The sequence below is a fragment of the Sulfitobacter litoralis genome (genome assembly GCF_900103185.1).
Classification (GTDB): Bacteria; Pseudomonadota; Alphaproteobacteria; order Rhodobacterales; family Rhodobacteraceae; genus Sulfitobacter; species Sulfitobacter litoralis.
Map to the genome: position 1 here is coordinate 57,084 of NZ_FNJD01000011.1, position 54,912 is coordinate 111,995.

Annotated in this window: 58 protein-coding genes (1 of these 58 cut by a window edge); 26 read left to right on the plus strand and 32 right to left on the minus strand. The window is 60.3% G+C overall.

Going from position 1 to position 54,912, the window contains the following annotated elements; translation table 11 throughout:
• Positions 1-7: 7 nt before the first annotated feature.
• Genes BLQ98_RS10445 through BLQ98_RS10455 form a run of 3 tightly spaced genes read right to left on the minus strand, consistent with a single transcriptional unit; the run spans position 8 to position 2,333 of the window.
• A complete protein-coding gene (locus tag BLQ98_RS10445) occupies positions 8-757 on the minus strand; it encodes an alpha/beta fold hydrolase (RefSeq protein WP_093733260.1) in 750 nt (249 codons plus the stop codon).
• 2 nt (positions 758-759) lie between these two features.
• Positions 760-993, minus strand: a complete 234-nt coding sequence (locus BLQ98_RS10450) for a hypothetical protein (RefSeq protein ID WP_093733261.1) — start codon at positions 991-993, stop codon at positions 760-762.
• A gap of 59 nt (positions 994-1,052) precedes the next feature.
• Entirely contained in the window at positions 1,053-2,333 is a 1,281-nt protein-coding gene (locus BLQ98_RS10455; RefSeq protein ID WP_093733262.1) for an MFS transporter, read from the minus strand.
• Positions 2,334-2,505: 172 nt separating this feature from the next.
• Between BLQ98_RS10455 and thrS the strand changes: the two genes are divergently transcribed.
• The 5 genes from thrS (at position 2,506) to BLQ98_RS10480 (ending at position 7,195) form a co-directional block, all read left to right on the plus strand.
• Entirely contained in the window at positions 2,506-4,455 is a 1,950-nt protein-coding gene (gene thrS / locus BLQ98_RS10460) for a threonine--tRNA ligase (protein WP_093733263.1), read from the plus strand.
• Between the two features lie 219 nt (positions 4,456-4,674).
• Positions 4,675-4,977 carry a BufA1 family periplasmic bufferin-type metallophore gene (locus tag BLQ98_RS10465; protein WP_093733264.1) on the plus strand — a complete coding sequence of 101 codons (303 nt, stop codon included), beginning with the start codon at positions 4,675-4,677 and terminating at the stop codon, positions 4,975-4,977.
• Between the two features lie 91 nt (positions 4,978-5,068).
• Positions 5,069-5,917: an MNIO family bufferin maturase gene (bufB, locus tag BLQ98_RS10470; protein WP_093733265.1), complete on the plus strand. Its 849-nt coding sequence runs from the start codon at positions 5,069-5,071 to the stop codon at positions 5,915-5,917.
• On the plus strand, positions 5,914-6,663 hold the full coding sequence (locus tag BLQ98_RS10475; RefSeq protein ID WP_093733266.1) for an HvfC/BufC N-terminal domain-containing protein: 750 nt from the start codon (positions 5,914-5,916) through the stop codon (positions 6,661-6,663). Before bufB ends, BLQ98_RS10475 begins: the two co-directional genes overlap by 4 nt.
• Position 6,664: 1 nt before the next feature.
• Positions 6,665-7,195, plus strand: a complete 531-nt coding sequence (locus BLQ98_RS10480) for a DoxX family protein (RefSeq protein WP_093733267.1) — start codon at positions 6,665-6,667, stop codon at positions 7,193-7,195.
• Positions 7,196-7,198: 3 nt separating this feature from the next.
• Here BLQ98_RS10480 and BLQ98_RS10485 read toward each other — a convergent pair whose 3' ends face one another.
• Positions 7,199-7,519 carry an ArsC/Spx/MgsR family protein gene (locus BLQ98_RS10485; RefSeq protein ID WP_093733268.1) on the minus strand — a complete coding sequence of 107 codons (321 nt, stop codon included), beginning with the start codon at positions 7,517-7,519 and terminating at the stop codon, positions 7,199-7,201.
• A 153-nt stretch (positions 7,520-7,672) separates the two neighbouring features.
• Here BLQ98_RS10485 and BLQ98_RS10490 point away from each other — a divergent pair, with 153 nt between their 5' ends.
• The gene (locus BLQ98_RS10490) at positions 7,673-7,879 is read left to right on the plus strand and encodes a cold-shock protein (RefSeq protein WP_093733269.1); all 207 of its coding nucleotides are present in this window, start codon (positions 7,673-7,675) and stop codon (positions 7,877-7,879) included.
• A 60-nt stretch (positions 7,880-7,939) separates the two neighbouring features.
• Here the strand turns inward: BLQ98_RS10490 and BLQ98_RS10495 are convergent, their stop codons facing one another.
• The 3 genes from BLQ98_RS10495 to thyX all read right to left on the minus strand — a co-directional run bounded on the left by BLQ98_RS10495 (position 7,940) and on the right by thyX (position 10,519).
• Complete coding sequence (locus BLQ98_RS10495; RefSeq protein WP_244148419.1) at positions 7,940-8,233, minus strand: hypothetical protein; 294 nt, start codon at positions 8,231-8,233, stop codon at positions 7,940-7,942.
• A 416-nt stretch (positions 8,234-8,649) separates the two neighbouring features.
• On the minus strand, positions 8,650-9,510 hold the full coding sequence (locus tag BLQ98_RS10500; RefSeq protein ID WP_093733270.1) for a DUF4238 domain-containing protein: 861 nt from the start codon (positions 9,508-9,510) through the stop codon (positions 8,650-8,652).
• 79 nt (positions 9,511-9,589) lie between these two features.
• Entirely contained in the window at positions 9,590-10,519 is a 930-nt protein-coding gene (thyX, locus tag BLQ98_RS10505) for an FAD-dependent thymidylate synthase (RefSeq protein WP_093733271.1), read from the minus strand.
• A gap of 201 nt (positions 10,520-10,720) precedes the next feature.
• Between thyX and BLQ98_RS10510 the strand changes: the two genes are divergently transcribed.
• The 5 genes from BLQ98_RS10510 (at position 10,721) to BLQ98_RS10530 (ending at position 14,988) form a co-directional block, all read left to right on the plus strand.
• Positions 10,721-11,680 carry a thymidylate synthase gene (locus BLQ98_RS10510; protein WP_093733272.1) on the plus strand — a complete coding sequence of 320 codons (960 nt, stop codon included), beginning with the start codon at positions 10,721-10,723 and terminating at the stop codon, positions 11,678-11,680.
• Positions 11,681-11,712: 32 nt separating this feature from the next.
• Positions 11,713-13,080 carry a tetratricopeptide repeat protein gene (locus tag BLQ98_RS10515; protein WP_244148420.1) on the plus strand — a complete coding sequence of 456 codons (1,368 nt, stop codon included), beginning with the start codon at positions 11,713-11,715 and terminating at the stop codon, positions 13,078-13,080.
• A 69-nt stretch (positions 13,081-13,149) separates the two neighbouring features.
• Positions 13,150-13,584: a VOC family protein gene (locus BLQ98_RS10520; protein ID WP_093733274.1), complete on the plus strand. Its 435-nt coding sequence runs from the start codon at positions 13,150-13,152 to the stop codon at positions 13,582-13,584.
• A 4-nt stretch (positions 13,585-13,588) separates the two neighbouring features.
• Positions 13,589-14,299 (plus strand): DUF1194 domain-containing protein, encoded by a 711-nt coding sequence (locus tag BLQ98_RS10525; RefSeq protein WP_093733275.1) that lies wholly within the window; start codon positions 13,589-13,591, stop codon positions 14,297-14,299.
• Entirely contained in the window at positions 14,296-14,988 is a 693-nt protein-coding gene (locus tag BLQ98_RS10530; protein WP_093733276.1) for a DUF1194 domain-containing protein, read from the plus strand. Before BLQ98_RS10525 ends, BLQ98_RS10530 begins: the two co-directional genes overlap by 4 nt.
• Before the next feature lie 21 nt (positions 14,989-15,009).
• On the opposite strand, the gene BLQ98_RS10535 is transcribed toward BLQ98_RS10530, so the two are convergent.
• The 3 genes from BLQ98_RS10535 to BLQ98_RS10545 form a co-directional block, all read right to left on the minus strand.
• Positions 15,010-15,510, minus strand: a complete 501-nt coding sequence (locus BLQ98_RS10535; RefSeq protein ID WP_093733277.1) for a MarR family winged helix-turn-helix transcriptional regulator — start codon at positions 15,508-15,510, stop codon at positions 15,010-15,012.
• 112 nt (positions 15,511-15,622) lie between these two features.
• The gene (locus BLQ98_RS10540; protein WP_093733278.1) at positions 15,623-15,889 is read right to left on the minus strand and encodes a succinate dehydrogenase assembly factor 2; all 267 of its coding nucleotides are present in this window, start codon (positions 15,887-15,889) and stop codon (positions 15,623-15,625) included.
• Positions 15,882-16,280 carry a helix-turn-helix domain-containing protein gene (locus BLQ98_RS10545; protein WP_093733279.1) on the minus strand — a complete coding sequence of 133 codons (399 nt, stop codon included), beginning with the start codon at positions 16,278-16,280 and terminating at the stop codon, positions 15,882-15,884. Before BLQ98_RS10545 ends, BLQ98_RS10540 begins: the two co-directional genes overlap by 8 nt.
• An 89-nt stretch (positions 16,281-16,369) precedes the next feature.
• On the opposite strand from BLQ98_RS10545, the gene BLQ98_RS10550 reads away from it, so the two are divergent.
• Together BLQ98_RS10550 and BLQ98_RS10555 are read left to right on the plus strand one after the other, a co-directional pair.
• Positions 16,370-17,572, plus strand: a complete 1,203-nt coding sequence (locus BLQ98_RS10550; RefSeq protein ID WP_093733280.1) for a pyridoxal phosphate-dependent aminotransferase — start codon at positions 16,370-16,372, stop codon at positions 17,570-17,572.
• 22 nt (positions 17,573-17,594) lie between these two features.
• Complete coding sequence (locus tag BLQ98_RS10555; RefSeq protein WP_093733281.1) at positions 17,595-17,990, plus strand: hypothetical protein; 396 nt, start codon at positions 17,595-17,597, stop codon at positions 17,988-17,990.
• A 20-nt stretch (positions 17,991-18,010) separates the two neighbouring features.
• Here BLQ98_RS10555 and BLQ98_RS10560 read toward each other — a convergent pair whose 3' ends face one another.
• The gene (locus BLQ98_RS10560) at positions 18,011-19,384 is read right to left on the minus strand and encodes an MATE family efflux transporter (RefSeq protein ID WP_093733282.1); all 1,374 of its coding nucleotides are present in this window, start codon (positions 19,382-19,384) and stop codon (positions 18,011-18,013) included.
• A 168-nt stretch (positions 19,385-19,552) separates the two neighbouring features.
• Here BLQ98_RS10560 and BLQ98_RS10565 point away from each other — a divergent pair, with 168 nt between their 5' ends.
• A complete protein-coding gene (locus BLQ98_RS10565) occupies positions 19,553-20,425 on the plus strand; it encodes an alpha/beta fold hydrolase (protein ID WP_093733283.1) in 873 nt (290 codons plus the stop codon).
• Between the two features lie 24 nt (positions 20,426-20,449).
• Here BLQ98_RS10565 and BLQ98_RS10570 read toward each other — a convergent pair whose 3' ends face one another.
• The gene (locus BLQ98_RS10570; RefSeq protein ID WP_093733284.1) at positions 20,450-21,121 is read right to left on the minus strand and encodes a dimethylsulfonioproprionate lyase family protein; all 672 of its coding nucleotides are present in this window, start codon (positions 21,119-21,121) and stop codon (positions 20,450-20,452) included.
• Between the two features lie 150 nt (positions 21,122-21,271).
• Between BLQ98_RS10570 and BLQ98_RS10575 the strand changes: the two genes are divergently transcribed.
• The 3 genes from BLQ98_RS10575 to BLQ98_RS10585 all read left to right on the plus strand — a co-directional run bounded on the left by BLQ98_RS10575 (position 21,272) and on the right by BLQ98_RS10585 (position 24,994).
• Positions 21,272-23,233, plus strand: coding sequence for a DNA gyrase/topoisomerase IV subunit B (locus BLQ98_RS10575; protein ID WP_093733285.1), 1,962 nt, complete (start codon positions 21,272-21,274; stop codon positions 23,231-23,233).
• Between the two features lie 70 nt (positions 23,234-23,303).
• Positions 23,304-24,080: a DUF3800 domain-containing protein gene (locus BLQ98_RS10580; RefSeq protein WP_093733286.1), complete on the plus strand. Its 777-nt coding sequence runs from the start codon at positions 23,304-23,306 to the stop codon at positions 24,078-24,080.
• Between the two features lie 233 nt (positions 24,081-24,313).
• Entirely contained in the window at positions 24,314-24,994 is a 681-nt protein-coding gene (locus tag BLQ98_RS10585; RefSeq protein ID WP_093733287.1) for a hypothetical protein, read from the plus strand.
• Here the strand turns inward: BLQ98_RS10585 and BLQ98_RS10590 are convergent.
• Positions 24,991-25,476, minus strand: coding sequence for a c-type cytochrome (locus BLQ98_RS10590; RefSeq protein WP_237273473.1), 486 nt, complete (start codon positions 25,474-25,476; stop codon positions 24,991-24,993). The genes BLQ98_RS10585 and BLQ98_RS10590 overlap by 4 nt on opposite strands.
• 37 nt (positions 25,477-25,513) lie before the next feature.
• Between BLQ98_RS10590 and BLQ98_RS10595 the strand changes: the two genes are divergently transcribed.
• Complete coding sequence (locus BLQ98_RS10595; RefSeq protein ID WP_093733289.1) at positions 25,514-25,948, plus strand: DMT family transporter; 435 nt, start codon at positions 25,514-25,516, stop codon at positions 25,946-25,948.
• Between the two features lie 10 nt (positions 25,949-25,958).
• Here the strand turns inward: BLQ98_RS10595 and BLQ98_RS10600 are convergent, their stop codons facing one another.
• The 4 genes from BLQ98_RS10600 to proS form a co-directional block, all read right to left on the minus strand.
• The gene (locus BLQ98_RS10600) at positions 25,959-26,642 is read right to left on the minus strand and encodes an ABC transporter ATP-binding protein (protein WP_093733290.1); all 684 of its coding nucleotides are present in this window, start codon (positions 26,640-26,642) and stop codon (positions 25,959-25,961) included.
• A complete protein-coding gene (locus BLQ98_RS10605; RefSeq protein ID WP_093733325.1) occupies positions 26,635-27,882 on the minus strand; it encodes a lipoprotein-releasing ABC transporter permease subunit in 1,248 nt (415 codons plus the stop codon). The genes BLQ98_RS10600 and BLQ98_RS10605 overlap by 8 nt, the downstream gene beginning before the upstream one ends.
• Before the next feature lie 158 nt (positions 27,883-28,040).
• Positions 28,041-28,553 carry a DUF2937 family protein gene (locus BLQ98_RS10610; protein WP_093733291.1) on the minus strand — a complete coding sequence of 171 codons (513 nt, stop codon included), beginning with the start codon at positions 28,551-28,553 and terminating at the stop codon, positions 28,041-28,043.
• A gap of 73 nt (positions 28,554-28,626) precedes the next feature.
• Complete coding sequence (gene proS, locus BLQ98_RS10615) at positions 28,627-29,967, minus strand: proline--tRNA ligase (protein WP_093733292.1); 1,341 nt, start codon at positions 29,965-29,967, stop codon at positions 28,627-28,629.
• Positions 29,968-30,153: 186 nt separating this feature from the next.
• Here proS and BLQ98_RS10620 point away from each other — a divergent pair, with 186 nt between their 5' ends.
• The 5 genes from BLQ98_RS10620 to ppx all read left to right on the plus strand — a co-directional run bounded on the left by BLQ98_RS10620 (position 30,154) and on the right by ppx (position 37,414).
• Complete coding sequence (locus BLQ98_RS10620) at positions 30,154-31,515, plus strand: FAD-dependent oxidoreductase (RefSeq protein ID WP_093733293.1); 1,362 nt, start codon at positions 30,154-30,156, stop codon at positions 31,513-31,515.
• A gap of 146 nt (positions 31,516-31,661) precedes the next feature.
• Positions 31,662-32,741, plus strand: coding sequence for an AI-2E family transporter (locus BLQ98_RS10625; RefSeq protein ID WP_093733294.1), 1,080 nt, complete (start codon positions 31,662-31,664; stop codon positions 32,739-32,741).
• Positions 32,742-32,745: 4 nt separating this feature from the next.
• Positions 32,746-33,429, plus strand: a complete 684-nt coding sequence (locus BLQ98_RS10630) for a P-loop NTPase family protein (protein ID WP_093733295.1) — start codon at positions 32,746-32,748, stop codon at positions 33,427-33,429.
• A gap of 52 nt (positions 33,430-33,481) precedes the next feature.
• Positions 33,482-35,656: an RNA degradosome polyphosphate kinase gene (locus tag BLQ98_RS10635; RefSeq protein WP_093733296.1), complete on the plus strand. Its 2,175-nt coding sequence runs from the start codon at positions 33,482-33,484 to the stop codon at positions 35,654-35,656.
• A gap of 183 nt (positions 35,657-35,839) precedes the next feature.
• Positions 35,840-37,414 (plus strand): exopolyphosphatase, encoded by a 1,575-nt coding sequence (gene ppx, locus BLQ98_RS10640; protein ID WP_093733297.1) that lies wholly within the window; start codon positions 35,840-35,842, stop codon positions 37,412-37,414.
• Positions 37,415-37,439: 25 nt separating this feature from the next.
• Here ppx and BLQ98_RS10645 read toward each other — a convergent pair whose 3' ends face one another.
• The 7 genes from BLQ98_RS10645 to BLQ98_RS10675 form a co-directional block, all read right to left on the minus strand.
• Positions 37,440-37,844 carry a hypothetical protein gene (locus BLQ98_RS10645; protein ID WP_093733298.1) on the minus strand — a complete coding sequence of 135 codons (405 nt, stop codon included), beginning with the start codon at positions 37,842-37,844 and terminating at the stop codon, positions 37,440-37,442.
• A 42-nt stretch (positions 37,845-37,886) separates the two neighbouring features.
• A complete protein-coding gene (locus BLQ98_RS10650) occupies positions 37,887-38,912 on the minus strand; it encodes an endonuclease/exonuclease/phosphatase family protein (RefSeq protein ID WP_093733299.1) in 1,026 nt (341 codons plus the stop codon).
• Positions 38,912-39,592: a molecular chaperone DjiA gene (locus BLQ98_RS10655; protein ID WP_167354534.1), complete on the minus strand. Its 681-nt coding sequence runs from the start codon at positions 39,590-39,592 to the stop codon at positions 38,912-38,914. The genes BLQ98_RS10650 and BLQ98_RS10655 overlap by 1 nt, the downstream gene beginning before the upstream one ends.
• A 32-nt stretch (positions 39,593-39,624) precedes the next feature.
• A complete protein-coding gene (locus tag BLQ98_RS10660; protein ID WP_093733301.1) occupies positions 39,625-40,110 on the minus strand; it encodes a GNAT family N-acetyltransferase in 486 nt (161 codons plus the stop codon).
• The gene (locus BLQ98_RS10665; protein ID WP_093733302.1) at positions 40,107-40,721 is read right to left on the minus strand and encodes a VOC family protein; all 615 of its coding nucleotides are present in this window, start codon (positions 40,719-40,721) and stop codon (positions 40,107-40,109) included. The genes BLQ98_RS10660 and BLQ98_RS10665 overlap by 4 nt, the downstream gene beginning before the upstream one ends.
• 70 nt (positions 40,722-40,791) lie before the next feature.
• Positions 40,792-42,921: a methylmalonyl-CoA mutase gene (scpA, locus tag BLQ98_RS10670; protein WP_093733303.1), complete on the minus strand. Its 2,130-nt coding sequence runs from the start codon at positions 42,919-42,921 to the stop codon at positions 40,792-40,794.
• A complete protein-coding gene (locus BLQ98_RS10675; protein ID WP_244148421.1) occupies positions 42,884-43,882 on the minus strand; it encodes a hypothetical protein in 999 nt (332 codons plus the stop codon). Before BLQ98_RS10675 ends, scpA begins: the two co-directional genes overlap by 38 nt.
• A gap of 99 nt (positions 43,883-43,981) precedes the next feature.
• Between BLQ98_RS10675 and BLQ98_RS10680 the strand changes: the two genes are divergently transcribed.
• The gene (locus tag BLQ98_RS10680) at positions 43,982-44,443 is read left to right on the plus strand and encodes a DUF4174 domain-containing protein (protein WP_093733304.1); all 462 of its coding nucleotides are present in this window, start codon (positions 43,982-43,984) and stop codon (positions 44,441-44,443) included.
• A gap of 94 nt (positions 44,444-44,537) precedes the next feature.
• Here the strand turns inward: BLQ98_RS10680 and BLQ98_RS10685 are convergent, their stop codons facing one another.
• The 6 genes from BLQ98_RS10685 to BLQ98_RS10705 all read right to left on the minus strand — a co-directional run bounded on the left by BLQ98_RS10685 (position 44,538) and on the right by BLQ98_RS10705 (position 49,953).
• Entirely contained in the window at positions 44,538-46,583 is a 2,046-nt protein-coding gene (locus BLQ98_RS10685) for an acetyl-CoA carboxylase biotin carboxylase subunit (RefSeq protein WP_093733305.1), read from the minus strand.
• A 116-nt stretch (positions 46,584-46,699) separates the two neighbouring features.
• Complete coding sequence (locus BLQ98_RS10690; RefSeq protein WP_037943771.1) at positions 46,700-46,906, minus strand: hypothetical protein; 207 nt, start codon at positions 46,904-46,906, stop codon at positions 46,700-46,702.
• Between the two features lie 184 nt (positions 46,907-47,090).
• Entirely contained in the window at positions 47,091-47,438 is a 348-nt protein-coding gene (locus tag BLQ98_RS10695; RefSeq protein ID WP_093733306.1) for a hypothetical protein, read from the minus strand.
• Between the two features lie 99 nt (positions 47,439-47,537).
• Entirely contained in the window at positions 47,538-47,681 is a 144-nt protein-coding gene (locus tag BLQ98_RS18275) for a hypothetical protein (RefSeq protein WP_167354535.1), read from the minus strand.
• A gap of 214 nt (positions 47,682-47,895) precedes the next feature.
• Complete coding sequence (locus BLQ98_RS10700; RefSeq protein WP_237271964.1) at positions 47,896-48,354, minus strand: DUF6497 family protein; 459 nt, start codon at positions 48,352-48,354, stop codon at positions 47,896-47,898.
• A 66-nt stretch (positions 48,355-48,420) separates the two neighbouring features.
• Positions 48,421-49,953, minus strand: coding sequence for an acyl-CoA carboxylase subunit beta (locus BLQ98_RS10705; protein ID WP_093733307.1), 1,533 nt, complete (start codon positions 49,951-49,953; stop codon positions 48,421-48,423).
• A 178-nt stretch (positions 49,954-50,131) separates the two neighbouring features.
• Between BLQ98_RS10705 and BLQ98_RS10710 the strand changes: the two genes are divergently transcribed.
• Together BLQ98_RS10710 and BLQ98_RS10715 are read left to right on the plus strand one after the other, a co-directional pair.
• The gene (locus BLQ98_RS10710) at positions 50,132-51,349 is read left to right on the plus strand and encodes a multidrug effflux MFS transporter (RefSeq protein ID WP_093733308.1); all 1,218 of its coding nucleotides are present in this window, start codon (positions 50,132-50,134) and stop codon (positions 51,347-51,349) included.
• A gap of 71 nt (positions 51,350-51,420) precedes the next feature.
• Complete coding sequence (locus BLQ98_RS10715) at positions 51,421-52,821, plus strand: helix-turn-helix domain-containing protein (protein ID WP_093733309.1); 1,401 nt, start codon at positions 51,421-51,423, stop codon at positions 52,819-52,821.
• A gap of 4 nt (positions 52,822-52,825) precedes the next feature.
• Here BLQ98_RS10715 and BLQ98_RS10720 read toward each other — a convergent pair whose 3' ends face one another.
• Positions 52,826-53,512: a thermonuclease family protein gene (locus BLQ98_RS10720; RefSeq protein WP_093733310.1), complete on the minus strand. Its 687-nt coding sequence runs from the start codon at positions 53,510-53,512 to the stop codon at positions 52,826-52,828.
• A gap of 110 nt (positions 53,513-53,622) precedes the next feature.
• Positions 53,623-54,912, minus strand: partial view of a choline dehydrogenase gene (gene betA / locus BLQ98_RS10725; protein WP_093733311.1) — the 3' portion only. The gene runs 369 nt beyond the window's last position; only the last 1,290 of its 1,659 coding nucleotides appear in the window; its start codon lies beyond the right edge, outside the window; it ends in the stop codon at positions 53,623-53,625.

Sequence of the window (54,912 nt, forward strand, 5' to 3'; positions counted from 1 at the left end):
CTTTCCCTCAGGCCGCGGCGGCGACCTCTTCCACCGCTTGGATCAGCAGGCCCAGACAGCGGTCGTCGGAAAAGCGATGGTCCGCATCCTTGACCAGTTGCAACTGCATATCCGGCCCCTGCGCATGTTCCAGCAGCCGCACAGCGGTGGCAACGCTGACGGCGGTGTCTGCGGTGCCTTGAAGGAAACGCGTCGGGAACGGCAGATGCAGCGGATCGCGCAGCACCAGCTGTGCGCGCCCGTCCTCGATCATCCGGCGGGTGATGATGTAAGGCTCCATATAATCAGACGGCAGTTCGACCTGCCCCGTCTCGGCCAAAGTCTGTTTCTGCGCATCGGTGAAGCTGGCCCAATAGCCGTCTTCGGTGAAATCAGGGGCCGCGGCGATGGTCACCAGCCCCGCGATCCGCGACGGCAGCGCGCGCGCCAACAGCAGCGACTGCCAGCCGCCCATGGACGACCCCACCGGCAAGATCGGCCCCTCGGTCAGTGCTGCTACCGCCGCCAAGGTATCTTCGGCCCAATCGCCAATGCAGCCGTCGGTAAACGCGCCAGAGGATTCCCCGTGACCCGAATAATCGAACCGCAAGAACGCCCGCCCCTCGCGTTTGGCCCAGTCTTCAAGGAACACCGCCTTGGTGCCCATCATGTCGGATTTCAGACCGCCCAGAAACACCACGCAAGGGCCTTTTCCGTCGGTCTTGTGATAAGCCAGCCGCCGCCCTTGAGGCGTTTCCAGATACATCGGAGCCGTCATCCTCAGCCCCCCAGATAGGTGCCCTTGGCGGGGCGATAAAAGATTTTCTGATTGTGCAGACGGCCCAGCAGATCGTCGATCCGGCGCAGGCTGTCTTTGGCGGCATCGGCGGGCAGCATCGATGCCGTTTCATTCAGCGCGTCCATCGACAGATCACGTTTGGTCACATGCAAGGCCGCTTCGATCAGGTCGATATCGCTGATCGTCAGCTCAAAGTTGCGGTTGTGTTTGGACATGGGCTTCCCCCCTTTGGGTCAAATGCGCGCCCCAGTCATACGGCGCGCGGCCCCAACGATCAATCCGCCGCTTCGACTTCGCGCAGGCCAAGCGCCGCCAACGCCGCCGCCGCGGACATGGCTGCGAATAAAACCAGCGTTGCCACTGGCCCGATCAGTGCCGCGCCGCCACCCGCCACACCGGCGATCAGCAGCAGCCCGCCAATCACGGTGTTGGACACGGCGGCATAGGCCGACCGCTGGTCCTTGGGCGACATATCCACCAGATAGGTCGACCGCCCCTGCCGCACCCCGTGATAGGCGATCATCAGGACAAACAGCACCAGCGGCATCGCCCAGATCTGCGTCGCCATGCCAAGCAGCGCCAGCGCCACCGCCCCCACCATCGCCACTGCACCGACAATGCCGGTCAACATCAGCACACGGCGGCTCGACCGATCCGACAACCGCCCCCAGACGTACGAGCTCAGCAGCGACGCCAAGGCCGAGGCGAGCACCAGCGCGCCAAGCTGGCCGAGGGCGGATTGATCCTCGCCCCCCGCCAGCACCACAAAATACGGCGGCGCAAGCGATGTGGCGACCAACAGCCCGCGCACCAGTATGAACCGTCGCAGGTTTGCGTCTTCTTTGAGGATGGCAAAGCTGGCCGGCGTGGCCTTGGCGCTGTCGCTCGGGGCCTCGTCCAGCGTTGAAAACAGCAGCGCCGCCCCGCCCCACAGCAGCGCGGCCAGCGCAATCGCCGCAATCACCACGCCGCGATCCTGCACCAGCCCTGACATCAGCAACAGCGCCAGCACCAGCACACCGCCCGCGGCAACGGATCCCGCCGTGCCCGTGATCGATCCGCGCCGCGACTTGCCCACGGTCTTGCCCAAAATATCCTTATACGACACCGAACAGGCGGCACGGCTGACCGCCAGCCCCGCCAGCGCCCCGCAAATTGCCAGCCCCGCCGCTGATCCGTCCAAAGTGAGCGCCGCCAGCACGATCAACGCCGCGAAAATGCCCTGCCCCGCAGACCCCGCGACCCAAGCCCATTTGCGCCGCGCCATCGCTTGCACCCAGCCCGCCATCACGATCTGCGGTAGCAGCGCCCCCGCCTCGCGGATCGGCACCAGCGCCCCCGCATAGACCGCTGGCGCGCCAAGCGCTGTCAGCAGCCACGACAACATCAGCTTGGGGTCAATCAGCCCGTCCGCGACTTTGGTCATCGTCAGGCTGGCGATATGGCGCAGGGCGTTCCGGGCCTCGGCCTCTTGCGCGTGGGGCGACAGGTCCTGCGCGTCGCCCTCTGCCCCCGAAAGGGTATCAAACGCCCGCTGCGCCATATCATCTTGCATATCTTCCGGTCCCGTCGCTTCTTGGTAATTCCCTGCAATCTATCGCATGGGGCCGCCAAGGAAAGGACCCCACCGTGATATTGACAACCCAGACCACCGACGCCAAACAGGCCGAACGCATATAACCCGCAACCGGGCGTCTCGTAGGCGCCAAACCGACGAGGAGGCCCGAATGGCCCAGATCACCCTCACCCTTCCCGATGGCAACGCACGTCAGTACGACGCAGGTATCACTGCGGGCGACGTGGCCAACGACATCTCCAAATCGCTTGGCAAAAAAGCGATCAGCGCCACCGTGGACGGTGCGCATTTTGATCTGGCCTGGCCGATCAACGCAGATGCCGACATCGCGATCCACACCATGGCCGACGAAGCGCAAGCGAACGAGCTGGTGCGCCACGACCTTGCCCACATCATGGCCCGCGCCGTGCAGGACCTGTGGCCCGATACCAAGGTCACCATCGGCCCCGTCATCAAGGACGGCTGGTACTATGACTTTGACCGCAAGGAATCCTTCACCCCCGAAGACCTTGGCCTGATCGAAAAGAAGATGAAGGAAATCATCAACAAGCGTGACCCCGTCCGGACCGAGGTCTGGGACCGCGCCCACGCGATCAAGCATTACGAGGATTTGGGCGAACCTTATAAGGTCGAGCTGATCAACAGCATCCCCGGCAACGAGCCGCTGCGCATGTACTGGCACGGCGACTGGCAAGACCTCTGCCGTGGCCCGCACCTGCAACACACCGGCCAAGTCCCCGGCGACGCCTTCAAACTGATGTCCATCGCGGGCGCTTATTGGCGCGGCGACAGCGACCGCGCGATGCTGCAACGGATTTACGGCGTGGCCTTCACCGGCAAGGAAAAGCTCAAAGCGCACCTGAACATGCTCGAAGAGGCCGCCAAACGCGACCACCGCAAGCTGGGCCGCGAGATGGACCTGTTCCACATGCAAGAAGAAGCGCCGGGCCAGATCTTCTGGCACCCCAACGGCTGGCACATCTATACCGAGCTTCAGGATTACATGCGCCGCAAACAACGCGCCGGCGGCTATGTCGAGGTGAACACACCGCAGGTCGTGGACCGTAAACTCTGGGAAGCCTCCGGCCACTGGGAGAAATACCAAGACCACATGTTCATCGTCGAAGTGGACGAGGAACATGCCCGCGAAAAATCGGTCAACGCGCTGAAACCGATGAACTGCCCCTGCCACGTGCAAATCTTTAACCAGGGTCTGAAATCCTACCGCGACCTGCCCCTGCGCATGGCCGAATTCGGGTCGTGCAACCGCTATGAACCCTCGGGCGCGCTGCACGGGATCATGCGGGTGCGCGGCTTTACGCAGGACGACGGCCATATTTTCTGCGCCGAAGACCAGATCGAAGCCGAGACCGCCAAGTTCATCGAATTTCTGTCCGGCATCTACAAAGACCTCGGGTTTGAAAACTTCAGCGTCAAATTCTCGGACCGGCCTGAAAAACGCTCCGGCTCGGACGAGGTCTGGGACAAAGCCGAGGCCGCGTTGCTGTCTGCCACCCGCGCAGCTGGCATCGAACCCACGCTCAACCCCGGCGAAGGCGCGTTCTATGGCCCGAAACTGGAATTTGTGCTGACCGACGCCATCGGCCGCGACTGGCAATGTGGCACCCATCAGGTGGACTTCGTGTTGCCCGAACGGCTTGATGCGACCTATATCGGGTCGGATGGCGCGAAACACCGCCCCGTTATGCTGCACCGCGCGACATTGGGATCATTCGAACGTTTTATCGGCATCCTGATCGAAGAACACGCAGGCAAACTGCCCTTCTGGCTGGCCCCGCGTCAGGTTGTCGTGGCCGCCATCACCTCAGAGGCCGATGACTACGTCCACGAGGTCGTCGCCACTCTTAAGGCACAAGGCGTCCGCGCCGAGGCGGATGTCCGCAACGAGAAAATCAACTACAAGGTCCGTGAACATTCGGTCGGCAAAGTGCCGGTGATCCTTGCGGTCGGTGGCCGCGAGGTCGAAGAGAAAACCGTATCGGTGCGTCGTCTGGGCGAAAAGCAAACCTCCGTTCAGGCACTATCGGACGTAGCGAACGCCTTGGGCATCGAAGCCACACCGCCCGATCTGCGCGGCTGAAACCTGTAACAAACCTCTCGGGGCGCAACGATCTTGCGCCCCGATCCTGTCACTATGTTTCAAAATTGCGCCTTACGACGCGGGATTCTCACGCATTGTTACAAAAAAACCGGCGATTTCCTGACGCCTCTGTGACACACTTTGATGTGAGTAGCTTTGTCGCACCCCCCGCGGCTTAATGTCCTTATCGACACGCAACCCAATCAGGAGGAAACACCAATGTCCAACACAATGAAAACCCTCGCCGTTGCCGGCGCTGTTGCCGCAGCCATGTCCGCTCATGGCACAACAGCCAATGCGGCATCCAAAGAAAAATGCTATGGCGTGGCACTTGCCGGTCAGAATGATTGCGCAGCAGGCCCCGGCACCACATGCGCCGGCACATCCGTCACTGATTACCAAGGCAACGCCTGGACGCTGGTTGACGCAGGCACCTGCGCCGAGATGGAGCTGCCCGAAATGGCTGACGGCTCCGAGCGTATGGGTTCGCTCGAAGCGCTGGACCGCGATCTGCCAGCCTAAGGCCCCTTGCGGCTTAAACCCCTCGCCTGTGCAGCACGGAGCATCCGGCTGCGCAGGCCCCTTACGCGACCCCTAAGATAGGGAGCCCCCCATGCCAGACGGAACCGCCCGTTTCGCCACCCTGCCCGCCAGCCCCGGCGTTGGCTATAAACCCCAGCATTTCAAAGACCTGCAAGACGATCCTGGTCCGGTACAGTGGATCGAAATCCATGCAGAGAATTACATGGGCGACGGCGGCCGTCCCCTTGCGCAGCTGCGCGCGCTGTCCGAAAAGTTCGCGCTGTCAGTCCATGGTGTCGGCCTCAGCATCGGTGGTGAAATGCCGCTCGATCGTGACCATCTGGCCCGTCTGAAAAAGCTCTGCGACTGGGCAAAGCCCGCCAGTTTTTCCGAACATCTGGCCTGGTCCACCCATGAGAGCGAATTTTTGAACGACCTGTTGCCCTTGCCCTATACGGAATCCACCCTGTCCCGCGTGGCCGACCACATCAGTCAGGTTCAGGACACAATTGGGCGTCAAATGCTGCTGGAAAACCCCTCCAGCTACCTCGCCTTTGATGAATCCACCTTGTCTGAAACCGACTTTTTAGCCGAACTTACCCATCGAACCTCCTGCGGTTTATTGCTGGATGTCAACAATGTGTTCATTTCGGCCCAAAACCTTGGTCTCGCGCCCCGCGACTATATCGACGCCTATCCGGTCGACGCCGTGGGCGAGCTTCACGTTGGCGGCCACGAAGAAGACAGCGTTGGTTTCAACCAGCCGCTTTTGATCGACAGCCACAGTCGCCCCGTTGTCGACCCCGTCTGGGATTTGCTGGCCTATACGCTGGACCGCACCGGCCCCAAGCCCGTGCTGGTGGAATGGGACAATGACGTGCCCGACTGGCCGACCCTGCGCACAGAGGCAGAGCGTGCGGCGGATGTGCTGACCCGATGACCACGCTGCAACGGTTTCGTACGCCCCTGCTGGACCCGACGCAGGACCGCCCCGAGGGGCTGCGCGGTGCCGCTGGCGCGCCCGCCGACACGCGCTATGACGTCTACCGCAACAACGTCACCCATTCCTTAATTGCAGCGCTGCACAGCGCTTTTCCCTTGGTGCTCAAAGTATTAGGCACGCAGAATTTCGACCGGCTGGCCCCTGCCTACGTCCGTGCGCACCCGCCGACCTCTCCGCTCATGATGCATTACGGCGCTGATTTTCCCGACTTTCTCGCCGCACAACCGCAATTGTCTAAAATGGGTTACCTGCCCGACTGCGCCCGCCTCGACCTTGCCTTGCGCCGATCCTACCACGCGGCTGACAGTGCGCCCTTTGACCTCGAAACGTTCCAGCAGCTTACGCCAGAAGAGATGATGCAAACACAGCTCATCCCCGCCCCTGCGACGGTTTTGCTGCGGTCAAGCTGGCCGCTTTTTGATATCTGGCGGTTCAACATGCAGGCCGATGCCCCCAAGCCGCAAATGCAGGCCCAAGACGTGTTGATCACCCGCCCCGAGTTTGACCCCGCCCCGCATCTTTTGCCCCCCGGCGGCGGTGATTGGTTCGCCGCATTGGCCGAGGGCGCAACGCTTGATCAGGCCCATGACACCGCGCTGGCGCTTGTGCCTGATTTCGATCTTGGTGCGGCCTTGGGACTGTGCTTTGCAACTGGCGCATTTCGCGCAAAGAACGGCGGATAAGATGCTGAAGACCCTCACCCTTTATGACCGCGCCACCCACTGGATTTCAGCGCAGGACTGGCTGCTGCCGACGCTTGCACGGTTTCTATTTGCTGCCGTCCTTATGCAGTATTTCTTTGCCTCCGGCCTTACCAAACTCGACGGGTTGGTGACGCTGAGCACCGGTGCCTATGTCCAGATTTTCCCCCGTGCGTTCGAGGCGGCGGGCTATGACGCGACAGCGCTTTCGCCGCTGCACGGGTTGGTGGCCTATGCGGGGACGCTGGCGGAGTTTGTGCTGCCGGCGCTCATCGTGGTGGGGCTGTTCACGCGGTTTGCGGCTTTGGGGATGATCGGCTTTGTGGTGCTGCAATCGCTTACGGATCTGTACGGCCACGGGCAATGGAGCGCGCTTGGCCAGTGGTTTGACCGTCTGCCGGACGGAACCATTCTGGACCAACGCGGGCTTTGGGTGCTGCTGCTGGTGGTGCTGGTGGTCAGGGGCGGCGGGCCGGTGGCGCTGGACCGTATTTTGCTGGCGCGCCGCCGCTGAGGGTTACTGCGCGGCTTTGACCTCGGCTTGGGTCGTGTCGTTCCAGCCGAGGTAAAGATGCTCCCCCACGGCGATGAGGGGGCGTTTCATCAGCGTGGGATGGGTGGCCATAAGTTCAAGCGGATCGGAGGCGCGTTCGGCATCGTCCAGACCACGCCATGTGGTGGAGCGCGTGTTCATCAGTGCTGCGCCAAAGCGGGCGTGGGCGCGGGCCAGAACGTCAGTGGGGACACCGTCTTGGCGGACATCGAGAAGCTGCGCGTCGGGCAGCGCCTTGATCGCCTTGCGGCAGGTATCGCAGTTTTTCAGACCGTAGATCAGCATTCTTGTCTCACTTTTTCGGGTTTCATATGTCCTAGGATAATCGTGCGCTGCAAAATTTCTTGATTTTCGACGCAGGCGAACAACCTTTTACCGCGTGGGGCGGCGAAAGCAATTTTCGGGCCTGCGACAGCGAGTAATGAGGAGCGTTGAGATATGCCTACGGGTACAGTCAAATGGTTTAACACCACCAAGGGATACGGATTTATCGCGCCGGAGAGCGGCGGGTCGGATATTTTTGTCCATATTTCGGCAGTGGAACAGTCCGGTCTGACCGGTCTGGCGGACGATCAGAAAGTGTCGTTCGAGATGTCCGAGGGGCGCGACGGGCGTCAGATGGCGACGGAACTGGAGCTGCTGTAAAGAATCCGATGCCCGAGGGGCGCCGGATCCAGTTATGCGGGCATCAATCGGGGCTGCGGCTTAGCGGCAGCCCTTTTCGCCCGGCACGCAAGAATAGCTGGCGCGGCGCGGGTGATAGTGGCGGACCTTGTGCTTTTTCGGCGCGGGGTGCGACATCATCTGCTGGTAGCTGGTGGCCGTGTTCGGCGTGCCGCAGCAGATCACGCCGGAGATTGTGACCGGCTGAAGCCCTGCGGGGCAGAAGTTGGCGGAGGACGGATAGGCGTAGATTTTTGGCTCTGCCGAGACCTGCGCGGGCAGCAAAACCGCGCCCATCAAACCCAATCCGGCGATCATTCCTGTTGTCAGACGCATAATATCCCCCGTTCTTTTCAATTTCCTTTAATTTGCCCAGACTTAAGCGCCAAGTCTAGCTTTTTCGCCTTTTGGGGCTGGAGGCTGGCGGGATTGGCGGGGCGGGCTTTGCGCCGCCGTCGGGCCTCGGGTTACCCATGGGTAACTTAACCTATTGTTATTGTTTGTTTATTTTTGGTTAGAGTGGCGTGCGGTGTGGTGCGTTCGTTGGCGTGAGGCATGGTCCGGCTTGGTTGGACTGAGCAGTCTGGTGGACGGCTCAAAGGGCCGAACGCGGAATGCGCAAGCATTTCGCCGGGGGTGTATGAGGTGACCTAAATCGGGACCGCCGCGCCCGAACCGAGGGGTGGGAAGCAAAGCGCCCGCCCCGTGGGGGCGGTTCGGGCGCTGCCCAATCAGAGATTGGGCAATGGGGTTTACCGCATACGACGTCTGATTAGCGCCGATAAAAGCTTTGAGCTAGGTGACCCGATTTCATCCGAGCGACCAACTGCCAGATCGTTATACTCTTTCGCGAACTTTCTATCGAAATGTACGAATTGTGAAAAATCCGAAGACACTCGAGCCGCGACAATTGCAATATGGGGATCAATTGGTAACCACAACTCTGTCAGAGCATTATCCAAACTGCCATCGCCTCCATTAGAAAGCCTTTGGATCATATTGCTAGAAAGTATAAACATTGCATTGTCTGGAAGTAACGCAAAGCGGAAACGCATACCCTCCATACCTCGCAAAAGGCTTTCAGGGTAAGTCGTCCTTACCTGTAATTGAACGTTCTGCATTTCCTCTAAGTCATCGTTTCGAGTCTCGACGACTCGTCGAATCTCGCCAATTCTTTCTGGGTATCTCTCAATAAGGTCGGATTGGATACTTCGAAGTTTAGAACGATAGCTATCAGCAAAGTCTTTTTGCGCTTCGGGGCTCCTTCTCATCATTTCGATAAAAATAATTCGAAGCGTAAAGTCGCTATCATCAGCGATGTTAAAGTTTTCGTTCCGTCTAATTAGTGGGCGAATTTCGTCAACCAGCTTGCAAAGACAATCATCAACAACGCTGTACAGTTCCTTCTCGACCACGTCAGTAGGTTGACCATCAATATAACGAGTATTGTGGTTTCTCTTAAAAAAAACATTCGCAGGATTCCGTGGTGAAGCTGACGAAAACTTTCCTGTTTCATCTCGTTTGGAGTAAAAGAGTTCGCCGTAACCTTCGATAAATCTTCGTTGGAAGCCTACTGGCAAATAGTGATGCTTTTTTGAGCGATTAGACGGCATCTACTACCCCCCCCTTGGCCGCGCAGGCTTGCGCGACCGTTTTGAACTCAAAACGCTCCACTGGAGCCTTTTGACCCCGCTATGCGGGGTCGTTCAAAACTCCAATAAACTCCCGCCATTCCCCCTTGCTCATGCCAGAGGTCTCCTGCGTGACGTCCTCACCTTTGACCATCCGGCGGATACACTCAAGGGCTGTATTTGACATAGTCGCGCCACCTAGACGGTAATCCTCGAAGGCGCGGTAGGCGGCGGGGACCCAGTCGGCGACGACGTTGCAGATGGCATCGGCATAGACGCGGATCTCGTATTGGGCGTGGGCATCGGCGCGCAGACGCAGGAAGTGGAACAGGTTGTGCAGGTCCACCTTCCAATACCATTGCGTGTAGATGTTCGACGGCAGGTTCATCCGTGCCAGCTCTCGCGCCAGACCGTCCTGGGGTTCGCCGTCGGGGCCGGTTTCGGCAATCATCGCCTCGTAGTTGTCATAGGCGCGGTTGCTGTCGGATTTGAGAGTCTCGAGCACGCGGGCGGCCTCGGCGCCTTCGAGCACGCCACCGCGGCCTTGATTGTTCACCACGCTTTGCGCGTTCACATGGGCGGGTTCGGGGATGTAGAATTCGCGGTCAAGGATCGAATAGCGGGCGGAGTATTCGTTGACGTTGGCGGTCCGGTGACGGATCCACTGGCGTGCGACAAAGACGGGCAGTTTGACGTGGAGCTTGATCTCGCACATCTCGAAGGGGGTGGAGTGCCAGTGGCGCATCAGGTAGCGGATCAGGCCTTCGTCGTTTTGGACCGATTTCGTGCCACGGCCATAGCTGACGCGGGCCGCCTGACAGATCGCTTCGTCGTTGCCCATATAGTCGATGACGCGCACAAAGCCGTGGTCGAGCACGGGAATGGCCTTGTAGAGATGCGCCTCCATGCCTTCGGAGACGGCGCGCAGGGTCTGTTTCGGCTCTGCCCGCAGGGCGTCGATTTCGGCTTGTTGGTCGGGGCTGATCGGCATGGGGGGCGTCCTGTCATATGGGCGTGGATTCGGGGTTTACTATATCTGCGGCAGCAAGGCACAGGAACCGCCATATGCGGTATTGTTTTTGGGATGCACTTTGCCGGCAAATGCATGGGCGGTGCGGTGTAGCGTTGACAGACGGGCGCGGGATTGGCGACTGTCGCGGCAATAATCAAGAAATTTTCGAGGCAGACAGTTATGAAATTCGGGACATCAGCGCTGGCGCTGTGCGCATTTTTGGCAGCATGTGGTAGTGGCACGCCGTTTAACGGCAAGGTAGACGTCGATACGGGGACGGACGGGAGCACGGGGGCAAGTGCGATCCCCGAAGCGCTGACCAATGACCTGAAGAGCTTTAGCTATGATCCGGCGTCGGAAACTCTGTCGATCACCGGCATCACCGCAGATGACAGCGCGTTCACTGCTGCCTATCGCCGCCGCCCCGGTTTGGACCGCAACGGCTATGAGGCCTACACCGCGCAGGACGGGTCGCTGGACCGCCATGTCACCGCGTATGTCAAAGATATAGACGGCACCCGCGCCGCTGTCGTGATGACGGGCGGCCAGTTCGAGCAGGTCTTTTCAGGCGCGGCCTATAGCAGCACATCCTATTCCGCGCCGGTCGCTGCGGGCGCGCAATCCGAGGGCGGGCTGGTGACCTATGCGGGGAATTATGTGGGGCTTTTGAACGGGTCCGGGTCTGGTGAGGATCTGGAAGAAGTTACACCGGGGACTGATACCGCCCCCCTGTCCCGTCAAGCCGCAGAGGTGACCGGCAAAGTGGTACTGACGGGAGACTTTACCGACGCTGCGGTTGCAGGGATCATTTATGACCGCAAGGTTACCGACTATAATGCGGCCGGTGGTCTTGATCCCAATTCGGCCGATCCGTTCAAAGCGGCAAACATAGCGCTGGATAATACAGGCATCGCGGATGACGGTTCGTTTTTCGGTGTCGCGTCACAATCGGATACTCCGGTCGGCGAATACGGCGGCATTTTTGGCGGCCTTGGGGCGACCGAGGTGGCAGGGGTGATCCATGCCGAAAACCACATTGGGATAGGGGGATCAGGCACGCCCATCGAATATGGCGCGTTTGTGCTCACGCAGTGCGGCCAGCCCGGTGAAGACCCGATCTGCGACCAGCCCGTCCGATAGCCCTCGTGCGTATCGCGGCCCTATCCCAGCAGGTGAGGAACGGCGCGTTGGCCTGCGGCTGCCTGCTGGCGGCTGCTCCTGTCCATGCAGAACCGTCACTGGCGTTGACCCTCCCCGAAGCGCGGTCGCTGGCGGTGCATGCGTTGCAGGGGGATCGGCCTGCCCTCGCGTCGCAGATTGCGCATGGTTTGCTGGTTGCTGACCCACGTTCGCCCTATGCGCATTACGTATTGGCGACGGCACATGCGGATATGGGCGACGCGACTGCAGGGCGAAGATCAGCGGCGCGGGCTTACCGCTATGCCGAGACGACGGTACAGAAGTTCCAAGCAGCAGAGCTGGCCGCACGCCTGACCTTTGCCGAAGGGCGTCCGACACGCACACAGCTTTGGCTGCGGCGCGCGGTGCAAAATGCGCCCTCCCCCGAGATCGAAGAGCAGCTTGCACGGGATTATGCCCGTGTGCGGCGCGAAAACCCGTTTCGTTTTTCTATCAGCGGTGGCGTGAAGCCATCGAGCAACGTCAACAACGGAGCCGACACCGCACAGCAGGTCATCGACGGGCTGCCGTTTACGGGCCGGCTTAGTGGTGGTGCGCAGGCCTTATCCGGCGTGGTGGGCACCGTTGACGCTGTCGCTGGCTATCGGTTGCGCAGTACAGACAGGGCACGCACAGACCTCGCTGCGCGGCTTTTTGTGCAACGTATCGCGCTTGATAGCAGATCGCACCACCTTGCGCCTGAAGTACGCAATCGTGACTTCGGCGCGACTTATGCGGACGTTACATTGCGGCAGACCTATGCGGTTGGGACACGAGGCAACACGGTTGATGTGACGGGATCGGTTGGTGAATACTGGTCCGGCGGCAATCGCAGCTATACATTCGCGCGGGTCGGACTAGGGCACCGTTGGCAGGTTTCAGCTGCGACGTCCGTCTCATTCGGGGCCGCTATCGAAGAGCGTTTTAGCGACCGGACGCATTTTTTCGATAGTAGCACTGCGTCGGTAAGCGCGGGCGCGACCCACACGGTGGCCGGGGGCGACGGGATCGGGCTCTCGGTCAACCTGCGCAAGACCGAAAGCGATTTCATCAACTATGCGTCGACGGCGGCGTCGCTACGCCTGACCTATAGTTTTGCCGACCAGATTGGTCCGGCCATAGTGAGCGCGGGTCTGGTCTTGGGTAAAACCGACTATGACGACTATGTCGCGGTGTTTAGTGTGCCCGGCGGCAAACAAGATTACGCGACCTATGCAGATGTGAACGTCCTGCTGCCGGATGTGGATTACGCCGGCTTTGCCCCTAGCGTGAATTTTCGCGCCGGACGGACACGTTCTAACGTCAGCCGGTTTGAAACACGTGAGCTTTCTGTGTCGCTAGGATTTCAGTCAAAATTCTGACATCCGCTGGCAACTGCAGCCAGCCGTGCTACTCTGCGTGTCGAAGATGAAAGCAAAGGAGCCGACCCCATGCCGATCAAATATTTGCACACGATGGTGCGCGTCAAAGATCTGGAGAAATCGCAAGCCTTCTACGAGCTGCTGGGCCTGAAAGAGCGCAGCCGGATCGACAATGAGGATGGGCGGTTTTCGCTGATTTTCATGTGCCCTCCCGGGCAGGACGACGGCCATGCGGATGTGGAGCTGACCTATAACTGGGACGGCGACGATGCGCTGCCAGATGACAGCCGCCATTTCGGGCATCTCGCCTATACCGTTGAGAACATTTACGAAACTTGCAAAATGCTGCAAGAGAACGGGATCACGATCAACCGGCCTCCGCGCGACGGGTATATGGCTTTTATCCGGTCGCCCGACAATGTGTCGGTTGAATTACTGCAAGAAGGGGATCGGCTCGAGCCGCAGGAACCTTGGGCCAGCATGGAAAATACCGGCCACTGGTAGGCCGATGATCCGGACGGCTTTCCTTGCCACTGCGCTGGGCTTTGCACCTGCTGTCCTGTGGGCGGCGGAGTGCAGGCTGGCGCTGGTGCTGGCGATGGATGTGTCCAGTTCGGTCGATGCGGTCGAGGACCGTTTACAGCGTGGCGGGACCGCCGCCGCGCTGCTATCCGATCCCGTGCGGCGGGCGTTTTTCGCCAGCGATCTGCCGGTGGCGCTGGCGGTCTATGAATGGTCGGGGCGCTATAATCAGCAGATGGTGCTGGACTGGCAAATGATCAATTCCCCCGATGATCTGACGCGCGCGGCGGGCGTGGTAGCGGGCAGCACACGCAGTCATAATGATTTCCCCACGGCGATGGGCTATGCGCTGGGCTTTGGCGCGGCGGTGATGGCGCAGGCACCACGTTGTTTGTACAAGACGATTGATCTGGCTGGGGATGGTCAGAACAACGAAGGCTTTGGCCCGCAACTGGCCTATCAGTCGTTCGATTTTGACGATGTGACTGTCAACGGGTTGGTGGTGAATGCCGCCGATTTCGAGGCCGAGACGGGGCTGATCGCCTTTTACAAACGCGAGGTCTTGCACGGCCCCGGTGCGTTTCTGGTGATCGCCAACGGGTTCGAGGATTTTGAACGTGCCATGCGGATCAAGCTGGAACGCGAGCTGACACCCCCTGCGATTGGCAGCCTGCCTGTGGCCAAGGACGCGGGATGATCCGCGCCGGTGCTGTGGCTGCTGTCGGCGCAACGCTTTGGGCGTCGGCGGGTTTGGCGGACTGTCGGCAGGCTTTAGCGCTGGGGCTGGATGTGTCAGGGTCCGTTGATGCACGAGAGTATCACTTGCAATTGGATGGCGTCGCGGGGGCCTTGGACGACCCTTTGGTGCGCGCGGCGATCCTGTCGGCACCAGAGGCGCCGGTGTCCCTGCTGGTCTATGAATGGAGCGGCCCGACAGACCAGCGCGTGATCGCACCCTGGCGGTCGATCACGGATGGTGCCGCCTTGCAGGAGATGATTGACAGGTTGCGCCAGGTTGAACGCTCGGCAGCGTCGCCCGGCACCGCGCTTGGCGTGGCGATGGCGGCGGGGGCGGCGTATCTTGCGCAGCAGCCCAACTGTTTAAAGCACACGTTGGATATTTCAGGCGACGGCACCTCTAACCTTGGGCCCCGCCCTCGCGATGTGAAACAGCAGTTGGCTGGCAAAGACGTGACCGTGAATGCGCTGGTTATTGAACCGGCGGGGAATGATGCGCCCCTGACGGCGTATTTCGCGGCAGAGGTGGTCACCGGCCCCGCAGGTTTTGCCCTGCCCGCCGCGGGGTTTGACGCCTATCAATCGGCCATGACCACCAAGCTGCTGCGCGAACTGGCAGTGCTATCGCTGGCGCAACTGGCCGAATAGCATGCCCTCCCGCCGCACCGTTTAGTAGATATAGCGGATCTGGTCTGTCCAGTATCGTTCCATCCGTTTGAGAGAGCGGGTGATGTCATCCATGCCGGATGCGCCCAGCGCGCCCTTGTTCATCAACCCGCTGGCGTGGCGGCCAAAAAGGTCCGAGACGACGCCGCTGATGTGACGCCCTTTGCCGGTCAGCCGCACCCGAACCGAGCGGCGGTCGATCTGGCAGCGCTGGTGGTGCATATAGCCCATATCCACCAGTTTTTTCAGGTTATAGCTGACGTTACTGCCCTGATAATAACCGCGGCTTTTCAGCTCTCCGGCGGTGACTTCATTGTCGCCGACGTTGAACAGCAGCAGCGCCTGCACCGGATTGATCTCAATCACGCCGACACGTTCGAATTCGTCCTTGATCACGTCCAGCAGCAAACGGTGCAATCGTTCCACCAGCCCGAGCGCATCGAGGTAGCTTTGCATGAATCCCGCCTCTGACGGCGGAAGGGGGATGGGGTTTTGGATGCTCATATTCAACTCCGACATTGCGATTGGGGCGGAAGCTGAAGATAAAACTAAAATATATCGTTAAACTGGGCGGATGCCGGCGTAGCGCGGCCGACATCCAATGCGCAAACCGCGCCTAAAGCGGGTTTGCAGCCAGATGAGTCTGGATGTCCGCGATCAGCGCAGTAAAGGGTTCTGGCGCGGGGGATTGACCCGTAACCCATTGATAAAGATCGTGATCATTCTCGCTTAGCATTTCACCATACAGCGACAGCGCGGCGTCATCCATCGCCGCAAGGCGGGTTGAGGCATAAGAAGGTAAAATGAGATCCATTTCCTTAATACCGCGCCGCATGGAGCGCATATGCAGACGTTTGACCTTGTGTTCGTGCAGCTCAGCCATGGGTGGTCCCTTTGAAAATCCGGCGTAGTTTCTTTTCTAGACGGCCCATTTGTTCCGCCCGTTTCAACAGATCGGCGCGCATGTCGCGCAGTTCGATCAATGCTTCTTTGATGTTGTCATCCGAGGTCTGGGCATCATCGGGGGCGTCGATCCCGTCACCCTCGCCATTGATCAGCCACATCATCGACACGCCCAAAACGCCCGCGAGCGTTGCCAAGCGGTTGGCGCGGGGTTCGGACAGGTCGTCTTCCCAGCCGCGCAGGGTGGATTGTTTGATCCCCAAGCGCTTGGCAAGCGCGGCTTGCGTCATATCCGCATTCTCGCGCGCGGCAGCGACCCGGTCGCCAAAGGTTGCCACGTCGGATGCGTACCAGTCTTCGTTCTCGGTCATTGCGTCTCTCCTGTTTGGACCAATCTGGCTTGATCGGTGCGGGGGTGCGCCCTATGAGGGTGCTGTACACATATCAAACTGAGGCCGAAATGGAACTGCTGTCCAAGACCCTTGCGCGCGTAAAACCGTCGCCCACCATCGCCGTGACCCAAAAAGCTGCCGAGCTGAAGGCCGCAGGCAAGGATGTGATCGGGCTGGGGGCCGGAGAGCCGGATTTCGACACACCCCAGAACATCAAGGACGCTGGTATCGCCGCGATCACCGCGGGCAAGACCAAATACACCGCCGTTGACGGCATCCCCGAGCTGAAGCAGGCGATTTGCGTCAAGTTCAAGCGTGACAACGGGCTGGATTATACCCCGTCGCAGGTCAGCGTCGGGACGGGTGGCAAGCAGATCCTGTACAACGCGCTTGTGGCCACGATGAACCCCGGTGAAGAGGTCGTGATCCCTGCGCCCTATTGGGTCAGCTACCCCGATATGGTGCTGCTGGCCGGTGGCACGCCGGTGATCGCGCCTGCGACGCTGGAGAATGATTTCAAGCTGACGCCTGAGGCGTTGGAAGAGGCGATCACGCCCAACACGAAATGGTTCATCTTCAACTCGCCGTCGAACCCTACGGGCGCGGGCTATAGCTGGGATGAGCTGAAGGCGCTCACCGATGTACTGATGCGTCACCCCCAGGTCTGGGTAATGACCGATGATATGTATGAACATCTTGCCTATGATGATTTTAAATTCTGCACCCCCGCGCAGGTGGAGCCTGCCCTTTATGACCGTACGCTGACGGTTAACGGTGTGTCCAAAGCCTATGCCATGACCGGCTGGCGTATCGGCTATGCTGCGGGGCCGGAAAAGCTGATTGGCGCGATGCGCAAGGTACAGTCGCAATCCACGTCGAACCCCTGCACCGTCAGCCAGTGGGCGGCGGTCGAGGCGCTGAACGGCACGCAGGACTACATTGCAGAGAACAACAAGATGTTCACCCGCCGTCGCAATCTGGTGGTGGATATGCTGAACGAGATCGACGGCGTGATCTGCCCCAAACCCGAGGGCGCGTTTTATGTCTACCCGTCCATCGCAGGGCTGATCGGCAAGACCACCCCGTCGGGGATCACCATCACCGATGACGAGGTTTTCGCCACCGCGCTGCTGGAAGACACTGGCGTTGCTGTCGTCTTTGGCGCGGCTTTCGGGCTTAGCCCGAACTTCCGCATCAGTTATGCCACCTCGGATGAAACACTGAAAGAAGCCTGCATGCGTTTGCAGAAGTTCTGCGCCGCGTTAAGCTAAGCCGGACCCAAAAGGAGCCGCCATGTCGAGCGATTTGCCAGAGTATTACTTTCGCGTGCGCGAGAATGGCGCGGCTGTGTTTCGCGTGGATGCAGAGAACCGCCAGCGGCGGATCGAGATGGACCAGATCGCCGTTGTGAATATCCGCAACGGCGAGATCAAGCCGCAGGGCGACCGTGTGCTATCGGACGGTGATATAGAGCGTATCCGCCAGTGGATGAACGCGCGCGCGCAGGTGCTGGCGCAGCGCGACATCGACGATATTCACCGCGCTGTCGATCACCTCAACCTGACCACGCAATGGGTGCAGTCAAAGGCCACAGATGAACAGCTTGATGCTGTGACGGACGCGTTGCTTTTGGCAATGCATGATCTGCGCAGCACGCTGGTGCGCAAGAAAGCCGACCGGCTGCCCTAAGCTGCCGGTCGCGGGTGCCCTTACGCGGCAGTGGGTGCGGTTGGCCCCAGCCGTTTCAGCACGCTGCCCCAGAAGCGTGCATTCAGCAGGATTGCCGCCACCCCAAGACCAAAGACCAGCCCGAGCCAGACCCCCACCCCTTCGAGGTCGAAGACAAATCCCAGCAGATACGACGCCGGCATGCCCACAATCCAATAGCTAAAGCCAGCAAGGATCATCGGCACCGTGGTATCCTGCACCCCGCGCAGAATGCCCAGGGCCACGGCCTGCGCGCCATCGACAAGCTGGAACAGCGACGCCATCGCCAGCAGTGCCACACCGATCGCAAGGATCTGTTCGCGGGCGGGTTCATCACGTTGCATGAACAGGTTGATCAGGGGTTCGGGCCACATCACGAAGACAAAGACCGTGACCACTGCGACCAGCGCCGACATCACTGTCGCCATGATCGCACCACGCGCCAGATGCGCCGGATCGCGGCGGCCATAGGCATTGCCCGCACGAATGGTGGCAACGTTGCTGATACCAAGGTGCACCATGAATGTGATTGACGCCAGCTGCAGCGCAATGCCGTGGGCGGCGAGTGCCACCGTGCCCAGCCAGCCCATCATGACGGCGCTGGCCGCGAACAGCCCGACCTCGCTTAGCCCCGTGAAACCAATGGGCAGGCCAAGGCGGAACACCCGGGCCAGCATCTCCCAATCGGGGCGCCAGAGACGGACGAACATCTGGTGCTGCGGCATTTTCCATAAAACATAGACCACCACGGCGACCAGCGACACGCTGTGCGACGTGACAGAGGCGATGGCCGCACCGCGCACGCCCAGTTCGGGCGCGCCCCAGTTGCCGAAGATAAACGCATAGTTGGCCAACACATTCGCAACGCCTGCCAGCAGCGTGATCCACAGCACGACCTGCGTCCGCTCCAGCGCGGCAAGGTAGCTTTTGAGCACCATGACCATCAGCGCGGGGAAAATGCCCCAAGCGGCGATGAACAGATAGCCGTCCACCATATCGGCCAGCGCCTGATCCTGCCCCATCAGCGCCATGATGGGCCGCGACCAGATCATCAGCGGCAGTGCCAGCACGGCAAAGCCCATCGACAGCCACATGCCCATACGCGTGGCGCGGCGCAGGCCGACCTCGTCGCCTTCCGCGTCAAAGGCGGCGACCAGCGGCATCACGCCCCATGCAAAGCCCGATCCAAAGATCAGCAGCACGAAGAAATAGGTACTGGCGAGGGTGACAGCGGCCAGCGCCTCGACGCTGTACCAGCCCGCCATAACCGTGTCGGAGACCCCGATCGCGATCTGCCCCAAATGCCCGCCCACAAGCGGAAGCCCCATCACGGTGATGGCCCGGGCGTGGCCCGGATATGTCATGTGTTTTCTCATCCACCTTTCCTACGCCGGAGCCGCCGCCAAGGAAAGAGCCGATGGCCCTGGGGTGGTGCCGCCAGACGGGCTTGCACGCTGACGCTGCGCGGGCCACAGTCCGGTCAACAAGAGCAAAGGGGATGTTCGTGCCTACCCCGCCTAAGACAGTGATGAAACGGAGACGTGATGACCGCCCATTGGACCGAAACCACAGAGCTGAACGGCTACCCGTTCTTTATCCGCCACTGGGGGAACAAGGATGCCCCCAAACTTTTGATGTTGCACGGCTTTCCAGAATACTCCGGCGCGTGGAACGATCTGGCCCCGCTGCTGGCCGACCGGTTTCACTGCATCGCCCCCGACCAGCGCGGCTATGGTCAAAGTTGGCGACCGGCCGAGGTAGAGCACTATAAGACCGCAAAGCTGGTGTCGGATATGGTGGCACTGATCGGGGATGAACCGGTGATCTTGCTAGGACATGACTGGGGGGCCTCTGTCGCCTATGCGCTGACCATCGGGCGGCCTGATCTGGTGTCCAAACTGATCATCATGAACGGCGTCCACCCTGCCCCGTTCCAGCGCGAGCTAGCTAAGGGGGGCGCGCAGACGGACGCGTCGCAATACATCCATTTCCTACGCCGTGACGGGTCAGAGGATATTCTGGCCGCGGATGATTTCGACAAGCTGATGGGACTGTTCTCGGCGCATATGGATATGAGCTGGCTAGAGGGCGAGACGCTGGCGGGGTACAAAGGCGCATGGCGTGATGCAGCGGGCTTGCGCGGGATGGTGAACTGGTACCGCGCCTCACCGCTGAGACTGGGGGCCGAGGGCGAGGCGATTGACGACGCGCTGAGCTTTGATCCGGCGCGGTTGCAGGTCCGCTGCCCGCACCTGTTGGTCTGGGGGACGGACGATACCGCGCTGCTGCCCGAAACGACCCGCGGGCTTGAGGCGTACGCCCCAGACCTGACCCGCGTCACCATCGAGGGCGCGGATCACTGGCTGCACCACCAAAAACCGCAAGAGGCGGCGGAGGCCATTCTGAACTGGCTTTAGGCCACGCCTGCCCCGTCCCGCGCGTTATTTGCGGGCGCGGGTAAAGACCATTTTCTGCTGGTGCAGATCGGCAGGGTCGCCCATCCACGCATAGGCCAGCAGCGCCGGTTCGCGGTCCCCTACCGTGATCCGGTGCAGATGTTCCGGCGGGTTAAAGATCATTGATCCGGGCACATAGACGCCCTGATGGTTTTCCGACACCGCGCCGGACAGACACACGTAGCTTTCGGTGATCCCCTTATGGGCATGCGACGGATATGTGCAGGCGGGCGCAAAAAGCACGACACCCAGAATGATATCATGGCTGACGACCGGCCCCTGCGCCCCCGCCAGTTCGGCATAGGCATAGCTGTTGGTCAGCCCTTTGGGGACTTTCTCGTAGCCGTATTGCCAGCTGAGGTCATGGGCGATCGCATCCAGCGCCCGCACAGCCGGTGCCAAGGCCCCCTGTTTACCTTCGTCAAGCGCGCGACGCAGATGCGCTGTCACGGGTTTGACGGCAGGCGGTTGCAAGCGCAGTTCGGCGTTGCCGCGCAGCAGCCGCGCAATCGCCTCGCGGGCTTTGCGTTGGTGGCTTTTGATCCGGTCGCTGCCGCCTGCCGGCAGGTAACGGTACAGCTCGTCACATTCCTGCATCATATAGCGCCAGTCGGGCACATCGCGCAGGGTTGTGGGGGCAGCGGTGTCAAATGTCATGGCAAGCCTTCCAACGGTTTCCTGCACCGATGATAGCAAAGGCACAACCACAGGAAACCCCGCATTGCGACGTCATCCGCCCTTCCCCCGACCATGGCGCTCTGGCATAGTGGCAGGCTCAACAAAAGCAACAGACAGGCAGGCCCCTACATGTCCGATCTTCTTTCCGGTGCGCAGACCAACGCCAAGGAATATGATGCCTCATCAATTCAGGTGCTTGAGGATATGGAGCACGTGCGCCTGCGCCCGGGCATGTACATCGGGGGCAAGGACGACCGCGCGCTGCACCATATGGTCGCGGAAATCATCGATAACTCGATGGACGAGGCGGTCGCGGGCCATGCCACCTGGATCGAACTGGAACTGCACGAGAACGGCCATGTCACCGTGCGCGACAACGGGCGCGGCATCCCCACCGATCCGCACCCCAAAGACCCCAGTAAATCCGCGCTGGAGATCATCTTTTGTACGCTGAATGCGGGCGGCAAATTCTCGGGCGATTCGTATGAGACCTCGGGCGGTCTGCACGGGGTCGGGTCATCGGTGGTTAACGCCCTGTCCGATCACCTGCGGGTCGAGGTCGCACGCAACCGCGAGCTTTTCGCGATGGAGTTTTCGCGCGGCATCCCCCAAGGCAAGCTTGAAAAAATCGGCGCGGCCCCGAACCGGCGCGGGACGGCTGTCACCTTCCACCCTGATCCCGACATTTTTGGCGCGCTCAAACTCAAGCCCGCGCGGCTGTTCGCGATGGCACGGTCCAAGGCCTATTTGTTTTCCGGCGTCGAAATTCGCTGGAAAACCGCCCAGACCGACGGCGACACCCCGCAAGAGGCGACGTTCCATTTTCCCGGCGGTCTTTCGGACTATCTGAACGAAACGCTGAAAGGGTCGACGACCTACGCCGAACACCCCTTTGGCGGCACCGTCGATTTTCGCGAGAAGTTCAATGCGCCGGGCAAGGTCGAATGGTCGATCAACTGGACGCCGTCGCGCGACGGGTTCATCCAGTCTTACTGTAACACCATCCCGACCCCCGAAGGCGGCACCCACGAGGCCGGTTTTTGGTCCGCGATCCTGAAAGGCGTCAAAGCGTATGGCGAGCTGGTCGGCAACAAAAAAGCCGCCACCATCACCCGCGACGATCTGATCACCGGCGGCTGTGCGCTGGTGTCGTGCTTTATCCGCGAGCCTGAATTCGTCGGCCAGACCAAGGACCGGCTGGCCACGGTGGACGCGCAGCGCATGGTAGAAAACGCCGTGCGCGACCACTTTGACAACTGGCTGGCAGCGGATACCAAATCGGCAGGCGCGATCCTTGATTTTCTGGTGCTGCGCGCCGAAGAACGCCTGCGTCGCCGTCAGGAAAAGGAAACCGCCCGCAAGACCGCAACCAAGAAGCTGCGTCTGCCCGGCAAGCTGACTGACTGTACGTCAAAAAACCGCGAAGGCACCGAGCTGTTCATCGTGGAGGGCGACTCTGCTGGCGGCTCTGGCAAGGGCGCGCGCAACCGCGTGAACCAAGCGCTGCTGCCGCTGAAGGGCAAGATTTTGAACGTGCTGGGGGCGGCCTCGGGCAAGCTGAACACCAATGCCGAGATTAACGATCTGTGCGAAGCGTTGGGTGTGGGCATGGGCAGCAAATTCGTGCTGGACGATCTGCGCTATGACAAGATCATCATCATGACCGATGCGGACGTCGACGGGGCCCATATCGCGGCCCTGCTGATGACGTTCTTTTACACCCAGATGCGCCCGATGATCGACGCCGGCCACCTCTACCTCGCCTGCCCACCGCTGTACCGTCTGACGCAAGGGGCAAAACGGGTCTATGTGTCTGACGACGCAGAGAAAGACATGTGGCTAGAGAAGGGTCTGGGCGGCAAAGGCAAGATCGACCTGCAACGCTTTAAGGGTCTGGGCGAGATGGACGCGAAGGACCTGAAAGAAACCACAATGGACCCCAACACCCGCAAACTGATCCGCGTCACCGTTGACGAAGACATGCCCGGAGAGACCAGCGATCTGGTCGAGCGTCTGATGGGGAAAAAACCGGAGCTGCGCTACCAGTATATTCAGGAGAACGCCCAGTTTGTGGAGGAGCTGGATGTTTGAGGGGGGATGAAAAGCAACGCTTTAGACCCGTTTGGGCTGGTGACAATCAACTAGTAAAGGAAATAGGCGGATGAGATTTTGTTTTGTTGATGAGAGTGGCACGCCGCCCAACAAACCAAATGCCCGCCGACCTTATTTTACACTTGGTGCAGCCATAGTAGACGCTTCTGATTGGCGTAAGTGTAATAAAAAAATCCACGGCTATAAGGTTCGCAACCACATCTTCGGCGAACTCAAGTGGCGGTTTTTTGCACCGCATAATCGCGACAAGGACAACCCCTTGCTTGATGTTTCAGCGAGTGATCGGAAGGCTTTGAGTCTTGAGTTTGCGGCCTTAATTGGCAGCCTCCCCCTGCAATTGATTGTATGTGTAACGGATGTCGAGGCCGCATTCACCTACAACTCTGTAAACAATCAACAAGAGCTATATTATTTTACTTACAAGCCCATTACCGAGCGCTTCCAATACCTCCTCCAAGAGTATAATGATATTGGCATTGTCGTCGCCGATCACAGAGGGCGTTCAGACGACAAACTCTTCAGAGCGCATCACTCTTCACTAACCTCGGCAGGGGATAGTAACAAATCTGGGTACTCCAGGCTCATTGAGGGCTTATTCCTCCAGGATTCCGCCCATTCAACGGGCATTCAAATTGCAGATTATGTTACTGGTGCAATCCACAGAGCGTATAGCGTCGGCGACGGTGAACACGCTGCACTATTAAAACCGAATATGCGAGGATATAAACAGCACGCTATCCTTGGAAGGGGATTGATACTGCATCCTAAGAAGGGCTTCCGCCTTAGGAATAAGACGTCGGGCGGGGTCGTAACCCCGGCGCCATGAGTGTCAGGCTCCCGAACGTATAAGTAAGATACTATCGATCATAAGATTAATCAAGAGTGCCATTTGAGAATGGCCTACACCAAAACGTCTGAATAACTTCTTTGCTGTACCAAAGATGCCCCCCCGGGGCTCCGCCCGTTCGCCCCTGAAACCTTCCCTCGGAAGATTTCAACACGGGTCTCACGTCAAAAATACCGCTTGATCCCGCACCCGCTTTCACTCAACGTTTCTCCATGATCCGCGCCCTCATCCTCCTTATGTTTCTTGCCTCCTGCGGGCGGCCGTTGACGGAGAATGAAATGCTGTTCGCGGGCGACATCATGGGCGACACGCTGAATTATCCCAAGGTGCGGCTGCATGACGGGTCGCCCTCGCGGGGGGTGACGATGACGCGCAAGGCGCGGCCGCGCACGACCTGTCGCGAACGTATTCTGCCGCCCGAAAAAGTGGGCGAGGTGATCACCACCAAACCCGCCGCCGTGGCGCTGTGGAATACGGTGCTGTTCGACGAGGACTGGTATCTAGACGATTATCTGCCAGATTACCCCGACCGGATCGGGCTGATCGCGACGATGATCTTTGCGCATGAGCTGACCCATATCTGGCAATGGCAGAACCGCAAGACGACGGGCTACACCCCGCTGCGTGCGGCTTTTGAGCATGGCGGCAGGGCTGATCCGTACCTTTTTGATCTTGAAAGCGATCCGCAGTTTCTGGATTTCGCCTATGAGCAGCAAGGCTCCATCGTCGAGGAATTTGTCTGCTGCCGTGCGTTGGACCCGCAGGCCCCACGCACGCAACGGCTGCACGCGCTGATCTCGCAGGTCATGCCTGTAGCCCCCCTACCCCAAAGCCGCGCCTCTGCTGTGCGGATGCCGTGGGACGGGGTCGAAGTGAACGGGATTTGTGGTTAACGCTGGATGCTTTCGAGATAGACCAGCAGGCCGGCAAGGACGCGTGGCGTCGGCGTCAATTGTCCGTCAAGATCAACCGGCACCAGATCCAGCGCCATGCCCTCGCCAAAGTTCGGCATCACCCGTTTCAGGTGAGACCCGCCGAAATCATCTTCAGGATCGCCATAGATATAGGCCAGCGTCTTGGTCTGTGGGAACCGCCCGCCGTTGTCGCGCGCGAGCAAGGTCAGGTCGCGTGGCTGCGCGCTGAGCCCCTTGGCAACCGCGCCATCGCCTTGCGCGTTGCGCCCGTGGCATTGCACGCAGTTCTGCGCGAAGAACGCGGCCCCTTCGGCACGGTCGGGGGCGTCGGGCATCGGCTTGGCGGGCATACAGGCGGCAAGGCTCAGCAAGAGCGTCGCGCCAAGGGCTGTGGTGATTTTCATCATTTGATCCTCCGGTAGGTCACTGGGATGCTTGCCCTTGCTACGGGTCTTCGCCATGATCCAGATCAAGTAATTGAATTAATTTGGGCATATCATGGCACATTATGCAATTGTGATGCTGTTGGCTGGCATCGGTATTCCGGTTCTGGCCGCGCTGAACGCGGGTCTTGGCAGCCGGATCGGGTCTCCTGCGGCGGCGGCAACGGTGCTGTTTGTGGTGGCTTTCGCGGTAAGTCTGGTGGTCGCGATGCTGGTGGGGCGGCAAGGGTTTGCGCAGATCCCCGCGGCCCCGAAACATCTGCTGCTGGCCGGTTTTCTGGTGGCCTTCTACATCTTGTCGATCACCTTTATCGCGCCGCATTTCGGCGTGGGCAATGCGGTGTTCTTTGTCTTGGTGGGGCAGCTGTTCAGCGCGGCGGCGATCGACCATTTTGGCCTGTTCGGCGCGCAAGTGTCGCCCTTGGGTGCCGCGCGCGCGGGGGGTATCGCGGTGATGTGCGCCGGCGTGTGGCTGACCCAGCAGGCCTGAGGGCAGAGGTCTAAAGGCTGACCAACTGCCCTGCATCCAGCCGGATCTGACGGTCCATCCGCGCGGCCAGTTCAAGGTTATGGGTCGCGATCACCGCAGACAGCCCCGTTCCGCGCACCAGCGTCATCAGCGCGGCAAAGACCTGATCCGAGGTGGTCGGATCAAGGTTGCCTGTCGGTTCATCCGCCAGCAGCAGCCGCGGCGCATTGGCCAACGCACGGCAAAAGGCGACCCGTTGCTGTTCGCCGCCCGACAGCGCCGCGGGCCGGTGGTCGGCACGGTGGCCGATACCGACCTCGTCCAGCAAAGACCGCGCTCGGGTCTGGGCATCGGACTGCGACACGCCATTGGCAAGCTGCGGCAGGACGATATTTTCCAGCGCCGAAAACTCGGGCAGCAGGTGGTGGAACTGATAGATGAACCCCACATCGCGCCGCCGCACGCCTGTGCGTTTACGATCGGACTGCCCCGTCATATCGGTGCCGCCGATTTCAACTGTCCCCGCGTCGGGCGTATCCAGCAGCCCTGCGATATGCAGCAGCGTCGACTTGCCCGCGCCTGACGGGGCGACCAGCGCCACGACCTCGCCCGGGGCGACAGTCAGGTCAATGCCGCGCAGCACGTTAACTTCGTTCGGTTGGCCGGGGTTGTAGGATTTGCCGATCCCCGAGAGCCGCAAAACAGGATCATTCATAGCGCAGCGCCTCGACTGGGTTCATGCGCGCGGCACGGCGCGCAGGGAAGATGGTGACAACAAAAGACAGCCCGAGCGACAGGCCTATGGCCGACATCACGTCACCGAATTGCAACTTGGCCGGCAGGAAATAGATGCCGCGGATCGACGGGTCCCATGCGTTGCCGCCCGAGAGGTAGTTCACGGCGGCAAAAATCTGATCAACATACAGCGCAAAGAGACAGCCCAAGATCACCCCCATCGCCGTGCCGATGATGCCGGTGAAGGCCCCGCAGATAAAGAAAACGCGCAGGATCGACCCTTCGCTCAGGCCCATGGTGCGCAGAATACCGATGTCGCGGCCCTTGTTTTTGACCAGCATAATCAGGCCCGACACGATGTTCATCGCCGCGATCAGCACAAGGATGCTGAGGATCACGAACATCACGCGGTCTTCGATATCAAGCGCGTTCAGGAACGACCCCGACGCATCACGCCACGTCCAGATCATGCCGCGATCCCCTGCCGCGGACAGCAACGGCACGGTCAGATCGTCCACGCGGTCGGGGTTTTCGACCATCACCTCAAGCTCGTCGGCGACGCCTTCGCGGTTAAAGAACGACTGCGCCTCGGTCAGCGGCAGATAGGCGCGCGTACGGTCGATGTCATAGCGACCGGCGGTGAAAATATAGGTCACCTCATAGCCATTTACCCGTGGCGAGGTGCCAAAGGCGGTTTTCACCCCGTTCGGAGAAATGATCTTGATCGTGTCACCCAAGCCGACCCGCAGCGCCTGTGCCACGCCGGACCCGATGGCAATGCCCTGTTCGAAATCGGCCAGATCACCTTTGGCGGTTTCTGGGTTGGCGATGCGCGGGATATTGGCCAGATCGGCGGCAGCAATGCCGAAAATTTCGATCCCCGCGTTGGCCTGCCCCTTGTTCGCCATCACCTGACCGCGCACCAAGGGGGACACGTGCGTGACGCCCGGCACTTGGGCCACGCTTTCAGCCATCTCGGTGTAGTTCGCAATCCCCGTCTGGGAGACACCATTATCATCCACGGTCGCCATATTATACACGGTCACATGGGCGTTGGCCCCAAGGATCGTGTCGACGAATTCAGCCCGAAAGCCCGAGCGTACGGCAAGGGTCGCGATCAGGGCAAAAACCGCCAAGGTGATCCCGATCAAGCTGATCCAAGTCATCACGCTGACGCCGCCTTCGGCGCGACGCGCCCGTAGGTAGCGCCAGGCGATCATCCATTCAAAGGCAGCGAAGGGCGGTGTCGAGGAAACTGGTTTGGCCAAGGGATGGCTCCGATCTGGGATCAATCGCGCGCAACCTCGCGGTTTCGGCGCATCGGGTCAAGCGAGGAGTGGTTGCGCAGCAGTCTGCAAGGCGGGCATAGGCGGTAAGGTCAGCGACCCTGCGCCGGTGTGAGGGGGCGCCGTCGTCGGAACGGGGCGCGCAGCAGCCGCAGCAGCAGCCCCAGACCCAAACCGCCCGCAACAAAGCCCACGCTCGCAAAGATAACCCCCGCAAAGTTCAAGGGCACGGCAGGCTGGAACTCCTGCCATGCCGCCCGCGCAATCTGCGGGTCGGACATCTGCGATAGGTGATAGGCCCGCATGAACGGCCCCTGCCCCTGCAATCGGGTCAATGCGGTATCCAATGTATCAAAGCGTGCAAATGTCTCGGCCATGTCGGTGCGACGTCGCGCCATAAAGGCGGTGCCGGTCATCTGCGCCAGCGCATCACTGCGCGACAGACCGACCGCTTGGGCGCTGGCATCGAAATCGGCAACAACCTGGTGCAGCGCATCAACTGCACCGCCCAACCGTTGCAGGTATTGTTGCGAGTATTCGGGGAACTGCGACGTTACCGCAGCCCCCGCCACACCGCCAGCAAGCGTCAGCGCGCGCAGGATCATGAAACGCCCCGAAGGTCCGTAATGCAGCGTTCCATGATCCGCCTCCGTTTCTAAAAAGGCCCGTCGTTCAAGGTTAGGCGATACCGCGATAGATCTCGGCGATCTTTTCAACCGCGGCCTCGGGTGTCATCTCTTCGCTCTCGCCGGTGCGGCGCGAGGTGAGTTCTACCACGCCGTTTTTCAGACCCCGCGGCCCGACGGTGATCCGCCACGGCAGACCGATCAGGTCCATCGTTGCAAACTTGCCGCCCGCGCGTTCCTTGGTGTCGTCATATAGCGGGTCCAAACCCAGGGCTTGCAGGCTGGCATAAAGCGCGTCACAGGCCGCATCCGCCTGATCGTCGCCCTGCTTGAGGTTCACGATGCCCACGTGGAACGGCGTGACGCCTTCGGGCCAGATGATGCCCTTGTCGTCGTGGGATGCCTCGATGATCGCGCCCAGCAGACGGCTGACGCCGATGCCGTGCGACCCCATGTGAACCGGCACAGGCTTGCCATCCGGCCCCTGCACGGTCGCGCCCATCGGTTCGGAGTACTTGGTGCCGAAATAAAAGATCTGCCCCACTTCGATCCCGCGCGCGCTGCGCTGGCGTTCGGCTGGCACTTCAGCAAAAAGCGCCGCGTCGTGGGTTTCATCGGTGCGGGCGTAGCGCGAGGTGAACTCCTCCATCACGGCCTGACACTGGTCGACGGAATCATAATCGATCTCGCGGTCGCCGAACTTGAGCTCGGTGATCTGGCTGTCATAAAACACCTCGGATTCGCCGGTTTCCGCCAGCACAAGGAATTCATGCGTATCGTCGCCGCCAATCGGGCCGGAATCCGCGCGCATCGGGATCGCCTGCAAGCCCATGCGCTCGTAGCTGCGCAGATAGGTCACCAGATGGCGGTTATAGGCGTGCAGCGCGTCTTCTTTCGTCAGATCAAAGGTATAGCCGTCCTTCATCAAGAACTCGCGGCCGCGCATGACGCCGAAACGGGGGCGGACCTCGTCGCGGAATTTCCACTGGATGTGGTACAGCGTCATCGGCAGGTCCTTGTACGACCCCACATGGCTGCGGAAGATATCGGTGATCATTTCCTCATTCGTGGGACCATACAGCATATCGCGGTCCTGACGGTCCTTGATGCGCAACATCTCGGGGCCGTAGGCGTCAAAGCGGCCGGATTCTTTCCACAGGTCCGCCGATTGCAGCGTCGGCATCAACATCGGGATGTGGCCCGCGCGCTGCTGTTCTTCGTGCACGATGGTTTCGATCTTGCGCAGTACTTTAAAGCCAAGCGGCAACCACGAATAGATCCCCGCAGCCGATTGCTTGATCATGCCGGCCCGCAGCATCAACCGGTGGCTGACGATCTGCGCCTCGGACGGGTTTTCCTTGAGCACAGGTAAAAAATAACGGGACAGACGCATGATGATCCTCTCAGAGTGAATTGGCACCTGACTATGATAATCCCCGCGTCGAGACAATCACCAACAAGCGGGCACCAACAAGCGGGCACCAACAAGCGGGCACCAAGACGGGCGCACGCTTGGTGATTGACGCTTGGGGCGCAGACGCGTTTCTTACCGAGATCGCCAAACCACAAAGGACGCCCCATGACCATGATCCTAGAGCCCGCGCGCGAAACCCCTGTGATCCACGAGACCGGCGTGCTGGTGATCGGGTCCGGCCCCGGCGGTCTGGCCGCCGCCCTTGCCGCCGCACGTGCGGGGGCAGAGGTGACGCTGCTTGATCGTTTCGGCTGCTTTGGTGGCAATATTACCGTGGTCGGGGTCGAAGGCTTTGCCTGGTACCGCCATGAACAGACGATAGAGGCCGGCGGCATCGGCTGGGAATTCGAAGAACGCGCCAAGGCGATGGGGGCTGCCAGCCCCGAATCCCAATCGCTCAGCTACGAGCTGGACAGCGAGGGATTCAAACTTGTCGCCGACCGGCTGGTGACCGAAGCAGGCATCCACCCGATGCTACACCGCCAGTTCGTAGCACCCATCATGGAGGGCGACACGATCAAGGGCGTCATCGTCGAATCAAAAGCGGGCCGCGAGGCGATCCTCGCCAAAATCGTGATCGATGCCACGGGCGACGCCGATGTCGCACATCGCGCTGGTGCCCCCACACAGAAAACCCCGATTGAGGACATGCAGGCCGCCTCGGTCATGTTCCACATCGCGGGCGTCGACAAGGCGGCCTTTATGGCGGGGGTCAAGGCCGACCCGCAGACTTACGCCAATTGGTCCACGGGCGAATGGGTGGTCGAAACCGATGGCAAGGAAGACGCGATGTTCTCTCCGTTTCTGGCCAAACCCTTTGCCCAGGCTATCCGCGACGGGCGTATGCCCGCCAATCTCAACACCATCGGGGGCACGTGGGGCGCAGTGCATGACAGCGGCGAGATGACCTATATGAACCTGATCCACCTTGCCGAATGCGACGGCACCGACCCCGACAGCATGACCCGCTTTGAAATCGAGGGCCGCGCCCAGGCGATGCACGCGATTGACGCGCTCAAGGCGTATACACCCGGCTGCGAGACCGCGCGGCTGCGCAATTTTGGCATGAGCATCGGCATCCGCGACACCCGCAAGATCGACGCGGTCTATAACATGACCGAAACCGACGTGCGTCAGCAGGCCCGTTTTGACGACAGCATCGGCATCTACCCTGAATTCATCGACGGCTACGGCGTGCTGATCATCCCCACCACGGGGCGCTACATGCACATCCCCTACCGTGCGATGCTGCCCAAATGGGTCAAGAATCTGCTGATCGCAGGGCGCGCTATTGGCGGCGACAAAATCGCCCATGCCGCCACCCGCAACATGGCGTGCTGTACTGTGGCGGGCCAAGGCGCGGGCGTCGCGGCAGCAATTGCGCTGGCGACAGGCTGCCCGCTGGACGCCGTTCCGCTAGAGCGCCTGCAAAAAACCCTGCAAGATCAGGGCGTCCGCGTGTTCTGACCCGCAAGGGCTGCTTCCAAATGGTAAAAATCCTCGCCGAAGGCACCTGACACGTCCACGCGCGCAGGCCGTCCATTTCACCACGGGCCTTGAAAAACGTGCCCCGTTGCGCAATGTCGACCCAAACCAAAGTGCGAGGACGCGGCATGGGCCTGCCAATCAGAGATCAGATGAAATACTGGGGCATCGCCGGGGCGGTCTTTCTTGTTGTCTTGTGGTTCACCGGCGACATACTGCTGCCGTTTCTGATTGGCGCGGCGATTGCTTATTTTCTGGACCCCGTGGCGGACCGGCTTGAAGCGCTCGGCTTGAGCCGCGCGATGGCCACGATGGTGATCACATTGATGGCGCTGCTGATCTTTGTGCTGATGGCGCTGTTGGTGGTCCCCGCGCTGATCAACCAAGCCGTGAACCTGATAGAGGTAGCACCCCAGCTGACGCGCAACTTCACAAATTTCCTGACCGAACGCTTTCCCACGCTGCTGGTCGAAGGGTCGACGCTGCGCAGTTCGATCAACTCTATCGGGTCCACCATTCAGGAACGTGGCGGAGAGTTTCTAAACACCGCAATCGCCTCGGCCGCGACGGTGCTGAATGTGCTGCTTTTGTTTGTGATCGTGCCGGTGGTTGCGGTCTATCTGCTGCTGGACTGGGACCGGATGGTCGGCCAGATCGACCGGTTACTGCCACGCGATCACGCGCCAGTGATCCGCCGACTTGCACGTGATATCGACCGCACGCTGGCGGGATTTATCCGTGGCATGGGGACGGTCTGCCTGATTCTGGGCACCTATTACGCCATTGCCTTGATGTTGGTGGGGCTGCAATTTGGCCTTGTTGTCGGCTTTATCGCCGGTCTGGTCACCTTTATTCCCTATCTCGGGGCTGTTCTGGGCGGTGCTTTGGCCATCGGTCTGGCGCTGTTTCAATTCTGGGGGGATTGGTTCTCTATCGGGATGGTCGCGGGTATCTTTGTGCTGGGCCAGATGATCGAGGGGAATCTGCTTACGCCTAAATTGGTCGGTAACTCGGTCGGGCTGCATCCGGTCTGGCTGATCCTCGCGCTGTCGGTCTTTGGCTCGCTGTTCGGGTTTGTCGGCATGCTGGCTGCCGTGCCGATTGCCGCCGCCCTTGGGGTGATCGCGCGGTTCGCAACCGAACAATACGTCGAAAGCTCGCTCTATCAGGGCACGCAACGATCGACTTTGGACGAAACGGCGGACTGATAGCATGGCACAACAGCTTGGACTTGACCTTCCCAGCCGCCCCGCACTGGGACGGGACGACTTTTTTGTCGCCCCGTCAAACGCGATTGCTGTGGCGATGATCGAGGGCTGGCAGGCGTGGGCCGGCCGCAAGCTGGTGCTGACCGGCCCGCCCGGGTCGGGCAAGACCCACTTGGCGCATGTCTGGGCCAACCTGTCGGGCGCACAGATCATCGACGCGGCCGATATTGCCACTGCAGATATCCCCGCGCTGGCCCAGGGGCCTTTGGCGGTTGAAAACATCCCCGCAATCGCCGGTGACACCACCGCCGAGACAAATCTTTTCCACCTGCATAATCTGGCGCTGGCCGAGGGTCACAGCCTGCTGCTGACCGGCGCGCCGGCGGTGCCCCACTGGGGACTGCACCTGCCCGACCTCACAAGCCGTATGCGCGCCGCCACGGCTGCAGCGCTTGAAGCGCCCGATGACAGTTTGCTGACGGCTGTGATGGCCAAGTTGCTGGCCGACCGGCAGCTGACGCCAAAACCTGATGTGATCCCCTATCTGCTGCTGCGGATGGACCGGTCCTTTGCGGCGGCGGGCGATCTGGTGGCTGCGCTGGATGCCGCCAGTCTGGCTCTACAAAGGCCGGTGACACGCACCCTCGCGGCACAAGTGCTGGACAATGGGATTTCCGCTGCGCGATAGTCTTTATAGATCGCGTCACAAACCCATTACATTCCAACGCCATAAGGCCGTCATGACAAACGCTGACTTTCTCGAATCCGCCTTCGTACCGGCCCAAGATATGCCTGAACTGGATATCACCGGACCGGGTCGCTTTTACAACCGCGAGCTCAGCTGGCTCGGGTTCAACTGGCGTGTGCTGGAAGAGGCCAAGAACCCCCGCGTGCCGCTGTTGGAACGGCTGCGCTTTCTGTCGATCTCGGCGGGCAATCTGGATGAATTCTATACCGTGCGCGTCGCTGGCCTGCGCGAACTGGCACAGGCGGGCAACACAACGCCTGCCAGCGACGGGCTGACCCCTGCTCAGCAACTTGTGCTGATCAATGAAGACGCGCGCCGGCTGATGACCGAACAGCAAAATGTTCTGGTCGATCTGATGTCAAAGATGGACGATCAGAACATCATGCTTGAACGCGCCGCTGATCTGGACGCGGCCGACCTGGCCTATCTGGATGATGTGTTATTGCACCGCGTCTTTGCCGTGCTGACCCCGCTGGCCATCGATCCCGCACACCCTTTCCCGTTCATTCCCAACACCGGCTATGCGCTGGCGTTGCAATTGGAACGCACCAGCGACAAGCGCCCTTTGCAAGCCTTGCTGCCAATTCCGGCGCAGATCGACCGGTTTGTCTCCCTGCCTGCCCCCGCAGGATCGCTGCGCTTCCTGCCGCTCGAAGATCTGCTGGTGCTCAAGATTCCCGGTCTGTTTCCGGGCTATAAGTTAAAGGCCCATTTCGAATTTCGGGTCCTACGTGACAGTGACCTCGAGGTCGAAGAAGAAGCCGAAGACCTTGTGCGCGAATTCGAAGTCGCCCTGAAACGCCGCCGCCGCGGCGAGGTCGTGCGTCTGACCCATTCCGCCGGAGCGCCTGAAAAACTAAAATCCGTGGTCATGGCCGAATTGGGCGTGCGCCCGCAAGACGTGATAGAGCTGGACGGGATGATCGGCATCAGCGATCTGGCGGAACTGGTGGTCGACAGCCGCCCCGATCTGCTGTGGCCACAATTCACGCCGCGCATTCCCGAGCGGGTGACCGACCACGAAGGCGACATGTTCGCGGCGATCCGGTCCAAGGACATGCTGCTGCACCACCCCTACGAGACGTTCGACATGGTCGTGCGCTTTCTGGCGCAGGCCGCACGTGACCCTGATGTGGTGGCGATCAAACAGACGCTCTATCGCACCTCGCGCGACAGCCCCATCGTAGAGGCGCTGTGCGAGGCCGCCGAAGACGGGAAATCGGTTACCGCGCTGGTCGAGCTCAAGGCGCGTTTCGACGAGGCCGCCAACATCCGCCAGTCGCGCCGGTTGGAACGCGCAGGCGCGCATGTGGTCTATGGTTTCCTTGACCTCAAAACCCACGCGAAAATCTCGACCGTCGTGCGCCGCGAAGGCGATCAACTGGTCACCTATACCCACTATGGCACCGGCAACTACCACCCGATCACCGCACGCATTTATACCGATCTGTCGCTGTTCACCTGTGACCAGAAGCTGGGCCGCGATGCGACCAAAGTGTTCAACTACCTATCAGGCTACGCGCAGCCCGACACGCTGGACAATCTCGCCATATCGCCCATCACGCTGAAACCGCGTCTGCTGGCCATGATCGCCGCCGAAGCCGAATATGCCGCCGCAGGCAAACCGGCAGAAATCTGGGCCAAGATGAACTCCGTCGTCGATGCGGATGTGATCGACGCCCTGTACGCCGCAAGCCAAGCAGGAGTAAAAATCAGCCTCGTGATCCGCGGCATCTGCGGCTTGCGCCCCGGCATCAAAGGCCTGTCCGAAAACATCCGCGTGAAATCCATCGTCGGGCGCTTTCTGGAACATTCGCGCATTGTCTGCTTTGGCAATGGCCACGGGCTACCGCATAAAAAGTCGCGGGTCTTCATGTCCTCCGCCGATTGGATGGGCCGCAATCTGACCCGCCGTGTCGAAACACTGGTCGAGATCGAAAATCCTACCGTTAAGGCACAGATCACCAGTCAGGTTATGGCGGCCAATCTGGCAGATGTGGCCCAAAGCTGGGTCATGTCGCCCGATGGAAGCTTTGAACGTCCCGAAATTGCCGACGGCACATTTGCGTTCAATTGCCACCGCTTTTTCATGGAGAACCCCTCCCTCTCAGGGCGCGGCACGGCGGGCGCATCGGACGTTCCGAAACTGACCCATACCGAAGACTAGCCGCTTCATTTTGCCTTTGTAAACTCTCGCCGAAGGCGCATCTATCCGCCCGCGTTCCCGCTGGCGTTTATACACCCTCTATCCCTTGAGGATTTTCAGTTGCCTGCCCGTCTTAGCGATTGACCTAGCAGCCCGGCTGGGCCACCTTGCCCCCCCAAGACCAAAGCCCCCGCAGGAGCGTTCGTGGCAGATAGAACCGACACCCCTCCGCCCTCGCCCGTCCCTGAAACGGGCGTCGCTGATTTAGGCTTGTTCGGAAAACCCCTGTTTCTTGATCCGTCCGCCCGCGCGCTGGCGCGTGTCGGTGTGGTGGATGTGGGGTCGAACTCTGTCCGCTTGGTCGTCTTTGACGGGGCCGCGCGATCGCCTGCGTATTTCTATAACGAAAAGATCATGTGCGCGCTTGGGGCCGGCATGGCTGAAACCGGCCACCTGTCCCCCGACGGGCGGGTCCGGGCGCTTTCTGCCATGCGACGTTTCAGCAAACTGTCCCAAAGCATGGGCCTGTCAGAGCTGACCGTAGTGGCCACCGCTGCGGTGCGCGACGCCAGCGACGGACGCGACTTTTGCGACGAAGTCCAGCGCGAGACGGGCTTGAAAATATGGGTTATCGACGGCGAAGAAGAGGCACGGCTGTCCGCACAGGGCGTCCTGCTGGGCTGGCCCGGTGCCTATGGGTTGGTCTGTGACATCGGCGGATCCTCAATGGAGCTGGCCGAGATTTCCGGCGGGCGTGTGGGCAAACGTGTGACCTCTGCGCTTGGTCCCTTGAAACTGCGTGACATCAAGGGCGGGGCCAAAGCGCGTCAGACCCAGATCAAGTCCGTGATCGAAGGGCTGGCGGAAAAGATGGGCGCGCAGCGCGACCGTCTGTTTCTGGTGGGTGGGTCATGGCGTGCCATCGCGCGGATCGACATGGTGCGCCGCGGCTATCCGCTGCACGTGCTGCATGAATACCGTATGACGCCCACATCGGTGCGCGAAACGGTCAAGCACATCCAGACCAGCGACCACGAAGAACTGCGTAAAATCAGCGGCGTCTCTTCCAGCCGGATGGCGCTGGTGCCCTTCGCCGCTGAAGTTTTGTCACGGCTGGTCAAGACGTTCAAACCCAACGATATCGCGATTTCCAGCTACGGCATCCGCGAGGGGATGCTGTACGAACAGATGCCGCAGCGCCTACGTGACCGTGATCCGCTGATCGAAGCCTGCCGCTTTGCCGAAGCCAAAGACGCGCGGTCGCCGGGGTTCGGCAAGGCGCTGTTCGACTTTATCCTGCCGCTTTATAAATCCGCGTCACCGCAGCGCAAACGACTGGTCAAGGCTGCCTGCCTGCTGCACGACGTCAGCTGGCGCGCGCACCCCGACTACCGCGCCGAAGTTTGTTTTGACAATGCCACCCGCGCCAATCTGGGCGGGTTGAAGCATGCTGAACGGATCTATCTGGGGCTGGCATTGCTGCACCGCTATTCCAACAAGCGCGAAAACACCCGTTTCGAAGACCTCTACGAAATGGTCGATGAAAAGACCCGCAATGAGGCCGAGATTCTGGGCAAGGCCATGCGCTTTGGCGCCATGCTGTGGATGAACCCCGAGGAAGAGCGCGGCCATCTGCGCTGGTTCCCGAAAAAGAAGCTGCTGGAGCTGTGGCTGACCGACGACATGATGCCCCTGTTCGGAGAAGTCGCTGAAGCGCGGTTGAATTCCCTCGCCCTATCGCTGGGGGCCGAGGTGCAGCTTAAGACCTGCAAAAAGTAAAGTGAGTCAGAGCCGGATCGACCTGTCAAAGGTCAATCTGTGGCACTTCGTCCAGATAGATCGCGGGCGGAGGCGGTGTATCTTCTGGGGTCTCGGCTTCGGGCGCGGGGTCTGGCTTGCGACGGATCACGATATCGCCGTTGGGCATCTTTTGAGGCGGCTCATAGACACTCCAATCCTCGACCTCATCCAACAAATCGGTGAGCGCGGGCCCCATCTCGGACACGAAATTGCGCAATGCGGGGCTGGCCTTGCGGCCCCAATCGCTGAGCCCGTCCAGCGCGGGGGCCATCTCTTTTTTCATGCCGTCAAAGAAATTTCTGGCCCCGCGTTCCATTAACGAAAAGCCGGAGGTATCGTCGTCGCTCTCCTGTGCCAGCGCGAAACCGGACAGACAAATCAGAGTGGTGGTCAAAAGAAACTGTCTCATGCCTAAGACACTGCCCTATTTCCAGACACGAGGAAAGCGGGATTAAGCGGGCTTCGTCAGGTCCAGATCAATCGTCACTGGAAAGTGATCCGACGCCGTGATCAAGGCATCGCGCAAACCTGCATCGGCCCAGCATTCCGGATCGTCCATCGGGTGCCAGATGCGCCACTGGGGGTGGTACGCCGTCAGGGACGGGCTGATCATGATGTAATCCAGCAGCGCCTGAAGATAGCGTTTCTCGGGCGCGATCCAAAAGCGTGAGGTCGTGGGCATCGCCCCGATCCGCTGCCCCAACGCACGGGTTGCATGTGGGTCGACCAAAGCCCGATCCTGCCTGTGCCCCATCACGATCTCTACCGAGGACCGCCCAAAAAGATCCTCGAAACTGTCCAGCCCGGGCCCGTCGTTCAGATCGCCCAGAACCATCAACGGGGTTCCCGCGTCTAACCGCGCATCAATGCGGCGGCGCAGCCAGACCGCCTGCGCCAGTTGTTTGCGCCGGTTTGCGATTCCGATGCGCAGCGCATCTTGCGGCGTCTTGGCCCCATGCGGTGCTTTGGATTTCAGATGCGCGCCGATCATATGAAAAGCGAACCCGTCACGGGTGACGATATCCAGCTCAAGCGGCGGCTTAGAGAAGACCACGTGATCCTCGCGCGCGTCGATATCCAGATCAATGGCCAACGTCCCGTCAAACCGCGGCGCGTCCCCCTGCCCGACCGAACCACCGGGCGCATGGGTGGCCGACAGCCGGTCCGGATCGAACAACAGCGCGATTTCCTGCTGCGTGTCATTGGCAAAGCCGATCAGCGCCTTGCGCGTGCGCAGATTGAAATGCGTGGCAAAACGTTCCAGCGCAGCCACCGTCCCGCGCTTGCGGCTTTGATCGGGGGCCTCGATCACCATCACCGCATCGGCGTCCAAGGCACGAAACACAGCGCCCAAAGCCTGTGCTTGCTGCGCACGGGTAATATCATGGCGGGCGGACCAGCCGTCATCCAGCAGCAGATGGTCATTGTCGTCGAACAAACCGGTAAACCATTCGACATTATAGGTCGCGATCCGCATTACCGCGCCTTGCCTGACCAGGTCTCCCATGCGCGATTGATGTCGATCATGCGCTTTTCGGCCATCGCCACGGCCTCTTGTGGCAGACCGCGGGCGACCAGCGCGTCAGGATGATTGGCCCGCACCAGCTTGCGCCACGCCGCGCGCCCCTCTTCAAGCGAAGCATCGGGCCGTATGCCCAAAACCGCATGGGGCAAAGGCGATGTATCGGGCACAAACCGTGCCCGAAGCGAGGCAAAGTCGCTGTCATCCATCGCGAAAATCTGCGCCACCCGCACCAAGAACGCGTCTTCATTCGGGTGGTACATGCCGTCGGCCATGGCGATGTGGAACAACCCTTCGATCAGATCGTGCAGCATCTCGGGCTGGTCCGCAAACATCTGCGCAATGCGTGCGGCGTAATCCTCGAAACCGGCCACATCATGACGCGCCAGATTGAACACCCGCGCCGCACCTTGCTGGTCGGCCTCGGCGATCTGGAACACTTCGCGAAAGGCGGTAACTTCGTCGCGGGTCACCTGCCCGTCGGCCTTGGCCATCTTGGCCCCCAGGGCAATCACGGCAATGGTGAAGGCCACCGACCGTTCAGGCGGGGTGCGCAGACGGTCGAAAACAGCCGACAGCCCCTCACCGGCGGTGAGCGCTGACAAAGCTTCGGTAATGCGAGACCAAATAGACATGACGCCCACCATACGGGGCAGCGCCGGAGAAGTCAGCGGGGCGACAGCATTTTCTGCATCAAAATTAGGTCAAGCTGCTGGCCGTTCTTCTGCCCGATGCGCGGCATCCTGCCCACCTGGCCAAAGCCAAGTGCGGTATGAAACCCGATAGCACCGGGATTGGCCCCGCTGATGGCCGCCACCATGATGCGCCGCCCCTGTGCGGCTGCGGCGTCAAAAGCGGTTTGCATCAGGGCGCGCCCCACGCCGGTGCCCTGCACGGATCTGTCCAGCACGATCGAATGTTCCACCACATCGCGGTATCCCGGCCCAGAGCGAAAGGGGCCGAAAGTCACAAACCCAACGATCCCATCAGCCTCTGCGACCCAAAACTGGTCTGCACGCGCAGCGATAAGATCCGCGACCTCGGCGGCCGTTTTAACGTCCGTGGTAAAGGTAAACAGCGTATCGGCGATCATGCTATTCCAAAGTGCGGCCACCGCAGCCCCATCGTCACCGCACGCCGTCCGCAGTATCACGCCAACACGCCCCTGCCCGCAGGGGTATCAAAGGTTGCAAACAGCCCTGGCGTTCCGACCTCGAACATGACCCGCGCATCCTTCAACAACGGTGCCAACGCAGCCGCTAACGCCTCTGCCTGCGGATGCTGCACCATGAATGTCACCAGCCGACAGCCCGAGTTATCAAGCCGTTGGGTCGGATGTGCATCCCCATCCCACTGCATCAAAGCAGGGGCGCAATTATCATAGGGCAAGACACCGTTTTCCGGCACGGCCATACGCCAGCTCAAATCACCGCGTTGTAACTGTACCGGCGCGCCATAGCCTTCTGGCAAAGCGTCCAGCGCCGCCGCCAGATCATCGCAGCGGCAAATCCAGTTGGACAGACGCGCCGGCCCGTTGAACCGATCCAGATCAAACCACCGTGCATAGGCGGGCTGTGGCGCATCGGGATCAACAGCAATCGCCTCTAGATAAAGCGCATCTGACAGGCCTAACAGATGGTTATGCGTCCCAAATACCGCATGCGCGCCACCCGATTGCAACGGGACCCCTAGCACCTGCGCGGCATAGTCTGATGCTGCCTCAAGGCTTTCGCCTGCGACTGCAAGGTGATCCAGTTCAATCATGCTTCATGCTTCCAAATGGTTCGAATCCTCGGGGGAGTGTGAGGGGGCAGACAGCCCCCTCGCGCCCAGCTCAGTCCCGCGCGGCGCGGATTAGTTTCAGGATATCCTGCGCCGCATTCGGAATATTGGTGCCCGGTCCAAAGATCGCCTTAACCCCCGCATCTTTAAGGAACTTATAGTCCTGTTGCGGGATAACGCCGCCGCAGATCACCAGAATATCCTCGGCCCCTGCCTCTTTCAGCGCTTTAATCAGTTGCGGTGCCAGCGTTTTATGGCCTGCCGCCTGTGACGAGATACCGATGACGTGCACGTCATTGTCCACGGCGTCCTGTGCGGCTTCGGCAGGGGTCTGGAACAGCGGGCCTACGTCTACGTCAAAGCCGATGTCGGCAAAGGCCGTCGCGATCACCTTGGCCCCGCGGTCGTGCCCGTCCTGACCCATTTTTACCACCAGCATACGCGGGCGGCGGCCTTCGGCTTCGGCGAAGTCTTCTACGGATTTCTGAATTTCCGCAAAGCCGCTGTCGCCTTCATAGGCTGCGCCATAGACACCGGCCAGCGTTTTGACCTCGGCGCGGTGACGCCCGAATTTTTCTTCCATCGCCATGCTGATCTCTCCTACGGTGGCGCGGGCACGGGCAGCTTCAACCGCCCCTTCCAACAGGTTTCCGCCCTCGGAGGCACGACGGGTCAGTTCGGCCAGCGCGGCGGTACATGCCGCTTCATCCCGAGACCCGCGGATCGCTTCCAAACGCTTGATCTGGCTGTCGCGCACCTTGACGTTATCCACATCGAGAATGTCGATCTCATCCTCGACCTCGCGGCGGTATTTGTTCACGCCGACGATCACCTCGGTCCCGCGGTCGATCTTGGCCTGACGGGTGGCGGCGGCCTCTTCGATGCGCAGTTTTGGCATGCCGGAGGCGACGGCTTTGGTCATACCACCCAGCTCTTCGACTTCCTCGATCAGCTTCCAAGCGGCGTCTGCCAGATCGGCGGTCAGCTTTTCGACATAGTAGCTGCCCGCCAAGGGGTCCACGACATTGGTGACGCCGGTTTCTTCTTGCAAAATCAACTGCGTGTTGCGGGCGATGCGCGACGAGAAATCCGTGGGCAGCGCAATCGCCTCGTCCAGCGCATTGGTGTGCAGCGACTGCGTGCCGCCAAGCACTGCGCTCATAGCTTCATACGCCGTGCGGACCACGTTGTTATAGGGGTCTTGTTCCTGAAGGCTGACGCCCGAGGTCTGACAGTGGGTCCGCAGCATAGAGGATTTGGGGTTCTGCGGTTTGAATTCATCCATAATCCGCGACCACAGCAGGCGCGCCGCGCGCAGCTTTGCCGCCTCCATGAAGAAGTTCATGCCGATGCAGAAAAAGAAGCTCAACCGCGGCGCAAAACGGTCGACATCCATGCCTGCGGCAATGGCGGTGCGCACATATTCGCGGCCATCGGCAAGGGTAAAGGCCAGTTCCTGCACCAGGTTCGCGCCCGCCTCTTGCATGTGGTAGCCCGAGATCGAGATGGAATTGAATTTCGGCATATGGTCCGACGTGTATTCGATGATGTCGCCAATGATCCGCATCGAGGGTTCAGGCGGGTAGATATAGGTGTTGCGGACCATGAATTCCTTCAGAATGTCGTTCTGAATGGTGCCCGACAGCACGGATTTATCGTGCCCCTGTTCTTCGCCCGCGACGATAAAGCTGGCCAAAATCGGGATCACCGCGCCGTTCATTGTCATGGAAACAGACACTTTATCCAGCGGGATGCCGTCGAACAGGATCTTCATGTCCTCGACGCTGTCGATCGCAACGCCCGCCTTGCCCACGTCCCCTTCTACGCGGGGGTGGTCACTGTCATAGCCGCGGTGGGTGGCCAGATCGAATGCAACCGAGACACCTTGCTGCCCTGCCGAGAGTGCGCGGCGGTAAAAGGCGTTCGATTCCTCAGCCGTGGAGAACCCCGCATATTGACGGATGGTCCAGGGACGACCGGCGTACATGGTCGCTTTGACGCCACGGGTAAAGGGCGCTTCGCCGGGGATTCCGCCGAGGTGATCCAGCCCTTCGGTGTCTTCGGCCGTATAAAGAGGTTTGACATCGATGCCTTCCAGCGTGTTCCACGTCAGGTCATCCAGGCTACGCCGCCGCAATTCCGCCTCAGCCAGATTGCGCCAGTTTTCTTTGTCCGCTGTCATGGTGGTGTCCTTTTCTTCTGTCGCCTTCCGGCCAGCTTGTGCTGGCTCTTGTGGCGGTTGAGTTCTCTGTCAGGGTCGCAAGACCATCGGCACCGGCGGTAAGCCAGAACAGATCGTCCGCATAGGTTTCGCGCAAGACCGCTGTCTGGTCTTGTGTAAAAGGTTGCCAGTGGCCCAGATCATCGCTGGGCAGCTTTGCCGCTTCGGGGTCCATTTGCGCGTGCAAGGCAGCCACGTCCGGACGCCGGTTCAGCCAGTATCCGTCGTTTACGACAGGTGCAGCACGCCCCGTCAGTTGCGAAAACAGCAGGTCGGGGTGGCCGGCGAAGTCGTCATAGCGGGCGACGGTGATTTTCGCTTCGGGCAAGGCGCAGGCAAGATCGGTGATGACATCGCGCCAGCCACGCGGATCATGGGCGATCCGGTCGAACTGATCCGCATCGGGCACCGGATGCCCGCGCCCTACCGTGTACGCCACCGCAGAGGTCCACCACTGATCGGTTTGCCGGATCGCCAGCACCACCTGCGTCACGCGCCCGCCAAAGCTGGACCCGAACCGTGCCATACGTTCGCCAATCGCAGGAAAAAGCCGCGCGCTGCGCACCGAATGACGTGCCGACCCGATCATGTTCTCGTCTGAAATCAGCAGTTGATCCGCACCAAGCTCGCGGGCCTTGCCCATCAGCAGCGAAACGCGTCCGTTGACCAGATTGGGGTCGGCTCCAAGGCCGCCGGAGGCAGGAAACAGCCCGGTAAAAAGCCCCCCGCGAGTCTGGCGCGGCCCCCAGACGCAGGTGCCACGCGCCGCGATCTCCTCTGAATGATCGGCCAGATAGTGTTGAAAACTGGTCGTGCCGGTCCGGTGCGCGCCAACGTGAAGAAGGATATCCATGATCTGCTTGCCCAATCCTTGAAAGGTGGTCAGCCAAAAAGCCCCACCAAGTGTGTGAGCCACAGTCATGCCTGCAAACCTGTTGCAGAGTGCTTAATATGCGCAGATGTCGGGTTGTGCATCGCAATCGCGTCGCGCAATCTTATATCTGTACGGACAGGAGAAACGATGAAATCAGTGATAGCCCTTGTTTTTGCAGGATTGTTTGCGGTCTCGGCGGGGGCGGAAACGGTCTCTGAACCACAGGTTCCCGACTTGTTCCTGCCCGCCGATATGGAAAATTTGAGTGAATTCCACTGGAAAAAAAGGCCCATTCTGGTCTTTGCAGACAGTGAGGACGACCCCGCATACCAGACCCAGATGGAGCTTTTGCGCGAGCAGCCCGAAGACCTAGTGAGCCGTGATGTCGTCGTATTGACCGACACAGACCCCGCCGCACGTAGCACGCTACGGCTGCGGATGCGGCCACGCGGGTTTATGCTGGTGCTGGTCGGCAAAGACGGCGACATCAAGTTGCGCAAACCCCGTCCCTGGGACGTGCGCGAGATTACCCGCAGCATCGACAAAATGACCATCCGGCAGCGCGAAATCCGCGACGCGAAGGAACAGTCAGGTAAAATCTTTGACTGAAGGCACGCCAGCCGCAACGATATGGGGCGGTGCTGCGCAGGAATCCCCCGCAGCGCCGTATCGTATCCCATGATCACAACGGCTGGCATGGTGTTTATTCAAACTCGATGATGACATCATCCACAGCAAGGCTGTCGCCCGCTGCGCCGTTGATCTTGGACACCTTGCCCTTTTTCTCGGCGCGCAGGATGTTTTCCATCTTCATCGCCTCAATGGTGCACAGGTTCTGGCCTTCTTGGACTTCGTCGCCCACCTCGACGTCGATCTTCACCACCAGACCCGGCATCGGGCACAGCAGCAGCTTGGATGTATCGGGCAGCAGCTTTTCAGGCATCAGACGCGCGAGTTCTGCCTGACGGGGGCTGCGCACATGCACTTTCATATCCGCGCCACGCGCACGGACGCGGAACCCGCCCGAGATCTTGCCGACCTTGAACACCAGTGGCGTGTCATCGACGGTCATTTCTGCCAGCTGGTCGCCCGGCGTCCAATCGCCCGCGACGCGCAGCGCTGTACCGTCGTCGAACGTAACGGTCGCGCCCTTGGGGTCCGCTTGGATATCCACGTCAAACGAGTGGCCTTGCACCGCAACATTCCATGCAGTGCCGACCTTGCGTTCGTGGTTATCCATACGGCCCGACACGCGCGTCCGGCGGATTTCTCCGACGCGGTGCATGGCTGCTGTGGCGGCAGCAATGCGACGCAGGTCTGCTTCGGGCAGCTCTACCCCGTCAAACCCGTCCGGATACTGCTCTTCGATGAAGGCGGTGGTCATATTGCCTTCGACAAAAATCGGGTGATCCATCACGGCGGACAGGAACGGCAGATTGTGCCCGATGCCTTCGACCTCAAAGCTGTCGAGCGCCACGCGCATCCGTTCAATCGCCTCGGCGCGGGTCGGTGCCCATGTGCACAGCTTGGCGATCATCGGATCGTAATACATCGAAATCTCGCCGCCTTCATAGACGCCGGTATCATTGCGCACGGCCATGTCGCCCGCTGGCGCGTCGCCTTGCCATTTATCGTTCTCAAGCAACGGGCCTGCCGCGATCTCCATCGGAGGACGGTAGCGCGTCAGACGTCCGATCGAGGGCAGGAAGCCGCGGTAAGGGTCTTCGGCATACAAACGGTTTTCAATGGCCCAGCCGGTCAACTTGACGTCGTCTTGGGTGATCGTCAGCTTTTCACCATTGGCGACGCGGATCATCTGTTCAACCAGATCAACGCCCGTAATCAGTTCGGTCACGGGGTGTTCCACCTGAAGACGTGTGTTCATTTCAAGGAAGTAGAAATTCTTGTCGCCGTCCACGATGAATTCGACCGTACCGGCAGAGGTATAGCCCACGGCCTGCGCCAAGGCGACGGATTGCTCGCCCATGGCTTTGCGGGTGGCTTCGTCCAGGAAGGGCGACGGGGCCTCTTCAACGACCTTCTGGTTGCGGCGCTGGATCGAACATTCACGTTCGCCCAGATAGATGCCGTTGCCGTGGCTGTCGCACAGGACCTGTATCTCGATGTGGCGCGGCTGGGTGACGAATTTCTCGATAAAGATACGGTCGTCGCCAAAGCTGTTGGCGGCCTCGTTCTTGGACGACTGGAACCCCTCGCGGGCTTCTTCGTCGTTCCACGCGATACGCATCCCCTTGCCGCCGCCGCCTGCAGACGCCTTGAGCATCACCGGATAGCCGACCTCGTTCGAGATCTTCACCGCTTCGTCAGCGTCGGCGATCAAGCCCATGTAACCGGGGACGGTGGAAACGCCCGCCTCTTGAGCGATTTTCTTGGAGGTGATCTTGTCACCCATCTTCTCGATCGCGCCGACGGGCGGGCCGACAAAGGCGACTCCCGCAGCGGCAAGCGCTTCGGCAAACTTGGAGTTCTCGGACAAAAAGCCATAGCCCGGATGCACAGCCTGAGCGCCCGATTTCTTGACCGCCTCCATGATCTTGTCGATCACGATATAGGATTGGTTCGCAGCGGGAGGGCCGATGTGGATCGCCTCGTCGGCCATCTGGACGTGCAACGCCTGCGCATCCGCGTCTGAATAGACAGCGACGGTTTCAATGCCCATCTTCTTGGCGGTCTTGATAACGCGGCAGGCAATCTCGCCGCGGTTGGCGATCAGGATCTTATTGAACATCGACTGTCCCTTTTGGTCTTGAGTGAACGGAAAAACCCCGCATCAGCACGAGGCTGAGCGGGGCAAAATCTTGAGCAATACTGCTACCGCGGCGCGTGGCCGCAGCAGATGTCAGATTATTGGCAGCGTACTGCGCCGGACTGGCAGGCCAGTACGTTTGCGCCAGCACCGATGGCTGCACCTTGTGCAAGGCTACCGCCTGTAACCGCTGCGGCACCAGCGCCCACGACACCACCGCCAAGCGCTTGCTCGCCCAGAGTGTCGCCACAAGCGGCAAGGCCAGCGGACGCAGTAACGGCGAGAAGAATTGTTTTGATGGACATGGGTATAAACCTTTTATTGAACGTGCGTTATTCGCGATGTGATACTGCTTAACGCATGATTTCAAAGAAGGTTCCACAGCCGTCGGGAAAAGAGCGTGCGCCCCCCTCAAACTGGGCGTACTCTTGCCCAATACGCAAAGCGCATGGCGAAAAGCAGCCTGAATGATGGGGGCAACGCGCATCATTAGTCCTCGAACGCGTCTGGGAACGACGCACGGGCCAGCGCTTCGTTGATGACCAGCATCGCCTCGTAGTCGGCAGGATCAAACGGATCGTCGACCGCAACCACTTCGCGGCCAAACAGCCACGACAGACGGCCGGCATCGAGATTGCCCCTCTCGAACGGCTGGTCGCCAAAGGCTTCCCAGAGCGCGCGCATAAAGGCAGTGTCAACGCGACGGTCCGCCGCCTTGCGATCAGACCGGCGTTCGCGACGGGTCAACGGTGTGATCCCGCGCGGGTTGGCGCGACGAATGACGAATTGATAGTCTGAACCGGGCATACGCCCCGGGAAACCGCGATGCTTCAGCATGATGCCCCCCAGACGACAGGGGAAATGCGCGGTGAAACCCCTGCGTTAATTGCCGCAGAGGGAATGGAGACAGGCGCAGACGCCTGCCCCCAGCAAGTCTTACTTGTACTTGCCTGTGTACACGGGCTCAACCGAGATGGGCTCGGGTGCGACCACGACATATTCTTCTTGCTGCTTGGGTGCGCATGCCGAAACGGCTGCGATAAGGCCGAATGCGGCCAGCATTGTGATGCTCTTGGACATCTAAGTCTCCTGTCACTGTTTAAAGGGCCCGGCACTGCCTCATGCCAATCAGACCCCGGTTTTAAAGTGGGCAATACATCGGTATTCCCCGCCGCGACATTATCGCAGTTCAAAGCGGTTGGATACGGTGTGGTTTCCAATCCGCCCAAATGTGACGCCAAAGTCGCAGTTCGGTGCGCTGGTACCGCAGCGCTCGCAAGATGTTGTGGGTGCATCAAAGACCCTCCCAGATACAGGTGTCGTTGCTCAGGCGAAACGCCTCGAAAAACTGTGTGGCCTCGGGGTCTGATACCCCGAATTCCGTGACGCGATCAGCCAAAGAGATCACAATGACCTCTCCGTTCAGCGCGTGTTGCGCCATATAGGGAATGGCCAGCGCGTCGCACAGATAGGTCATATCGGCCCCTACCTGCGCAAAGTCCACAGCGCCTGTATCACGCGCGATATAGGGTGCGACGAAACGGAAGCGCAGCCATGTTTCGGTCGCCACCTGATCAACCAGAACCTCTTGCAGTTCCAGGCTTTGCCCCGACGGCATATCGACCGCGCTTGCCGCGACGACACCTGCGGACGTCGCGGCAAGCAACACCGATGCAGCAAGCCACGTCACCGCCGACGCCCGAAGGGGGCGGTCCGTGCAGCTAAGCTGATAAAGGGCGGGGCGAACTGTCACGCAAAGAGGTCTCCTGCCCCTCGGGGCACCTGTCGGGGCACCGCGAGGGATGCGCGTTAAACGACGTTAAAGCGGGATGTTGTTGTGCTTCTTCCAAGGCATCGCGGCTTTCTTGTTGCGCAGCGAGGCAAAGGCGCGGGCAATCCGCTTGCGGGTCATGCGTGGCTGGATCACTTCGTCGATAAAGCCGCGTTCTGCCGCGACAAACGGGTTTGCGAAACGCTCTTCGTAATCGGCGGTGTGGCGGGCGATCTTTTCGGGATCATTCAGATCGGCACGGTGGATGATCTCTGTCGCGCCCTTGGCCCCCATCACAGCGATCTCGGCTGTGGGCCACGCATAGTTAAAGTCCGACCGCAGGTGCTTGGACGCCATCACGTCATAGGCCCCGCCATAGGCTTTGCGGGTGATAACCGTCACCATCGGCACTGTTGCCTCGCCGTAAGCGAACAGCAATTTTGCGCCGTGTTTGATCACACCGCCGTATTCCTGCCCCGTACCGGGCAGGAAGCCGGGCACGTCGACCAACGTCAGGATCGGAATCTCGAAGGCATCACAGAACCGCACAAACCGCGCGGCCTTGCGCGAGCTGTCAATATCAAGACACCCCGCCAGCACCATCGGCTGGTTCGCGACGACGCCCACAGTGCGCCCTTCGATCCGGATAAAGCCGGTCAGGATATTCTTGGCGAAGTCTTCCTGAATTTCGTAAAAGTCGCCTTCATCCGCGAGCTTGTGGATCAGCTCTTTCATGTCATAGGGCGTGTTGGCGTTGCTCGGCACCAATGTATCCAGCGACGCCTCGATCCGGTCAGGTTCATCAAAGAACGGGCGGACGGGTGGCATGTCGCGGTTATTCGCGGGCAGGAAATCGACCAGACGACGGACTTCGGCCAGTGCTTCGACGTCATTTTCGAACGCGCCATCCGCGACAGAGGATTTGCGCGTGTGCGTGGACGCGCCGCCCAGCTCTTCTGCGGTGACCTGTTCGTTGGTCACGGTTTTCACCACATCAGGGCCGGTCACAAACATGTAAGAGGTATCTTTGACCATGAAGATAAAATCGGTCATCGCAGGCGAATAGACCGCCCCGCCCGCGCACGGCCCCATGATCACGCTGATCTGCGGGATCACACCCGAGGCTTCGATATTGCGCTGGAACACTTCGGCATACCCGGCAAGGCTGTCGACACCTTCCTGAATACGCGCACCACCGGAATCGTTAATACCGATAACCGGCGCACCATTCTGGATCGCCATGTCCTGAATTTTACAAATCTTCTGCGCGTGGGTCTGCGACAGCGATCCGCCGAAAACGGTGAAATCCTGACTGAACACATAGACCAGACGACCATTGATGGTGCCCCAGCCTGTGACAACGCCGTCGCCTGCGGGTTTTTGCTGTTCCATCCCGAAATCGGTGCAGCGGTGTGTGACGAACATATCGAATTCTTCGAACGACCCTTCATCAAGCAACAGGTCGATCCGCTCGCGGGCGGTCAGCTTGCCACGGGCGTGCTGCGCGTCGATACGCTTTTGCCCGCCGCCCAATCGAGCGTCGTCGCGGCGGGTTTCAAGCTGTTCCAGAATATCTTTCATCACGCACCTCTATAAGATTTCCGGTATGCTAGCGTCAGGCCCGTGCGAACCAAAGCTCATTTTTGCAAATTTGCAAATAATATACACTTGGTTATTTGCTAATTGGAAAATTGCAAATTGTTCGGTTACCGTATGGTTCTGGATAGACAAGGTTCAACCGCAGGCATACTTATACGATATGGCCAAGGATAACCCCGTCCGTTTTCTGGATAAAACCTCTCCCCCGCATATTTCGACGTTAATCCTTTTGTCGGGGATTGGCGCGTTGGCGATGAACATGTTTTTGCCAAGCCTTCCCGCTATGGCTGAATATTTTGACGCCGACTATTCGGTCATGCAGCTGTCGGTCCCGCTTTATCTGCTGTGCAGCGCGGTATTGCAGGTCATTATCGGGCCCGTTTCTGACAATCTGGGGCGGCGTAATGTGCTGCTGTGGGGGCTTGTGATATATATGGTCGCTACGGTCGGGTGCATCTACGCGCCCACGACGGCCGTTTTTCTCGCGTTCCGATGCGTTCAAGCGATCGTGGCCGTGTCGATGGTGCTTAGCCGTGCCGTGGTGCGCGACATGTTCGCCCAAGACAAAGCCGCGTCGATGATTGGCTATGTCACGATGGGAATGGCGCTGGTGCCGATGATCTCGCCCGCTGTGGGCGGGTTGCTGGAACAGTCGTTTGGCTGGCAGGCAACCTTCTGGGCGATGTTCTGGATCGGTGGACTGGTGCTGGCGATTACATGGTTCGATCTTGGCGAAACCCATGTCGCATCGGGCCGCACACTGGCCCAACAATTTGCCGAATACCCTGAACTGCTCGGCTCGCCGCGGTTCTGGGGGTATTCGATGGCCGCAGCCTGCTGCTCGGGCGCATTCTTTGCTTATCTGGGCGGTGCGCCCTTTGTCGGCAGCGTGGTCTTCGGCATGGAGCCGGCAGAGCTTGGTCTTTATTTCGGGGCGCCCGCCGTGGGCTACTTTCTTGGCAATTTCATCACGGCCCGCAAAGCAACGGTCGTCGGTGTGAACACGCTGGTGCTGTGGGGATGTCTGGCGAATGCTGTTGGTGGCTCTGTCTCTATGTTGATCTTCTTGCTGGGCTATGGCTCGCCGCTGTCGTTCTTTGGGATGATGACGCTGGTCGGGCTTGGCAACGGGCTGTGCATCCCCAACGCGACGGCGGGCCTTTTGTCGGTGCGTCCGCATCTGGCGGGCACGGCATCGGGGCTTGGCGGGGCGATCATGATCGGCGGCGGTGCAGGGCTGAGCATTCTGGCCGGTGCCCTGCTGAGCGAAGAGACAGGTGCCTACCCGCTGCTTTGGATCATGCTGGCCACAGCCGTCGCAGGCGTGGCGTCGATACTGGTCGTGATCCGCCGCGAACGGGCGCTTGGCATCACCTGACAAACCTTGCCGCGGCAAGTTTGCAAAGATACGGTTGGTATAACAGCAAACTTTGCAAAGGCCCCCTCCTGATGGCGATCCAAAAGCTTTACGCTGGCGCAAAACTACGCGAGCTGCGCACCAAACTGGCCCACACCCAAAAAGAATTCGCCGCGCGGCTTGGCGTGTCTCTCCCGTACTTGAACCAGATGGAGAATAATAACCGTCCGGTCAGCACCACTGTCGTGTTGGCGCTGGCGTCCGAGTTCGGGTTGGATGTCACCGAACTGTCGAGTGGGGATAGCGAACGGTTGGTCAGTGACATGCGCGAAGTCCTGTCTGATCCGGTGTTCGAGGGCGATGTGCTGCCGTTGGCGGATGTGCAGCTGGCGGCTTCTAATGCGCCGGGGCTGGCGCGGGCGTTCATCAAGCTGCATCAAAGCCACCGACAGACACAGGAACGCCTGGCCTATCTGGACGAAGCCTTGGGCCGCGAGGATGCCCGCCCGTCCCCCAGCCCATGGGAAGAGGTGCGCGATTTCTTCCATTATTGCGACAACTACATTGATGCGGTGGACCGTGCCGCCGAATATTTCGCCCGTGACACCGGCAGCGGCCAAAGCCTGCGCGACACCACCAAAGCCGCCCTATCCGCCGCCGGGATCACGGTCGCGTTCGACGAGACGGACGCCCTGCGCCGCTATGATCCGGCCAGCGGCGTGCTGCATGTCTCTGCCCGCGCCTCGCACGCAACGCAAACCTTCCAGATGTTGTTGCAAGTCGCGCTCGTGCGGCAGAACGACCTGCTTGAAGCGACACTGGATTTCGCCCGCTTCAACAGCCCTGCTGCCCGTGACATCGCGAAGATGGGGTTGGCGAACTATTTTGCCGGGGCCGCATTGATGCCCTATGGCCGCTTTCTGGAGCACGCTCAAAGCTGCCGTCATGATCTTGAGGTCCTTGCGACGCAATTCGGAGCCTCGATCGAACAGGTCGCGCACCGGCTGTCGACGCTGCAACGCCCCGGATCAAAGGGCATTCCGTTCTTCTTTGTGCGCGTGGATCAAGCCGGCACGATCACCAAACGCCATTCGGCGACGCGGCTGCAATTCGCGCGTTTTGGCGGAGCTTGCCCCCTATGGAATGTGCACAGTGCGTTCGAAACGCCGGGGCGTTTTTTGCGCCAGCTTGCCGAGACGCCGGATGGGGTGCGCTATATCTCGCTCGCGCGCGACATATCGAAACCGGCGGGGCGGTTTGGCGCACCGGTGCGGCGCTATGCGATTTCGCTGGGATGCGAGGTCCGCCACGCGCCCGCGCTGGTCTATGCCGACGGAATGGATACAACACGCGCCTCTGCGTTTGAGCCCATCGGTATTTCCTGCCGCATCTGCGAGCGCAAACATTGCCATCAACGGTCGGTGCCGCCACTGGAACGTCAGTTGGTGGTGGATCCGAACCTGCGCGACGTGCTGCCCTATCAGGTGGATTGACCGTTTACCGCTTTGCCGCCCGCCATCCTGCGGCACGTGCTTGCGCAGCGGTGCAGAACCAATATTCACCCTTATCGGTGCGGATCACGGTGCGGTCATAATCGCGCTGACCCGGCATGTGGAATATCCGCGTGCCCTTGCTGCTGACGTTGCCTTTGATCTGGCAACCGCCCGGACCCGCTGACGCGGCGGACTTTGTCGCTGTTTTCGACGCCTTGCGAAAGACATCAGGGCGCTGCGTTTCATAAGCGTGTACCCCGCGCCCTGCCCGTTTGGCCGCCGCTTCGGTCTTGACGTAATCACGGCTGTAGCGCGCATAGGAAAACGCCAACCCTGCCGCGACCAGAGCCTGCCCCATATCCTGCCCGAGCGCTTTGCAGCGTGCCACGGTCCGACCATAGCGGTCGGTATCGACCCTCACACAATCAGCGCGTTGCCCGTCATAGCTTTGGTGGACCAAGGACGACACCCAAGCGCCGCAGTTCAACACGGTACCATCCGCAGCGGTGCAGGGTTGATCCCCCTCGACGGCGTCGATACCGAACAGCCGGATGCGGGTTTTGCCAAGGGCGATTGTATCGCCGTCAATCACCCTGATCACACCGGTGATACGCGGTTCGACCGCCGCAGACGGCTGCATGGTTGCGACCACAAAAGCCGCGGATAATAGTGTTTGAAGTATTAATTTCATATCCGGCTGATTGGGACGTTTCCGCGCCCTAATCAACCGGAGATGTTAACGTAGGTTAATTTTCATTAACCACAGTGTCATGTCGTCCTTGTCGCCCGATAGCGCCTGCCTTAGCGCTGCGAGGTTTCCCAATCGGGGTGGATCCAAGGCGCGTCATTTGACGCGGCCAACGGGTCAAGCCCCAGCACATGGTCCGAGATTTTCTCGCCAACCATGATGGACGGCGCATTGAGGTTACCGTTGGTGATCCGCGGAAAGATCGAGCTGTCGGCGACGCGCAGCCCCTCTACCCCGATCACGCGGCCCTGGGGATCGACGACCGCCTGCGGGTCATCGGCGCGACCCATGCGGCAGGTGCCACAGGGGTGATAGGCGCTTTCGGCATGTTCGCGGATAAAGGCATCAAGTTCGTCATCGCTTTGCAGGTCAGCCCCGGGCTGGATCTCGTGTTTGACGAAGGGTTTGAACGCGTCCTGCGCAAAGATCTCGCGGGTGAGACGAATACAATTGCGGAACTCCTCCCAATCCTTGTCTTGCGACATGTAGTTGAAAAAGATTTTCGGCGCGTCGGCCGGATTGCCCGAGGCCAGCGTGATCGACCCGCGCGAGGTCGACCGCATCGGCCCCACATGGGCCTGAAACCCGTGCCCTTCGGCGGCGGCCTGCCCGTCATAGCGTACGGCAATCGGCAGGAAGTGATACTGGATGTCAGGGTATTTGATCCCCGCCTTCGACCGGATGAAGGCCGCGCTTTCGAACTGGTTCGACGCGCCCATGCCGGTTTTAGTAAACAGCCACTGCGCCCCGATGACGGCCTTCGAGAAGATGTTCCAGTGCTTATAAAGCGTGATCGGCTGGCTGGCCGCCATCTGGATATACAGTTCAAGGTGGTCTTGCAGGTTTTGCCCGACGCCCGCGCGGTCGGCGACCACGTCGATGCCGTGCTCTGCCAAATGGGCCGCAGGGCCGATGCCCGACAGCATCAGCAGTTTAGGAGAGTTGATCGACGACGCCGCGATGATGACCTCGCCGCTGGCACGCAGAATTTCGGTCTTGCCACTGCGCAGCACTTCGACGCCGACAGCACGACCGTCTTCAATCACGATGCGCTGCGCCAAGGCACGGACGAGCTCGACGTTGCCGGTCTTTTGCGCGGGCCGCAGATAGGCGTTGGCCGCGGACCAGCGGCGGCCTTTCCAGACCGTCTGCTCCATCGGGCCGAAGCCTTCCTGCTTTTCGCCGTTATAGTCGTCGGTTGCCTCATAGCCCGCTTGCTTGCCCGCCTCGACAAAGGCTTTGAAGAGCGGATTTTCACGCGGGCCACGGCTGACATGCAATGGGCCGTCTGTGCCGCGCCATTCGGGGTCGCCCCCGTGGCCGCCATCGTGCCAGCTTTCCAT

What these genes read in the sequence shown, in the direction of transcription:
- BLQ98_RS10475 (WP_093733266.1), top strand. Translation starts at nt 5,914, where the DNA reads ATGACCACGCTGCAACGGTTTCGTACGCCCCTGCTGGACCCGACGCAG.
- BLQ98_RS10465 (WP_093733264.1), top strand. Translation starts at nt 4,675, where the DNA reads ATGTCCAACACAATGAAAACCCTCGCCGTTGCCGGCGCTGTTGCCGCA.
- BLQ98_RS10555 (WP_093733281.1), top strand. Translation starts at nt 17,595, where the DNA reads ATGTCGAGCGATTTGCCAGAGTATTACTTTCGCGTGCGCGAGAATGGC.
- bufB (WP_093733265.1), top strand. Translation starts at nt 5,069, where the DNA reads ATGCCAGACGGAACCGCCCGTTTCGCCACCCTGCCCGCCAGCCCCGGC.
- BLQ98_RS10580 (WP_093733286.1), top strand. Translation starts at nt 23,304, where the DNA reads ATGAGATTTTGTTTTGTTGATGAGAGTGGCACGCCGCCCAACAAACCA.
- BLQ98_RS10445 (WP_093733260.1), bottom strand. Translation starts at nt 757, where the DNA reads ATGACGGCTCCGATGTATCTGGAAACGCCTCAAGGGCGGCGGCTGGCT.
- BLQ98_RS10520 (WP_093733274.1), top strand. Translation starts at nt 13,150, where the DNA reads ATGCCGATCAAATATTTGCACACGATGGTGCGCGTCAAAGATCTGGAG.
- BLQ98_RS10570 (WP_093733284.1), bottom strand. Translation starts at nt 21,121, where the DNA reads ATGACATTTGACACCGCTGCCCCCACAACCCTGCGCGATGTGCCCGAC.
- BLQ98_RS10715 (WP_093733309.1), top strand. Translation starts at nt 51,421, where the DNA reads ATGGCGATCCAAAAGCTTTACGCTGGCGCAAAACTACGCGAGCTGCGC.
- BLQ98_RS10625 (WP_093733294.1), top strand. Translation starts at nt 31,662, where the DNA reads ATGGGCCTGCCAATCAGAGATCAGATGAAATACTGGGGCATCGCCGGG.
- BLQ98_RS10525 (WP_093733275.1), top strand. Translation starts at nt 13,589, where the DNA reads ATGATCCGGACGGCTTTCCTTGCCACTGCGCTGGGCTTTGCACCTGCT.
- BLQ98_RS10455 (WP_093733262.1), bottom strand. Translation starts at nt 2,333, where the DNA reads ATGCAAGATGATATGGCGCAGCGGGCGTTTGATACCCTTTCGGGGGCA.
- BLQ98_RS10545 (WP_093733279.1), bottom strand. Translation starts at nt 16,280, where the DNA reads ATGACCGAGAACGAAGACTGGTACGCATCCGACGTGGCAACCTTTGGC.
- scpA (WP_093733303.1), bottom strand. Translation starts at nt 42,921, where the DNA reads ATGACAGCGGACAAAGAAAACTGGCGCAATCTGGCTGAGGCGGAATTG.
- BLQ98_RS10540 (WP_093733278.1), bottom strand. Translation starts at nt 15,889, where the DNA reads ATGGCTGAGCTGCACGAACACAAGGTCAAACGTCTGCATATGCGCTCC.
- BLQ98_RS10530 (WP_093733276.1), top strand. Translation starts at nt 14,296, where the DNA reads ATGATCCGCGCCGGTGCTGTGGCTGCTGTCGGCGCAACGCTTTGGGCG.
- BLQ98_RS10450 (WP_093733261.1), bottom strand. Translation starts at nt 993, where the DNA reads ATGTCCAAACACAACCGCAACTTTGAGCTGACGATCAGCGATATCGAC.
- BLQ98_RS10490 (WP_093733269.1), top strand. Translation starts at nt 7,673, where the DNA reads ATGCCTACGGGTACAGTCAAATGGTTTAACACCACCAAGGGATACGGA.
- BLQ98_RS10650 (WP_093733299.1), bottom strand. Translation starts at nt 38,912, where the DNA reads ATGCGGATCGCGACCTATAATGTCGAATGGTTTACCGGTTTGTTCGAC.
- BLQ98_RS10600 (WP_093733290.1), bottom strand. Translation starts at nt 26,642, where the DNA reads ATGAATGATCCTGTTTTGCGGCTCTCGGGGATCGGCAAATCCTACAAC.
- thyX (WP_093733271.1), bottom strand. Translation starts at nt 10,519, where the DNA reads ATGCCGATCAGCCCCGACCAACAAGCCGAAATCGACGCCCTGCGGGCA.
- BLQ98_RS10595 (WP_093733289.1), top strand. Translation starts at nt 25,514, where the DNA reads ATGGCACATTATGCAATTGTGATGCTGTTGGCTGGCATCGGTATTCCG.
- BLQ98_RS18275 (WP_167354535.1), bottom strand. Translation starts at nt 47,681, where the DNA reads ATGTCCAAGAGCATCACAATGCTGGCCGCATTCGGCCTTATCGCAGCC.
- BLQ98_RS10605 (WP_093733325.1), bottom strand. Translation starts at nt 27,882, where the DNA reads ATGATCGCCTGGCGCTACCTACGGGCGCGTCGCGCCGAAGGCGGCGTC.
- BLQ98_RS10495 (WP_244148419.1), bottom strand. Translation starts at nt 8,233, where the DNA reads ATGCGTCTGACAACAGGAATGATCGCCGGATTGGGTTTGATGGGCGCG.
- BLQ98_RS10695 (WP_093733306.1), bottom strand. Translation starts at nt 47,438, where the DNA reads ATGCTGAAGCATCGCGGTTTCCCGGGGCGTATGCCCGGTTCAGACTAT.
- proS (WP_093733292.1), bottom strand. Translation starts at nt 29,967, where the DNA reads ATGCGTCTGTCCCGTTATTTTTTACCTGTGCTCAAGGAAAACCCGTCC.
- BLQ98_RS10675 (WP_244148421.1), bottom strand. Translation starts at nt 43,882, where the DNA reads ATGACTGTGGCTCACACACTTGGTGGGGCTTTTTGGCTGACCACCTTT.
- BLQ98_RS10535 (WP_093733277.1), bottom strand. Translation starts at nt 15,510, where the DNA reads ATGAGCATCCAAAACCCCATCCCCCTTCCGCCGTCAGAGGCGGGATTC.
- thrS (WP_093733263.1), top strand. Translation starts at nt 2,506, where the DNA reads ATGGCCCAGATCACCCTCACCCTTCCCGATGGCAACGCACGTCAGTAC.
- BLQ98_RS10665 (WP_093733302.1), bottom strand. Translation starts at nt 40,721, where the DNA reads ATGATTGAACTGGATCACCTTGCAGTCGCAGGCGAAAGCCTTGAGGCA.
- BLQ98_RS10590 (WP_237273473.1), bottom strand. Translation starts at nt 25,476, where the DNA reads ATGGCGAAGACCCGTAGCAAGGGCAAGCATCCCAGTGACCTACCGGAG.
- BLQ98_RS10485 (WP_093733268.1), bottom strand. Translation starts at nt 7,519, where the DNA reads ATGCTGATCTACGGTCTGAAAAACTGCGATACCTGCCGCAAGGCGATC.
- BLQ98_RS10705 (WP_093733307.1), bottom strand. Translation starts at nt 49,953, where the DNA reads ATGAAAGATATTCTGGAACAGCTTGAAACCCGCCGCGACGACGCTCGA.
- BLQ98_RS10500 (WP_093733270.1), bottom strand. Translation starts at nt 9,510, where the DNA reads ATGCCGTCTAATCGCTCAAAAAAGCATCACTATTTGCCAGTAGGCTTC.
- BLQ98_RS10685 (WP_093733305.1), bottom strand. Translation starts at nt 46,583, where the DNA reads ATGTTCAATAAGATCCTGATCGCCAACCGCGGCGAGATTGCCTGCCGC.
- BLQ98_RS10655 (WP_167354534.1), bottom strand. Translation starts at nt 39,592, where the DNA reads ATGTCTATTTGGTCTCGCATTACCGAAGCTTTGTCAGCGCTCACCGCC.
- BLQ98_RS10610 (WP_093733291.1), bottom strand. Translation starts at nt 28,553, where the DNA reads ATGATCCTGCGCGCGCTGACGCTTGCTGGCGGTGTGGCGGGGGCTGCG.
- BLQ98_RS10645 (WP_093733298.1), bottom strand. Translation starts at nt 37,844, where the DNA reads ATGAGACAGTTTCTTTTGACCACCACTCTGATTTGTCTGTCCGGTTTC.
- BLQ98_RS10510 (WP_093733272.1), top strand. Translation starts at nt 10,721, where the DNA reads ATGAAATTCGGGACATCAGCGCTGGCGCTGTGCGCATTTTTGGCAGCA.
- BLQ98_RS10630 (WP_093733295.1), top strand. Translation starts at nt 32,746, where the DNA reads ATGGCACAACAGCTTGGACTTGACCTTCCCAGCCGCCCCGCACTGGGA.
- BLQ98_RS10585 (WP_093733287.1), top strand. Translation starts at nt 24,314, where the DNA reads ATGATCCGCGCCCTCATCCTCCTTATGTTTCTTGCCTCCTGCGGGCGG.
- BLQ98_RS10575 (WP_093733285.1), top strand. Translation starts at nt 21,272, where the DNA reads ATGTCCGATCTTCTTTCCGGTGCGCAGACCAACGCCAAGGAATATGAT.
- BLQ98_RS10680 (WP_093733304.1), top strand. Translation starts at nt 43,982, where the DNA reads ATGAAATCAGTGATAGCCCTTGTTTTTGCAGGATTGTTTGCGGTCTCG.
- BLQ98_RS10550 (WP_093733280.1), top strand. Translation starts at nt 16,370, where the DNA reads ATGGAACTGCTGTCCAAGACCCTTGCGCGCGTAAAACCGTCGCCCACC.
- BLQ98_RS10720 (WP_093733310.1), bottom strand. Translation starts at nt 53,512, where the DNA reads ATGAAATTAATACTTCAAACACTATTATCCGCGGCTTTTGTGGTCGCA.
- BLQ98_RS10565 (WP_093733283.1), top strand. Translation starts at nt 19,553, where the DNA reads ATGACCGCCCATTGGACCGAAACCACAGAGCTGAACGGCTACCCGTTC.
- BLQ98_RS10620 (WP_093733293.1), top strand. Translation starts at nt 30,154, where the DNA reads ATGACCATGATCCTAGAGCCCGCGCGCGAAACCCCTGTGATCCACGAG.
- BLQ98_RS10480 (WP_093733267.1), top strand. Translation starts at nt 6,665, where the DNA reads ATGCTGAAGACCCTCACCCTTTATGACCGCGCCACCCACTGGATTTCA.
- BLQ98_RS10690 (WP_037943771.1), bottom strand. Translation starts at nt 46,906, where the DNA reads ATGTCCATCAAAACAATTCTTCTCGCCGTTACTGCGTCCGCTGGCCTT.
- BLQ98_RS10710 (WP_093733308.1), top strand. Translation starts at nt 50,132, where the DNA reads ATGGCCAAGGATAACCCCGTCCGTTTTCTGGATAAAACCTCTCCCCCG.
- BLQ98_RS10560 (WP_093733282.1), bottom strand. Translation starts at nt 19,384, where the DNA reads ATGAGAAAACACATGACATATCCGGGCCACGCCCGGGCCATCACCGTG.
- BLQ98_RS10635 (WP_093733296.1), top strand. Translation starts at nt 33,482, where the DNA reads ATGACAAACGCTGACTTTCTCGAATCCGCCTTCGTACCGGCCCAAGAT.